Raw genomic sequence first — 55,114 nt, 5'->3', positions numbered from 1 at the left:
CTTGACCACGGTCGTCGTGATGACGTCCTGACCGGCGTCCCGCAGGCGCTGGTAGTGCGGCAGCATGGCGGCGAAGTGCGCGTCGCTCCAGAGCTGGTCGTGCGGGATGCCCTCGGTGCGGGCGACCGCGTACGGGTTCTGCCACAGGTCGACGAACTGCTCCCAGTCGCCTGCGGCCGGGAGTCGGAGGTCGAGGACTTCGAGTCCGAGGGTCAGCTCGATGCGATCGCCCTGGTCGCTGACCACGACGACCGTGCCGTCGTAGACGCCGGGCGCGGCATCGGCAGGCACGTCGACCGTCATCCAGACAGGCTGCACCGAGCGGGGTGCCATCTCGACAGAGGCGATGGGCTTGAGGATGTCCGGGATCGGCTCCTGGGGCTTTCCGAGCGACGGGCGTCCGCGTCCGGCCATCACGGTCGAGACCAGGGTGGCGGTGATGCCGTCGTCGAGGGATGCGCCGTCGGCGCCGGTCAGGTGCACGCTTTCCACGCGGACGCCGGTCTTGGCCTCGCCGGCGCTCCAGAGCACGAACTGCGCGTTGACGCGGTCCTGCTGCCATGCCGTCCCCTGCCATGCCGTCTCGGTCATCGTCACGACATCGGAGTAGTACTTGCGGCGGTAGTCGTCGAAGGACTTGGTGGTCACGTAGTGGAAGTTGGTGTCCGCCACGGCTCCGGACAGCTCTGTGCGCGCGGCGGTCACGGTGACGGTGCGGTGGGCGGTGAATCCGCCGTCTCGCGTGGTGGCGGTGATGGTCGCCTCGCCCGCCGCGACCGCGGTGATCGTGCCGTCGGCTGCGACCGCGGCCACGCCCTCGTCATCGGAGGACCACGTGACGGTCTTGTCGGTCGCGTCGGCCGGGGTGACCGTCGCCTCGACCTTCGCCGTGCTGGTCGCCTCGAGCGTCAGCGGCGACTGATCCAGGGACACACCGGTGGCGGCGACGAGCTCTTTCGTCACGCGGGCGAAGTCGATCTGTGCGCCGGCGCGGGCGGCGGCGGGGTTCTTCTCCCCGGTCACGCGCAGCACGACGGTGTGCGGCCCGGACGGCAGGACGCCGGTCGAGAAGAGCAGCTGCTGATACTGGCGCGTCGCGGAGTACGCGTCGACGATCGTCTCCGGGCCTCCGTCGACCGAGAACGCGTAGGTGCCGTGGGCGGGGTCCGTGTTCCCGAGGAGCTCGGCCTGCACGCCGGTGAAGCGGAAGGTCATGCTCGGGGTGTCGCCGGCGCGGACCCAATGCTCCGTGCCGTTCATCCACTTGGTGGGATCGAGATCGGCGTCTCCCACCCACTTGGCGGGGAACTCGAACCCCTCGGTCGTGGAGGTGACGGCGTCGTCGACGATCACGGTCGTCTCCGCCGCCGCCGCGGGTGCGGACAGCATCGGGAGGAGGGGAAGCGTCAGTGCGAGGGCGAGGATCGCCGCCCCGCCTCTGCGGAGGGATCGGGCACGCGAGCGGCGTGGGGGAAGCAAGGTCTCGGGCACGTTCATCGGGTCCTGTCTTGTCGGCATCGAGAAAGCGGGGAACTCGTGATGGGGGACTTTACTTAGTGAGTAAGCGAAGTGGGGCTAGCGTAGAGTTTGGAGCGGCTGCGTGTCAAGGTTCCGCGGCGAACGGGCGCGAACAGGCGCGAAGGGGAGCGGGACGTCGATGCTGGCAGAGGTGCAAGGGACGAGGGCGCGGCTCGAGCGGTCGGTCTTCGGCGGCGGTGCGGAGGGCCTCCTGGACGGCAAGGGGAAGATCCGCCGCGATCACCTGCGTCGTGCGCTCGCGCTCATCGGCTCCGACGACTCGGTGACCCGCGCGAGCCTCGCCCGGCTGACCGGCCTGACGACCGCCACCACGTCATCCCTCGTCAACGAGCTGATCGCGCTCGGTCTCGTCGTCGAGGGCGAGCAGGCCGAGAGCACGGGCGGCAAGCCGGGCACACGCGTGGAGCTCAACCGCGCGTACTACGTCGTGTGCGTCGTCATCGTCCGCGCGCAGAGCGTGGAGGCCGTGCTGCTCGATCTGAGCGGCACGCGCGTCCTCACACGCGTGACGACCTACGCGTCCGGCGTGCAGCCCGCGGATGTCGCTCGGGTGACCGGCGAGCTCGTGCGCGACTTCCCCGACCGCGTTCTCGCCGTGTGCCTGCAGTCCCCCGGCGTCACCGACGGAGCTGTCGTGCGCGAGAGCGTGCTCCTGGGCTGGAGGGATGTGCCGCTGGCGGAACTCGTCCGAGCGGAGGCCGACCTCCCCATCGTCATCCTCAACGACGCCGACGGCGAGGCTCTCACCGAATCGGTGATCGACGAGGCCGCGGGGGTGCAGCGGCTCGTGCTGCGCATGGGCGAGGGCATCGGCGCCGCCGTGACGATCGACGGCCGCGTGCTCCCCGGCGCGACCAATCGGGCGGGTGAGATCGGTCATGTGGCCTTCGGCGGCAACGGCTCCCGCGTTCGCTGCCGGTGCGGCGGCTACGGGTGCATCGAGGCGGTCGCCTCCCTCACCGCCATCCTCGGCCCCGACTTCCACGACGAGCTGGAGCCGGAGGGCGTGCAGGCGCTGCTGCGGGCCGACGGCGCGGAGGATCGGATGCTGCTCGGCGCCGAGTCCGTCGCCGCCGCGTTGCGGATCCTCTCGGGGCTCACCGACCCCCACGAGATCGTCATCGTGGGGCGTGCCCCGCTGCTCGGCGAGCCGTTCCTGACGGCTGTGCGCTCCGGGTTCGAGCAGAACCGGCCCAAGGGGACGGCATCCCCGCCGATCCGCTACGCGCACGACTCCGACCCGGCTCTGGGGCCGGGTCGGCACGTGCTCGGCAGTGTGCTCGGCGTCGCGCTGATGCGCCCCTCCGCGCGTACGTGAGCGTGCCCGACCGGAGCGACTTCCGCGGCCGTGCGTGACTTCTGCGGCCATTCCGGGTAGAGATGGCCGCAGAAGTTAGCGATGGCCGCAGAACTCGAGCGTGTGAACTGCCCTACTTGACGCTGCCCGCGGTGAGTCCGCCGACGAGTCGCTTCTCGATGAGCATGAAGAGGATGACGACGGGCAGGATCGCGACGATCGAGACGCCGAACACGTACTGCCAGCTGGTCTCGTACTGACCGACGAACTTGGTGAGCGCGACGGAGAGTGGTTGGTTCTTGTCGGTGGAGAGGATCACGAGGGAGGCGGCGAACTCGTTCCAGCAGGCGACGAAGGTGAACACGATGGCGGTGACGATGCCGGGCCAGACGAGGGGGAGGTTGATCTTGAACAGGACGGTGAAGCGTCCGGCGCCGTCGATCTGGGCTGCTTCGTCGACTTCTTTGGGGATGCCGGCGAAGAAGGAGTGCATGATCCAGACGGCGAAGGAGAGGTTGAACGCGGCGTTGATGAAGATCATCGCCGCCCACGTGTCACCGAGGCCGAGGGTTGTGAACTGTCGGAACAGGCCCGAGGTGAGCACCGCGGGCTGCAGCATCTGGGTGACGATGACGAGGAACAGGAACACCATGCGGCCGGGGAATTTGAACCGGGCGGTGTAGTACGCGGCCGGCAGCGACACGACGAGGACGAGCAGGGTCGCGAACACGGCGATGATGATCGTGGAGATGAGGTTGTAGGGCAGGGGCGTCTCGGGCGTCGACCACATCGTGAGGTAGTTCTCCCAGTGCCATTCGATCGGGAGATACGTGGGGTCGACGGAGCGGATCTGCGGTTTCGTCTTCACGGACCCGAAGAACATGATCAGGTACGGGAGCACGAAGATCGCGAGGACGAGGAACCCGGCGGCCATGCGGAGGATGACCCGCGGGAGGGTGACCTGGTCTTCGGTGTAACGGCGCTTGCGGCCGTTCAGTGGGGGGAGGGCGCGTCCGCCGCGGCCGGTGGTGGTGACGAGTTCGGTCTCGGTCACGGTCATGATCAGACCTCCTTCATGGGCTTGACGACCTTGACGTAGATCGCGACGATCACGATCACGATCAGGAACGCGACGACGGACAGGGCGCTGGCGACGTCGACCTTCTTCTGCAGCTCGATGTACTTGAAGATCATCGTCATGATCGTGTCGGCCCCGTATCCCGGGATCGACCCGGTCATGACCTTCAGGATCGGCAGGGAGTTGAACACGTTGATGATGTTGATCAGCACCGCCACGGCCAGGGCGCTGCGCAGCTGCGGGAGCACGATCGACCAATAGGTGCGGGCGGGACCGGCGCCGTCCATCTTCGCCGCCTCGATCGCATCCGCGGGCACCGACTGGAGGCCGGCGAGGATCGTGTAGGTGGTGAACGGGAGCGATACGAAGATCGCGATCACGATCGACCAGGCGAATGCGGTCGCGGGGTTCTTCGTCCACCCGTATCCGACGGCGTCGTCCGAGAGGCCGATGTCGTAGAGGAACTTGTTGAACACCCCGAAGTACGGCTCGAGGCTGTAGTAGAACACCATGGTCGTCATCACGACGGATGCTGCCCACGGCACGATGACGGCCATGCGGACGATCTGCCGCCCGGGGAACGCCTTGTTGAGGATCTGTGCGAGGGCGAGGGAGATCACGACGGTGAACGTGACGACCGACACGACCCAGATGACCGTGCGGCCCAGGATCGGCCAGAACTCCGCGAACGCGAACACGGTGGCGAAGTTGTCGAACCCGACCGAGCCCTTGTCGAGGCCCGAGAGGGAGATGTCGCGGGTGGAGTTGAAGAACATCACCCCGGCGGGGAAGAACACCACGCCGATGATGAGCAGCAGCGCGGGCGCGATCCAGGGCAACGCCTGAAGAAGATCTTTCCCCCCGGACCTGCCGCGCACGGCGTTCCGTCGGGGGGTGCGGGGGCGGCCGGTGGCCGCCCCCGCGAGGTTCGAGGACTCTTTCGTCTGGCTCATGGGAATACCCGAACCTCTCCGTTCAGCGGGCTCAGCCCGCGTCGACCTGCGCCTGGATCTCGGTCAGGACATCCTGAGCCGGCTTCGACTGCAGCTGACCGAACAGCGACTTGAAAGCACCGTCGGCGGCGGACCACTTCGCGTTCGTCGACGGGTAGAACTGGGCGTCGGGCAGCACGTCGAGGAACGGCTTGAGGGCCTCCTCGCCGGACAGCTGCTCGGACCCGGACTTCGTGACGGGCAGGAAGCCCTCGGCCTGCACCCACGGCACGTAGACGTCGGCCGAGTAGTAGTAGTCGAAGAACTTGGTGATCGCGTCCTTCTTGTCGCCGTCGTTCTGGAACGCCATCAGCTGGTCCATGACGCCGAGCGTGAACGGCGAGCCGTCCTTGGTCGGGATCGGGACGATGGAGTAGTCCAGGTCGGGGTTGCCCTCTTCGATCTGGCCGACCGTCGGCGGGAGGCCGACCTGCATGCCGATCTTGCCCTGGATGAAGATGTCCATCAGCGGCGAACGCTGCGTGGAGCCGGGGTCAGCCTGGGTCGCACCGGCGTCGATCATCTTCTTGATCTGCTCGGCACCGACGAGGTTCTCGGGGGTGTCGATCGTGATCTCGGACGCGTCGCCGAACGAGCCGCCGCCGCCCCACAGCCACACGGCCGCTTCGGCCTGCGCCTCTTCGGATCCGAGCGGCATGCCGTAACCGGCGACACCGCCACCGAGCGCGGAGACCTTCGTCGCGGCGTCGAGCAGCGAGTCCCAGTCGGTGGGCGCCGTGGCGCCGGCCTGCGCGAGCAGGGCGTTGTTGACGAACAGGGCACGAGCCGAGGCGATCAGGGGCAGCGCGTACGCGGTGCCGTCGACTTCGGCGTTCTTGATGAACGAGTCCTGGAAGTCGGCGAACGTGTCCTTCGACACGACATCCTCGACCGGGTACAGCAGCTCATCGCCGACGAAACCGGCGAACGGACCGCCGTTGTAGATGTCGGGTGCCTCGCCCGCCTGGATCTTCGTCGAGACGACCTTCTCGAGGTTGTCCCACGACTGGACCTCGAGCTTGACCTTGATGTCGGGGTTGGCCTTCTCGAACCCCTCGATCACGGTCTCCCAGTTCGCCTTGGTCCCGTCGGAGTAGCTGGGCACGAGGAGATCGATGGTGTTCGAGTCCTCTCCTCCGCCGTCTCCGGCCGAGCCGCCGAACCCGCACGAAGCGAGCGAGAGCGTGGCGACGGCCGCAATGGCGGCGGCGCCGAACCGCAGTGACTTCTTCATGTGTATTGCATTCCTCACTGTGAGTGTCCGCTCCGGATGCGGAGCCCGTGTCCGGACGGGGTGTGGTGCACAGTCGCAAGCACGATCACGCGACAGTGCGTGGTGATCGCTTCGCCGGGGGCAGCTGCGATCGTTCAAGCCGAGGCTCGGAGTTCGACGGCAGGAATCGCCGCCAGGGTGGTGGAACTTGTTCGATTATTTGTCAAGGGAACAAACAAATCAAGAGAAACCTGATCTTGATGTTCCTGATCGACATACTATGATCGAATCAAGCTACAAACAATCACAACTATGCAACATCCGCCCGAGAAAGGCACTCCGATGACTGAATCGCTGCCCGGCGCACACATGCGCGAAGAGCTCCGCTCGCAGCCCCAGACCTGGGCGACGGCCGCCGACATGAAGGCCGAGCAGGGTCTGCTTCCCGCCCTCGGGGCCCGCGTCGCCGTCGTCGGCTGCGGAACTTCGTGGTTCATGGCCCAGTCGTACGCCGCTCTGCGCGAGACCTCTGGTCAGGGCGAGACCGACGCCTTCGCCGCCTCCGAGGCGTTCATCGACCGCGGGTACGACGCTGTCGTCGCACTCACCCGCTCCGGCACCACCACCGAGGTGCTCGAGCTCGTCGACCGCATCAAGGGCCGCATCCCCACGATCGGCGTCATCGGCGACCCGACATCGCCGCTCGTCTCGATGGTCGACGAGGCCGTGCTCCTGCCGTTCGCCGACGAGACCTCGGTCGTGCAGACCCGCTTCGCGACCACGGCCCTCGCGCTCTTCCGCGCGTCTCTCGGCGAAGACCTCACCGCGGCCATCGCCGACGCCGCTGCCGTGCTGACCGACACCGACGACGAGGCCCTCCGCGATGCCGAGCAGTACACGTTCCTCGGCCGCGGCTGGGCGACCGGTCTCGCACACGAGGCGGCGCTGAAGCTGCGGGAGTCGTCGCAGTCGTGGACCGAGTCCTACCCCTCGATGGACTACCGGCACGGTCCGATCGCGATCGCCGCTCCCGGCCGAGTGACCTGGCACTTCGGCGACGCTCCGGAGGGACTGGCCGCACAGGTCGAGGCGACCGGCGCCCGTTTCGAGCACCGTGCGATCGACCCCATGGCCGACCTCGTGCGTCTGCACCGGCTCGCCCTCGACCGCGCCGTCGCCCGCGGCCTCGACCCCGATCAGCCCCGCAACCTCACGCGATCCGTCATCCTGGATGCATGAGCGGATCCATCAATGACCGGACCTGACGGCGCAGCATCCGTCCCCGACGTCGAACGCGACGTGGCGGGCGAGAGGCTCGCCGCCGTGCGGACGCTGGGTGCGGGTTCTCCCGTGCTCGCCTTCGACGTCGGCGGCACCGACATCAAGTCGGCGCTGTTCGACGCGGAGGGAAACGCCCTCGGGTTGCGGCGCACGCCGACCCCGATCGCCGACGGCGACCGCACCGACGTGCTCCTCGACCGTCTCGAGGTGCTGGCGGGTGAGCTCCGCGCCGCGCACCCCGGCGTGATGCCGATGGCGGCCGGTCTGGTCGTCCCCGGGATCGTGGATGCGGATGCCGGGCTCGGCGTCTTCGCGAGCAACCTGGGGTGGCACGACTCTCCGCTGCGCGACCTCGCCACCGCACGACTCGCGCTGCCGGTCGCCTTCGACCATGACGTCCGCGCCGCGAGCTGGGCGGAGCGCCGACTCGGCGGGGCGCGCGACTACGCCGACGCGGTCGTCCTCGTGATCGGCACGGGGATCGCCGGCGCTCTGCTCGTCGGCGGGGTTCCCTACACCGCCGGAGGGTATGCGGGCGAGATCGGCCACTCCCCGATCGCCGACGGACCGATCTGCGCGTGCGGTGCGCGCGGCTGCCTCGAAGCGGTCGCGTCCGCCGGGGCGATCGCGCGCCGCTACCGCGACGCCACCGGAATCACTCCGGACGGTGCGAAGGACGTCATCGCCCGTGCTGCCGCCGGCGACGAGGTCGCCGCAGAGATCTGGAACTCGGCGCTCGACGCCCTGACCATGTCGCTCGCTCAGCTCACGGCTGTCGTCGCGCCCGAGGCGGTGGTCATCGGCGGCGGGCTCTCCCGCGCCGGCGGGGCGCTGTTCGACGAGCTGCGCGAGCGGCTCGCGGCACGGTTGAGCTTCCACCGGATTCCGGAACTCGTTCCGGCCGAGCTCTCGGGCAACGCGGGGCTGCTCGGCGCTGCGCTTCGTGCGAGGGAGCTCACGTGATCCTGACGGTCACTCCGAACCCGGCGCTCGACCTGACCTGGCGCGTCGATCGGCTCGTCGAAGGCGGCACGCACCGCGCGGATGCCGGCATCGCCCGTGCCGGCGGCAAGGGCCTGAACGTCGCGCGCGTGGCGCACGCGGAGGGTGAGCAGGTGCTCGCGGTGACCACGACCGGCGGGCGCGTCGGCGAGGAGTTCGCTGCAGAGCTCGGCGCGAGCGGCGTCCCGCATGCGCTCGTTCCGGTCGCCGCCGAGACCCGCCGCAGCATCGCCGTGGTCGATGAGGCGCTCGGCGACACGACCATCATCAACGAGCGCGGCATGAACCCGAGCGACGTCGAATGGGCGGCCGTGCTCGGCGAGGTCGTCGAACGGCTTCCGAGTGCGAGGGTGCTCGTGATCTCCGGGAGCCTGCCGCCGGGCGCGCCCGACGCCCTGCTGCCGATGCTGATCGCGGTCGGGAAGGATGCCGGCGTGCCGGTCATCGCCGACACCTCCGGCCCCGCGCTCCTGCGCGCGGCGGATGCCGGAGCGACCGTGCTCAAGCCGAACGCCGCCGAGCTCGCCGACGCCACCGGCATCGCCGACCCGGTCGAGGGGGCGCGGTCGCTGATCGACCGCGGCGCCGAGCTGGTGCTGCTGTCGCTCGGGGCGGACGGGATGCTCGCCGTCACGGCATCCGCCCTCGTCCATGCCCGTCTCGACGAACCGCTGGCCGGCAACCCGACGGGCGCCGGCGACGCGGGCGTGGCAGCCTGCGCCGTGCTCTACGCGGCCGGGGTCCGCGACCCCGAGCAGATCCTCCGTCGGGCCACGGCATGGTCGGCCGCAGCCGTGCTGATGCCCCTCGCCGGCGACATCTCCCCGCGCTGGACCGCGCTCGAGCAGCAGATCCGCGTCACGCACCCCGATCCTTCGTCGTTCCGGCCCGCATCGTCCTGAAAGGACCCTTCGTGACCCTCGTCTCCGCCCGCGAACTCGTCTCCGCGGCATCCGCCGCCGGCACCGGCATCGGCGCCTTCAACGTCATCCATCTCGAGACGGCCGAGGGGCTCGTGCGCGCGTCGGCGCTCGCACAGCTTCCCGTCATCCTGCAGATCTCGCAGAACTGCGCGGACTACCACGGCGGCCTCGAACCGGTCGCCCTGGCCGCGCTCGCGATCGCCCGACGCGCGCAGACGCCGGTCGCCGTGCACCTGGACCATGCGGAGCGCCCGGAGCTGGTCGACGAGGCGATCGCCCTGGGGTTCGGCTCCGTGATGTTCGACGGCGGTGCGCTCCCGTACGACGAGAATGTGGCGCTCACGGCCGAGGTCGCGGCGCGCGCGCACGCGGCCGACGTCTATGTCGAGGGCGAACTCGGCGAGGTCGGCGGCAAGGACGGGGCGCATGCGCCCGGTGTCCGCACCGACCCCGATGAGGCGCAGGCCTTCGTCGCCGCGACCGGCGTCGACGCCCTGGCCGTCGCCGTGGGCTCCTCGCACGCGATGACCGATCGCACGGCGTCACTCGACCTCGAGCTGATCGCCCGCCTGCGCGCGGCACTGCCCGTGCCGCTGGTGCTGCACGGATCCTCCGGCGTGGCTGATGCCGTGATCGCGGATGCGGTGCGCGCGGGCATGACGAAGATCAACGTCTCCACGCATCTGAACGGGTTCTTCACGCGGGCGATCCGCGAGAAGCTGGCCGCCGACGAGCAGCTGGTCGACTCGCGCAAATACCTCGCGCCCGCACGCGACGCCCTGGCTGACGAGGCCGCGCGGATGCTGCGTCTCTTCGCGCTGGCCGGGAGCGATACGGTGGCGGGATGAAACGGGCGGCGCGACTCAACGCGATCCTCGATCAGCTCGCCGAGGCCGGCGAGGTCACGATCGATGAGCTCGTCGACCGGTTCGGCGCCTCGGCTGCGACCACGCGGCGCGACCTCGACAGCCTGGCCGAGCAGCGCCTGCTCACCCGCACGCACGGCGGCGCCGTCGCTCAGACCGTCGCGTACGAGCTGCCCATCCGCTACAAGAGCCACCTGCGCGCGCACGAGAAGGCGAGCATCGCTCAGGCCGCGGCCGCGCTCGTCGTGCCGGGGACGGTCGTCGGGCTGTCCGGCGGCACCACGACCACCGCGATCGCGGCAGCCCTCGCGGCCCGCGACGATCTCGCGGCGAACGGCGGCATCACCGTCGTCACCAACGCCGTGAACATCGCTGCGCAGCTGGCCACGCGCCCGGACATCAAGGTCGTCGTGACCGGCGGGGTGATCCATTCGCGCAGCTACGAGCTCGTCGGGCCGTTCGTCGAGCAGCTGCTGCGGGGCGTGCGCCTCGACATCGCCTTCATCGGCGTGAACGGGATGGATGCCGTTGCCGGAGCCACCACGCAGGATGAGCGCGAGGCCGCCGTCAACCGGATGATGGCCGAGCGTGCGCGTCGCGCCGTCGTCGTCACCGACGGCAGCAAGCTCGGCGTCGTGGCGTTCGCCGCCGTGGGCGGAGTGGACCTGTTCCCCACGGTGATCACGGATGCCGCAGCGGATGCCGGCGCCGTCGACGCTCTTCGAGAGGCCGGACACGAGGTTCTGCTCGCCTGACCGCGATCACGACGAAGGTCCGAGGCCGCACGGCCCCGGACCCTCGTCACGCATCCTCACATGCGCTGCGACCGACCGTCAGGAGCGGCCGAACACCTGCGTCCAGTAGATGCCGTACGGGCCGCCATGGCCGATGCCGACTCCCATCGTCGTGCTGCCGCAGTTCAGGATGTTGGACCGGTGTCCTGAGCTGTTCATCCAGCTCGACATCACGTCCTGGGCGGTGCTCTGACCCGCCGCGATGTTCTCGCCGCTCCCGTCGGAGTACCCTGCGCCTGCCAGGCGATCCCAGGGCGAGCGGCCGTCGAGCGAGGTGTGGCTGAAGTACGCCTGATCCGCCATGTCCTGGCTGTGTGCGCGAGCGACCTCGGCGAGGACCGGGTTGACCGTGACGGCCGCGCATCCGGCCGCGGCGCGCTCGACGTTGACCAGCCGCAGCACCTCGGCTGCCGCGGCGGAATCGGCATCCGTCGCTGCGGGTGCCGATTCCGGTGCAGGGGCGGGTTCCGGTGCCGGCGCCGGCTCGGGAGCCGGTGCAGGGGCGGGGGCCGGTTCGGGAACCGGTGCCGGGGCTGGGGCGGGTTCCGGGGCCGGGGTGGTTGTCGGTGTCGGCGAGGGGGCCTGCGTGGGCTTCGGCGTTGGCGTGGGCTGAGCCGTGGGCGCAGCCGTCGGTTCGGCCGAGTGCGCCGCTGCCGGCGGCGCGACGCTCTGGGTGAGGGAGTAGTGACCGCAGAAGGTGGCGATCAGCAGGAGTGCGCTCACGGCGCTCCACCACGTGCTGTGACGGCGAGCATGATCCGTCAGTCGTTGGATGAACATGGAACCTCCATGCCGGCGCAGTATGTGTATAGACGTAGGCGGGGATATGTGTCCGGGGCGCACCGACCTTTTTACCCTAGGTGCAACAATCCGCGAGACGCGAGCCCATGTCGTCGCGCGGGTCGCCGTCAACCGAGGAGACGGACATACTGCGGGCGCGCTCGCATGGAGTGGATGAGTTCTTCGGTTCCGCATCCCACACCAGAACGATGAGCTCCAGCAGGCGACCGCTGCTGTCGAATCCGAGGCGGAGTTGCCGCCCTGGGTTCTCATTGTCGAGCGAAACCGTCAGTGCCGCCCAGGCGGCGGCGTTGCGGCAGTCGTCCTCATTGATTCCATGCTTGAGGGCCGACTTGCGGATGATCACGCGGCGTGCGACCAGGCCGCCAATGCCGCGCGGATCGCATCGGATCGGTTGAGATGCTCTCGTTCGGCGCGTTCCATCACCGCAGCGAGTTCCGCTTCGGTGAGTCGCACGGGCACGACGTGAGACGCCTGGTCTGCGCGCGCCGGCCGCCCGCCGGCGCGACGCAGCAATTCCTCCGGATCGTAGCCCGCCTCGGCTTCGGCTACCCAAGCATCGACCTGCTCCTCGGAGACTTCCCGTCCCTGCATCTTCCTCGCCATGTCCAGTATCGTATTACGAAACCTCGTCGGTGTGAAGGCTCGCTGCCAGCCAGGTCTCGATCCCGTCGAGCAGGCGCTGGAGGTCGAACTCGTGCGCGCGGCGATCATGCCGCTGCATTCCGGAGGTACGAGCAGATCATGCGACCGTACGTCTCGGCTGCCCACACGCTGCCCCTGGCGGTGTCGACGGCCACCACGGCCCAGTCGGCAGCGTGTGTCGCCCGTGCACCCCAAAAGGGCCTCGGCGTCCCCAGATCGCCGAGGCCCTGCGAGAGTGCCGCGGCCTCCCAGCCGCGGCACTCCCAGAGCAGAGGGTGTCGTGTCGTATCCGCGCTCCCCAGCGAGCGGATGTCCCCAGCCGACTGCGCCTCCTCGCACCTCACACCTTCGAGGTCCTTCGCATGGCACCTTCTGAAAGACAGGAGCGCTCCGCATCTGTTCTGATACATCGAATGGAGAAAAAGATTCGCGGCTTTCAGGGAATGAGTCGCCGATCGCGGAGGTCCTGGAAGATCCGGAGGAACATCTGCTCGCTGTCCACGTAGCCGTGGAAACCCGCGCGACGAGATTTGGATGTGTCGGCGATGACGTCGTAGTCCCAGGCGAAGACGAAGTCCCCGAACTCCCACGAGGACACGTCGCTGTACGGCGTGGGACGCAGCCCGTGGCGCTCCACCATCGTCTCCCACAGGGACGCCTTGTCGGCCATGATCTCGCTCAGTCGTATCGGGAGCGGTGGTGCCGTCTCGAGTTCGAAGAAGGCCGCGATCTTCGGCCACATGCTCGACCAGCGGAACATGTCGCCGTTCGTGATGTTGTAGGCCTCGTTGCGGCTGCCCGGCGAGGTGGCCGCCCAGACGGTCGCTGCAGCCAGCAGGTCGGCGTCCGTCATCTCGATCAGGCTCGTGTACGCGCCGGGCTTTCCAGGGAAGCGCAGCGGAATCCCGAGCTCCTTGCTGATGGAGGCGTAGATCGCGATCACCATCGCGAGGTTCATCGGATTCCCGAGCCCCACACCGGCGACGACGGACGGCCGGAGCGCCGACCACGACCACGAGGCGCCTGCTTGTCGCCCTTCGAGGAACTGCTGCTGATCCACGTTGAACTCCGGCGGCATGTGCGGGGGATCGCTCTCCTTGGCAGGGGTGGCGAACGGACCCAGGTGCGCGCCGTATACCTTGTATCCCTGCATGAGACTGATGTGCTCCAGCCGCGGTGCGACCGGTTCGATCGCGTCCACGACGTTGACGAGCATGGCCAGGTTGGGCGCCACCAGTTCTGTCCAGCTCGGTCGATCCTGGTAGGCGGCGTAGAACACGTGCGTGACATCGGTCAGACCGGACAGTCGAGCAGTGGTGTCGTCGCGATCGAGCAGGTCGACGGCGATATGGCGGACCGCGCCGACATCGGGTCCGCCGCGACGCGAGAGCCCGATGACCTTCCATCCGCCCTCTTTCTCGAGGTGCGCGATCAGGTTCCCGCCGATCACTCCCCGCGCTCCCACCACCAACGCTGTCCTGTCCATGTCGCTCCCATCGGTAAATCGCGTTTTTACGATCTAAGAACTATCACATAATCGGTAAATCGCGATACTGCGATATGATCGACGCATGGTCGATGAGCATGCGGGGGATGAGCTGGTCACGGTCTTCAAGGCGCTCGCCCATCCGACGCGTCTGGCCATCCTCGGCTGGCTGAAGGAACCCACCTCGTTCCCTCCGCAGGATCAGCCCGCGGAGGACGTCGGTGTGTGCCTCAAGCACATCCAGGCGAGAGCGAACGTGTCTCAGTCGACCGCTTCACAATTCATGGCGACGCTGCAGCGCGCGGACCTCGTGACATGCACCCGAGTGGGGCAGTGGTCGCATTACCAGCGCAACGAGGAGCAGATCGCCCGCCTCGCTCGGGCGGTGGGAACGTCGATCTGAGTCGCGTCATCTCGCTCGATCGAGGTCAGAATCCGTTCCCGTGGCACTGGAACGGGGCCCGCACGCCGGTCGAATCGGATGCCGCGGCCAGCGCGATCGCCGGCGCGACGCCCTGCGCCAGCCCCCGGTGCACGGCGCTGAGCAGCTCGCACGCGTCGTCGTCGGGCACGGCCACCGGGGCGGCGATCACGCAGTCCGCTCCAGCGTGCAGCCACACCCGCGTCATCCCGAGCGCCTCCTCACCCCACCGGATCGAGGAACGGCCGAGCTCGCAGGCCGAGAGGATGACCGTCGCGGGCACGCGGGGGATCAGGTCGACGTCGTAGCCGAACAGGGTGCCGTCGGCCAGCTCGAAACCGGAGAACAGCGGGTTGTCGACCGCGTGACGCCCGTGGGCGGCGATATGGAGCACCTCGACGTCGGCGGCGAGAGCGGTCACCGCGGCGACCGTGGCGTCCGGTCCCTCGAGGATCCGCGTCTCGTCCGCAGGCCAGGCGTCCGCCGCCCGCCGGACCTCTTCCCCCGCACGAGGCACCCGCGGACCCGCCGCGAAGGCGACCCGCGAAGATCCGGCACCGCGGCCGACCGTCCACGATTCAGCAAGATCGGCGCCGCCTCTCCCCGTGAGGGCGGATTTCCGCACTGCAGCGCGAGTTCTTGCCGCACTGTGCACGGCGAGCCACCGTGACACCGAGGTCGCGAGCGTGAAAGGGGTTCCGGCCATGCCGGGCAGCATCGCCCACGGCACCCCGCCGAGCGCACCGGGCACCGTGATCACGAGCCGTTCGGCGTGCGGGGCGGCACCACGCACCGGAGCAAGGAGCTCGGCGTCGAGCAGCTGCAGCCGTGCCGCGAGCGCCCGCCCGGTCACGGCACCCATCACCCCGCCGCGCGTGAGCGCCGCCATGTCGAGGTCGGCGCGCAGCCCGTCGAGCGCGGCCCGCAGGCGCTTCCAGGCGAGCCCGACGACCGTCGCCCCGGATGCCGTCACCACGACGGCGAGCAGGTCGGTGCCGGTGAACACGTAGGAGAGCACGGCCGTGTCGGGGGAGAGCGCGGCCCTCGCCTCGGCCAGTCCGAGCCGGTCGCGGGTGCCGCCTGACCCCGTCGTCGCCCACTGCCGTTCGCGCACGCGGTCGCGCAGGCTCCGCACCCGGGCGTCGGTCGTCCAGTCCTGCCCCGCGAGTTCGGCGCGCAGCATCCGCAGCTCCGCGAGATCCCCCGCGAGGTCGTCATCGTGCGGGGGCCGCACGGGAGCGACCTGCTGGCTGAGGTGCCGTGCGCGCTCCGACCACTCGAACAGCACCTCGGGGTCGCCGAGGCGCGCGGCCGCGGACAGCCCCGCGAACATCAGGTCACTGCCGTGCATGGCGACCGAGGCCTGCAGGTCGAGAGCGCCGAACGACCGCTGCCAGGCCGTGAGCAGGTCGAGGCCCTCGGCCGCGGCGCGGAGCGCATCCCGATCGCGTCCGGCGGCGGATGCGCGCGCCGCGCGAACCTCGTGGGCCCGCAGCTTCAGGGGCGTGGGTGCGGCGGGGTCGAGCCGCGGCATCCGTCCCGTCCCGTCGCGTCGCGCGCTGAGACGGAGGCCGGCGGCCTCGCTGCGGAAGCCGCTGCGGTCGAGCGCCTTCGCGACGCGGACGAACTCCGCGGCGTCGGGGGGATTCCGGGATCGCGACCGCTGCTGCGCCTCCAGCCGCATGGCATCTGCACGCGCAGCCCAGCCGTGATTGTCGAGGGAAGCGAAGCGCCGGACCGCCGTGCGTGCGGCGCGCTCGGCCGCGGCCGGGTCATGGCGCAGGAGCGATCGCGCACGATGGAACTCCGCCTCGCCGCGGGCCTGGCGCATGCGCTGCGCCCCGAACTCGCGAGCGACCTGCGCGAGCAGCGTCTCCGCCTCGGTCGTGAGCCCGGCATCGCGGAGCACCTCGGCGCGGTCGAGGTCGCTGATCGCGGCGGCGAGGTCGCTGGTCGCGGCCAGGGTCGGCCGGGAGCGCGTCATGAGGGTGAGCGCGGTGACGAGGTCTCCGCGCAGCAGCGCCGTATAGCCGAGGTTGTGCTGCGCTTCGGCGAGGGGCTCCGTCGCATCGGCGGCCTCGTAGACCGCGACCGCGCGCTGGAGGTCGGCGGTGCAGGCGTCGAGTTCGTGCCGCTGCATCCGCACGACCGAGCGGTTCATCAGGCAGTTGGCGAGCTCGATGGTCTCGGCGCCGACGGCCGTCAGCGCGTCGATCGCCTGCGTGAGCATCGCCTCGGCCTCGTCCAGCCGACCCGCGTGCGAGAGCAGGGTGCCGAGCTGGCCGCTGAGCACCGTGACCGTCTCGGTGGTCAGGCCGGGGCGGGCGAGCGCCGCGCGACACAGCTGCTCGGCCGCGGCCGGCTCACCCGTCTGACCGAGCACATACGCGATGGTCCCGTCGATGCGGGCGCGCAGATCGGGGTCGTCGGTGCGAGCGGATGCCGCGTCGAGTGCGCGCCGCGCCTGCGTGAACCGCCGCGCGTTCGCCGCTTCGACGCCACGCCGATGCAGCTCGCTCGCAGACAGGGGCATCCGTCCAGGATGCCGTGCGCCGAGGTTCCGCGGAAGAGTGCGACACCCGGCATCCGTCGGTCTTCTCCTCGGTGCGCGCTGTCCGGATGCAGGTCGAGATCACGGATGCAGGTCCATTCGGCCCGTTTCGACCTGCGACTGTCATCTCGGCCGACGGGTGAATTCGAGCGGGCGGCCGACGCCGAGAAGAACGGATGCCGCGGCGTCAGCCCCGATCCCCTGGGGCGGGCAGGGTCTTCAACACGGCGGCCACGGCTGCGGCGGCGGCATCCGTCTTCGCTCCTCCGACCGGCACGGTGCCGAGCTCGGCCGCGATGCGCCCGGCGACGTAGGGCGCCGCGAACGAGGTGCCGCTCCACACCGCGAACCCGCCGCGGTAGTCGTCCGGATCCAGGGTCTCGCGGCGGAGGCCGTCGAAGTCCGCCCGCGATGTCGCCTGCTCGCCGCCGATGAAGGCGGGCGACGTGCTCACCACGGCCGCCCCCGGCGCATAGGTCTGCACCCACGGGCCGACATTGGAGAAGAGCGCGACCGACTGCGCGGACGGGTTGAGCGCGCCGACCGACACGTGCGGTGCGGCGGAGTCAGGACGGATGCCGTTGTCCGATCCCGGCCACGGCCAGAGCGAGGCAGGGAACGACGGACGATCGATCGCGTCGTTGCCGGCCGAGCACACGACCACGCAGCCGAGCTCGCGCGCCTTCGCCAGCAGCGCGAACAGCGTCATGCTGAACAGTCCGTCGGTCGGTGTCTCGTGGTAGTAGCCGAGCGAGAGGTTCAGCACGTCGATCGGGAAGCCGGTGCGCGGATCCTCGCGATGCCGGCGCAGCAGCTCGACGACCTGGGCGACCGTCTCCAGCAGTGCACTCTCGTCGATCACGCCGAGTGCTCCGGCGACGCGCACCGAGAGGATGTCGGCATCCGGCGCCGCCTGCCGCACGATGCCGGCGATGAAGGTGCCGTGCCCGGCGACCGCATCGATCTCGCCGTCGAGCTGACCGTACAGATCGGGATACCGCTCGGGATCGGCCTCGTCAGTGAGCCCCACCGGCACGCCGTCGAGCTCGACGTGACGGGTGACGATGTCGGCGGGCAGCCAGGCGTGCTCGCCGCAGCCGGTGTCGAGCACCGCGACGACAGGTCGCCGCCCGCGCTTCGGATCGGGTCCGCGCTGCGGCTCAGGGCCCAGCCAGCTGACCGGCTGCCTGGCGCCGCGGCCGGGCTCGAGGTAGTCATCGCTGCCGCCCGCTCCGGCCCCGCGGATCGGGTTGGTGCGGGTGAAGGGGTTCGTCCGGGTGAACGGGTTCGTGCGGGTGAACGGATTGAGTCCGACCGGATCGATCGACAGCACGTGCTCGAGGCTCGTGCGCGGCATCGTCGAGCGCGACATGCGCCGCGCCCGCTGCAGCACCCGCCAGGCATCAGGGGCGACCGGTGATTCGCCGCGGGCGGGCTCATCGGGCGTCGTCAGGTACGCGCGCAGGAATCCGGGCACGCCGGCGGCGAGCGTGCGTGCTCGTCGGGACTCGCCTTCGATCACGAGCTGCCAGCCGAAGGTGTCGGCGGCATCGCGGAGAGTGCGCACCTCCTGGTCGTACTCCTCGTGATCGTCGTCGGTCCGGGTGATCAGCAGCCGTTGCGGCAGGTACGCGGTCGGGAAGGCGCGGATGCCGTCGACCGGCTCGAGACTCGGATCCAGAGCCGTGCCACGGCGGATCGAACCCTCCGCGCGGTCCTGCCAGCTCCATCCCTTGGGCTGCTCCATGGATCATCCTCTCCGTGCGGGTCTCCCCGCGGTGTCATCGACGGGCAGCGCCCGGCGTCACAGCTCGAACTGCGGGGTCGACAGCGTGCGCGTCGCGTCGCCGTCGCCCGTCGTCAGTCGCACGCGGGTGAGGCCGGCCGGCACCTCGTCGAAGACGAAGCGCCCGGTCTCGGCCGGAGACGTCGTCGCCGATCTCTCCCCCTGGGTCAGCACGATCTCGGCCGTGGCCGTGTCGACCCACCCGTCGACCCTCCGTCGGCCAGTGGCCGTGGTCGTGACGTGCAGCAGGATGCTGGTGGTGCCGTCGCTGAACTGCAGCGTGAGGGCATCCGCCTCGCCGCGCACCGCGCCGAGCTCTCCCTCGACCAGGGTGAGCAGGGCGTACTCGCGCGTGAGGCCGTCGGCGGCGACCGCCGCCACCATGCGGTCGATCAGGTCGGCGGGCACCGGGTCGACCTCGCGCCAGAGCGTGCGCAGTCGGGCGAAGACCTCGGCGTCCTCGTGGTCGCTCATGAGAGTCCTCCCGTCTTCGGCGCGGGCGGCGCGTCCAAGAGGGCGCGCAGCTTGGCGAGGCAGCGGTTGCGGGTCGGTCCGATGCTGCCGACCGGCATTCCGAGGTCAGCGGCGATCCGTGCGTAGTCGGGCCGCTCCTCGAACGCGATCACGCGCAGCAGGCGCTGGCAGCGTTCGGCGAGTCGTCGCACCGCCGACCAGAGCCGGCGGTTCTCGTCGCCGATGGTCGCGTGCTCCTCGGCGGAGACCTGCTCGGGGAGCAGGGCGTCGAGGTCGTCGGCATCCGTCGTGTCCACGCGGCCGTTCGCCTTGCCCACCTTCCAGGCTTCGCGTCGCGCGGTGGTGGTGAGCCAGGCCGACACGGCCCGCGGGTCTGCGATCGAGCCGTGCCCGCGCACGAGCTGCAGCCACGTCGTCTGCACGGCGTCTTCGGCGAGGGTGCGCTCGAGGCCGTAGGCGCGCACGACGTGCCAGAGCACGGGCGTCATCAGACGCACGAGCTCGTCCATCGCGTGACCGTCGCCCTCGCGCCATGCGTCGAACAGGTCCGCGGCTCGCTGCCAGCGCGCAGGGCCACCGCCCGAAGCAGGATCGAGAGCGGCGCCGGGTGCACCGTCGATCATGAAGCCCATTGTGATCACACCTACCAGGAGCACGGCAAGAGCATCCTGATACATGTCCGCGTCCAAGAATTCCCGCAGTCGCTACGGTGGAGGAGTGATCCCCCTCGCCATCGTGCTCTTCCTCAACGCCGCCTTCAACGCGATCGTGTGGCCGCAGTTCTACAAGCGGGTCGCAAGGGATCCGCGTGCGCGCGACGAGAACGGCAAGGCGACGACGTTCCTCACCGTGCATGTCGTGCTCATCTCGATCGCCCTCGTGCTCGCGCTGGTCTCGGTGCTCCTCGGGATCGCGGCGCTCACCGGCGCCATCTGACGCCGATCAGGCCGATTCGTACTGTTTCGCGTGCGCGGCCCACTGCGACTCGACGGGCAGTGCACGGAGCGCGCGGTTGCCGAGGGCGAGGGCGACAGCGATCAGGCAGAGCCCGGCGCACGCCAGCAGCGTCCACTCCCGCCCGACCCAGGTGAGACCGAACCCGGCGATGAGCGGCGCGAGCGGCAGGGCGCCCATGCCGAGCACGCCGGCGGCGCTGTTCGCCCGGCCGAGAAGCTCGGTCGGAGTCGCGACCATGAAGTAGCCCATCATCGACGCGTTGAGCGCGGGGAGCAGGAATACCGATGCCCCCAGCACCAGGACGATCGCCCAGGGTTCGGTGACCATCGAGAGGGCGACGGCGCCGACGGTGGCGCCGGAGAGCCCGACGACGGTGATGAGCCCCGCGCTGAAGCGCGGCACGAGCAAGGGGGCCACGACGGCACCGACCAGCATGACGGCGCCGACCCCGGCGCCCAGCGTGCCGATCAGCAACGTCGAGTATCCGTCCTGCTGCAGTCCGTACATGACGGTGGTGATCGCGGCATTGAAGCCCAGGTTGATGACCGTGATGATCAGTAGCACCCCGCCGAGGTCGGGGCGTGAGAACAACCAGACGAAACCCTCGCGCAGCTCCGCCCAGGCGTTCGGCTTCGCGCGCGCCGGCAGTGCGGGTTCCGCCTCCGCTCCCGCGTCGACGATCCCTGCGTGCCGAGCCTCGCGTCCGAGCGCCCAGGCCGACACGGCGGCGATCGCGTGGCACAACGTCATGGCGACGCCGACCAGCCACCCGCCGACACCGAGCAGCAGGCCGCCGATCGGTCCGCCGGCGAGCTGCAACGCAGCATCCCGCCCCTGATTCGCCGCTTGCGCCCGCCCCATCGCCTCGTCCGGGACGATCTCCTTGATCGCGCTCTCTCCGGCGACGTCGAAAAGTCCGCTGCGGGCCGCCAGGAGGATTTCGATGGTGAGCAGCGAGCCGAAGGTGAGGGCGTCGCCGATGGCGAGCAGCGTGAATGCTCCCGCCAGCAGGATGCCGAGCAGCGAACCGATCAGCATGAGACGGATGCGCCCGTGACGGTCGGCGAGGATCCCACCGGCCAGGGTCGTCAGCAGACGGGCGACCATCCCCGCGCCGCCGATGACGCCGGCCTGGGCGGGGTCGTTCGTGATGATGAGTGCGAGCAGCGGGATCGCGAAGGAGAACAGCGTCGCGGCGAGCCCTCGGCTCGTGTCGCTGACGAGCCAGGTGAGATAGCGGGTATTCCGCCACAGTCGGTGCGGTGCGCGGAGGCTCGTCATGCTCTGATCGTAAATGCGCAAGCGGAGTTGCGCAAGTATCATTGCGCAACTCCGGGTGCGGGTATGCTCGTGCCCATGGCGGGCGTCGACGCGGAGAAGGATCCGGTGTGGATGACTTCGGCGATGCTGAAGGCCTACACGCATCCGCTCCGACGGCAGATCCTGCGACTGTTCGCGCGGCGGGAGTACCTGCGCGCCGCCGACATCGCCACCGAGCTCGACGTCGCTCCGAACAGTGCGAGCTTCCACCTGCGCACCCTTGCCGACGCCGGTCTGATCGTCGAGGCGCCGGACCGTGCACGGGACCGACGCGACCGGGTGTGGACGCACGTCAAGGGTGCGATGAGCGTCGGTGATCCCGAGCACCCCGTCGCCGACGCGGAACTCGGCGGCGCCGTCCTCCGGGCCATCGCTTCCGAGCATCAGGACCTCGTGCAGCGTGTGATCGCGTGGTCGCCGGAGTACTTCGAGGGGCGTTCGACCGAGATCCACGCCCTCTTCCAACAGCGGACCATCCGGCTCACAGACGCGGAGTTCTCCGCCCTCGTGCGGGTCTTCGACGAGGCGGCGTCCGCCGCGGACGAGGCGCACGACGAGAAGGATCCGGACGGCCGGTTCTGGCAGATCGATCTGATCGCAGCTGACGACACGATCTGATTCCGGACTTCCGCAGCCCCTCCCCAGGTCGCTTCCCGTCCGCGATCGCCATGATCGTCGCCCCCTAGTGATCGGCTCGCGGAGCAGGCAGCCGCACGACGAGCCGGTACAGCGGCCGCGTGAGCCATGAGGGGAGGTACCGGTGCCGCTCCTCCTGCCAGACGCGAGCCCGGTCGTGCGGATGCACTGCGCGGAGCGCGCGCTGCACGCTGCGTCGCGGATGGAAGATCGGCTCGGGTTGCTCGACATGCAGCTCGATGCGCGTCAGGTGCTTCGTGTTGATGTAGCCGTACTGATCGGGGCTCACCAGCCGGATCGGCGCGCCGTGCTCCGGCGTGAGCGGTTCGCCGTCGAGCCGGTCGGCGAGGAGCACGTTCGCGCGGACAGCATCCTCCCGGGTCACGATCGAGCGGTAGCCGTCCGCTCCGATGAACACGAGGAAGGCGATGCGTTCGCCCTCGAGCGTCTGAGGCAGGATGAGCCGGTTCAGTACGTCGTCGAAGCGCCACCCCTCCCACCTCAGGTCCGTCGCCGACCAGCCGGCGACGCAGTGGAGGTCGGCGTCGACCGCCGTGCGGGGCAAGGATCCCAGGAGAGCGTCGGAGATGACGAGCGCCTCGGCCACGTCGCCGCCGACGACGATGGAGATCTCGGATGCCGTCACCGGTGGGGGCGCGTGGAGGTCGATGCCGAACCGGGGAAATCCGACGACGGCACGCTGTCCTGGTGGCAGCCGGTGCGGCGACCCGCTCACCCGAGGGCCTTCTTCAGGAGGAAGGTGAGCTGCTGCTGCTCCGCATCCGTCAAGCGGCTCACGGCGGTGCGCCCGAAGGCGAACGCCTCCTCGAACCGCCTGTTGACCGCGTGACCGCGTCTCGTGCGCTTGACGAGACGAGCTCGGCGGTCGGACGGATCTGGCTCGCGTGTCACGAGCCCGACTGCCTCGAGTCGGGACACGAGCTGCGTGATGTTGGAGGCGTCGCATCCGAGTTCCTCGGCCAGCGAGCCCATCCCTCGGCGCTCGTGCAACCGGCCGAGCACGCAGGCCTGTGCGGCGGTGAGCGAGAGCTGTTCCGCAGCGGACTCGTAGGCGCGGTCGTAATCGTCGACCAGCTCGAAGAGCACCGCCTCGGCGGTGGAGGAGGGGGCTGTCGGGCCGCTCGGAAGAGCCATGACCCGAGTGTACCGAAGAGAGTCCTTGACTGTCTCAAGGAATTGTGGATTTAATTGAGCAACTCAAGGATTGGGGTCGTCATGACGAAGGCGGAGCAGATGCAGGCGGTCGTGTTGGACCGCTTCGGTGGAATCGAGGAACTGCACCTGCGCAGCATCGCCGTGCCGCAGGTCGGAGATCACGACGTCCTCATCGAAGTCCAGGCCGCTGGCGTGGGCTCCTGGGACGCGACGGAGCGCGAGGGCGGCTACGACGGCGTGTTCGGTGTCGCATCCGCCTTCCCGTACGTCCTCGGGTGGGACGGCGCGGGGGTCGTGGCGCAGGTCGGGGACGCGGTGCAGGACTTCGTGCCCGGCGATCGGGTCTACGCGGCTTCGACGCCCGTGCCTCGAGGCGGCTTCTACGCCCGGTTCGCGGTGGTGCCGGAAGCCCATGTGTCTCCCGTCCCCGCCGGCCTGCCCATCGAAGAGGCGGGCGCCCTCGCATGGGACGCGGTCACCGCGCAGAGCGGCGTGGATCTCCTGAACCCCGCCGAGGGGTCGACCGTGATCGTGTTCGGCGCCAGCGGCGGCATCGGCCACCTCGCCCTCCAGTTCGCGCGACTCCGAGGCGCGCGGACGATCGCGGTCGCGTCGGGGCATGACGGCATCGAGCTGAGTCGCGAACTGGGTGCCGACCTCGCGTTCGACGGACGCGTCGACGACATCGAAGCGGCCGTCCGGAACTTCGCACCGGACGGCGCCGACGCTGCTCTGATCACCGCCGGCGGAGCGGGTGCGCTCGCCGCATTGCGCGGCGTGAAGCCGTCGGGCAGGGTGGCGGTGCCGCACGGCGTGCGCCTCGATCCCGCCGTCGACGATGCTCGGGTGCAGTACTACGACGGCGATCGGAGGCAGGCTGCCCTGCGGCGGGTGAGCGAGGCCGTCGAATCAGGCGCTCTTCGACTGCACCTCGCGCACCGCTTCGACCTCGATCAGGTGAGGGAGGCGCATCGGATGCTGGCGGGGCATCACCTCGGCAAGATCGTGCTGCGCATCTGAGACCGCACTGCAGGTTCGGCGCTACTCGTCGTCGGTCTTCGCGGGACCGGCGCTGAGGATCAGGATGCGGCGCAGGTGCATCGCCGTCAGCACGCCAGGGCCCATGGTGCGGCGCACATCCAACGTGCGGTCGTCGACCTGCTCGAGCAGGAGCCGGATGGCCCGGGCCGCCTCGCCGCGCTCCCGATGACTCTCGCTGGAGGACGGCTCTCCCCGTGCGATCACATCCGCGACCGCATGGCACGCCGCAGACAGGGGTTCGGGGAGGACGGGATCGAGGGGCATCGCGGCCGGCCGATCCCAGATCGTGTCGGCGGTGGCATCCGAGATGTCGCGGATGAGGTGGGCGATCCGATCCAGGGCAGCCAGCTCGTCGTGGATGTGCTGCGTCTCGCCGCGCGGGCCGCGGGCTCGCGGATTGCCGAGGCGGCTCTCGTCCGCCTCCGCGAGCGCGGCACGCAGGATGGCGGTGGTGTCGGCGAGGGACGCCGCGTCGTCGGCCCACTGCTCATGTTCGGGAGGCCAGGACTCCGACACGGCGGATCCGATGTCGTGCAGGTGCTGTGCCAGCTGCTCGCGGAAGGCGCGGACGCGCGCTTCGGCCTCGCCGGTGAGCGGTGCGGGCGCGATCACGACGTTGATGAGCAGGCCGATCACCACGCCGACCGCCATCTGCGTCAGGTAGCCGAGCGAGAAGTCCTCCGCATCCTGTCCGCCGACGGCGAGCACGAACAGGGCCGCCATCGGGACGTATTCGCGACCGACGCCGAACCAGCCGGTGCCGGAGAGCAGCACGCCGATGCCGATGATCAGCGGGACCGTCCACCAGGTGGGGCCGATCGTCAGCACGACCAGCGTGGCCAGCCCGATGCCGGTAGCCAGCCCGAACAGCGTCTGGAGGCTCGACCGCACCGAGCCCATCAGCGTCGGATACATGCTCACCAGGGCGCCGAGCGGTGCGTAGTACGGATACTCGTCGGTGACCCCGGGCATGTGCGGGGCGATCGTCCAGGCGAGCCCCGCGGCGAGCGTCGTCTTCGCGACGAACAGCAGGCGGGCGGGGAGGACGGCCTCGCGCAGGGAGAGCGCGATGCCGGATCGGCGCGTGCGCACGGAGGATGTCTTCACGTGCAGTGACGCTAGTCGTCGGCATCCGACGCGGGCACCCGGTTGCGTCGGAAGCCGGTGGCAGGTAGCGCGCGCCCGCTCACACGACGACGCCGGCCGCCCCGAGGGGCGACCGGCGTCGAAGGATCGGCGACGGATCAGGGGATCGTCCTCCGGAACGCGAGGAACGAGACACCGGTCAGCACCGCGGTGAGGAGGAGCCCCCAGAGCGCGAGACCGAGCGCGCCGAGGTCCATGATCCCCGCGCCGACGTTGTTCCACAGGTCCAGTCGCGTCACCAGGAACACCAGTCCGATCAGCACCAGGGAGAGCGCGACGCTCACGATGATGAGCACGAGCTGCCCCCAGCTCTTGTAGATCGTCGCTCCGGTGAAGCCGAGCACGAAGAAGAACAGCGCGAGGGTGAAGAAGACCACGAAGGCGCCGCCCGGTCCGGCATCCCACAGCCATGGCAGATAGAACAGGTAGCCGTTGACCCCGTATCCGTTCGTGGCGACCTCGATGCCGCCGCCGATGAGGAACAGCGCACCCATGAGGGCGCTGCCGAGGATCGCGGTGAGCATCGTGCCGAAGAAGAACTCCCGACGGGTGATGCTCATCGCCTGCGAGAACGGGAAGGTCAGGGTCATCGCCGACATCCCGATGGCGAAGAAGTACCAGAGCGGAGCCTGGCCGCCGCCGCCGTACTTCGGGGTGTCGACCGGGATCATCGCGTAGATGAGGATCGAGATCAGGGTCGCCGCTCCGAGGATCATCAGCGGGTACCAGAGGAAGGTGCCCTTGTTGATCAGCTGCAGGCGGATGACGTTGACGGTGCGTCGCATCAGCGGACCTCCTCTTTCGTGGTGGTGGCTTCCGTGGCAGCGTGCGCCTCGGCCTTCTGGGTGAGTCGCACGACGAGCTGCTGCAGGGATACCGGTGCGAGATCCAAACCGGATGCCGTGATCTCGGCGCGTTCCTCGGCGGAGAGTCGACCGAGCACGGTGACGGATGCCACGCGGCCGAGCGCCTCGCGGTGCAGCACCTCCCGGCCGGCCACCCAGGCGTCGACCTTGGCGGCGTCGCCCACGATCGTGACGGCGCGCTCGCGGACGGCATCCGTGTCCTCGTTCAGGAGGATCTGGCCGTTGTCGATCACGATGACCTTCTCGATGAGGTTGGAGACCTCGTCGATCAGGTGCGACGACAGGATCACAGTGCGCGGGTGCTCCGCATAGTCCTCGACGAGCCGGTCGTAGAAGATCTGGCGGGCGACCGCGTCGAGCCCGAGGTAGGGCTCGTCGAAGAAGGTGATCTCGGCACGGGACGCCAGGCCGATGATCACGCCGACCGCCGAGAGCTGGCCACGGGACAGCTTCTTGATCGTCTGCTTCATCGGCAGCTGGAACTCCGCGACGAGCTCGTCGGCGAGCGCCTGGTCCCAGTTCGGGAAGAACAGGCTGGCTGCCTTGAACGCGTGCTTGGGATAGGCGTCGTCCGGGTACTTCTGGCTCTCGCGGACGAAGCAGATCCGGCCGAGGACGCGCGCATTCTCGTACGGGTGCTCGCCGAACACCTTGATGGAGCCGGAGGACTCGAAGTTCTGGGCGGTGAGGATCGACATGAGCGTGGTCTTGCCGGCGCCGTTGCGGCCGAGGAGGCCGTAGATGGCGTTTCCCTCGATGGTGAGCGAGACGTTGTCGAGCGCTCGCTTCTCCTTGTAGCGCTTGGTGAGGTTCTGCACCTCGATGACGGCGGTCATGCGGGGGTCTTCCCTTCTGCGATGGTGGCCGGGGTTTCTTCGGTGGTCTGTGCGGCGCGCTGTCGGAGCAGCGCCGCGAGGTCGTCTGGGCTGAGGCCGAGCGTGCGGGCCTCGGCGAGGAGCGGCTCGATGTAGCGGTCGGCGAATGCCGAGCGGCGTTCGCCGAGGAGCAGGTCCCTGGCGCCCTCTGCGACGAACATGCCGATGCCTCGGCGCTTGTACAGCACTCCCTTGTCGGTGAGCATGGCGACTCCCTTCGCTGCGGTGGCGGGGTTGATCCGGTAGAACGAGGCGAGCTCGTTCGTCGACGGTGCCTGGGCTTCCTCGGCGAGGGAACCGTCGACGATCGAGTCCTCGATCTGTTCGGCGATCTGGAGGAAGAGCGGCTTGCCTTCTTCGATCACGGGTCCTCCGAGGTGGTTGATGGGTTACTTACATGACTAACTAACCATAGAACCCGAGGGGGTGTCAACCCCTTCCGCATCGCGCACCATGTCGTCGGCCGGGCACGACTTCGGAGCAGGCGACTGCACGACTTCGGAGATTCCCCGCGGCGCGCCGAGACGGCGACCGGGCGGTCGGCGTGTCGCGTCCGGACTCCGAAGCCGTGCACGGCCGGCGGATGCCGGGGGGTGAGGGACGGATGCCGGGGGGGGCGAGGGGCGGATGCCGCGGGGCGAGGGGATGCCGGAGGCCGTCAGGTGCGGGGGAGGCCGACGTACATCGAGGCGTGCAGCTCTGCGACGTGGTCGAAGGCGAGACGGCTCGCGGTGGCGGCATCCTGCGCCCGAAGGGCTGCGACCAGGCGGGCGTGCTCATCGTTCGAGGCGCGGAGGTAGTCGATCCGGTACGGGATGAAGTACGCGTAGAGCTCGTGCGACACCCGGTGGTGGAGCTCGGCTGCGCCGCTGACCCCGGATGCTTCGGCGAGGGCGGCGTGGAAGGCGCTGTCTGCGGTACGGAAGCCGGTCCAGTCCGCCGCACTCCGCATGTCTTCGACCAGTGCGTCCATGCGCGCCAGCGAGTCCTCATCCGGATGCGTGCTCACGAGGGCTGCGAGCCCCGCCTCGATCGTGGCGCGCTGATCGATGAGCGCGTGAACGTGCGCGGCATCCGCCCGGTACGCGTCGATCTCGACCACGGTGCCGACCGTGGGCGCGTCAGCGATGAACGTGCCGCCGGCGTGACCCGGGCGCCGCACCACGACGCCCTCGTCGCTGAGCAGTCGATAGGCCCGCCGCACGGTCATCTCGCTGACCTCGAACGCCCGTGCCGTGTCTTCCGGTCCGGGGAGGCGCTGCCCGGGGATGAGCATTCCGAGCTCGACGGCGAGCGAGATCCGCGCTCGAACCGTGTCGACAGCGGTCGTGCGGCGGATCGAGCCGAGGGCGGGGGAGGCCAGGTCCATCGCACTCCCCCGTCTCGTGTCGGTCGGCGCGTCTCAGTCCGCCGTGGTCTCCTCGACCGGCTGGGTGTCGAGTCGGAAGCGCCTGCCCAACACGATACCGATGACCATGGCCGCGACGGGAATGAGCGCGAGTGCGACGCTCACGGCGACGCTTCCGCCGGTCACGAGCGTGAAGTTCGACAGCACCAGCCAGAGCGCGAAGGCGAGTCCGACGACCGAGAGGATCGGGAAGACCCTCGCGCCCAAGGAGCGTCCGGCGGCGAGCCCCGGACGGCGGACGAAGAACACGAGAACGGCGATCGACGTCGTCAGCATGAGCAGCACCATGCCGACGGTGGCGACGCCGGCCATCGAGCCGAACACGCCGACCAGCGGGTCGAGCCCGAGGAGTGCGAGGACCGCGAGCAGGACCGCAGCGGTGATCGTCTGCACGACCGACGAGAACGCCGGCGAGTGATGCGAGGCGTGGCGGCGGCCGAGTCGCGCGGGGAGCACGGCCTTCTGCGCGAGGGTGAACTGGTAGCGGGCGATCACGTTGTGGAACGACAGCACGCACGCGAAGAGGCTCGTGATGAGCAGCACCTGAACGACGTCGCGCAGGATCGGCCCGAGGTACTGCGTCGTGGTGTCGAGCAGCAGGTTGCCCTCGCCGGCGAGCGTCTGCTGCGCGACCGCGACCGCATTGCTCGCGCCGACGCCGGTCACGAGTGCCCAGCAGGAGATGGCGTAGAACACGCCGATGATGATGACGGCGAGGTAGGTCGCGCGCGGGATCGTCTTCTCCGGGTTGCGGGCCTCGTCGCGGAAGACGGCCGTGGCCTCGAAGCCGATGAACCCGGTGAGGGCGAAGAGCACGGCGACCCCGATGCCGCCCGAGAACACGTACGACGGGTCGAAGGTCTCCAGTGCGATGCCCTCGGCGCCGCCGGTCGCGAAGATGACCACATCGAGCACGACGACCACCAGGATCTCGAGCGCGAGCGCCACCCCGAGCACCTTGGCGCTCAGGTCGATGTGGCGATATCCGAGCACGGCCACGATCGCCATCGTCGCGAACGAGTACAGCCACCACGGCAGGCTCGGGCCGCCGAAGAACGTGACGAGATCGTCGACCGCCCAGCCCATGTAGCCGTAGATCCCGACCTGGATCGCCGTGTAGGCGACCAGGGCGGTGAAGGCGGAGCCCAGCCCGAGTCGCGAGCCGAGACCGGCGGTCACGTACGAGAAGAACGCGCCGGCCTCCTTCACGAACGGCGTCATGGTGACGAACCCCACGGAGAAGACGAGCAGGATGACGGCGGCGAGCGCGAAGCCGATCGGCGCCCCTGGTCCGTTGCCCGCGCCGATGGCGATGGGCACGTTGCCGCCGATGACGGTGAGGGGAGCGGCCGCGGCGATGACCATGAAGACGATGGCGCCGGTGCCGAGCTGGCCGTCGAGGCGCTGGCGCGGCTCGACAAGAGGGGAGACGGTCATGGTGTCGCTTTCGCAGAGGGTCCGGTGACGGACGCGGGAGGGGAGGGCGTTCAGTAGAGCTCGGGTCGACGGTCGGCGAGGTACGGGTTCTCCTGCCGGGCGCGCCGGGTCGCTTCGGGATCGATCGTGGCGATCATGAGGCCGTTGTCTGTCGCTCCGAGGGAAGCGAGCACCTCGCCGTCGGGAGCGACGATGCTGCTGCGTCCGACGTAGGTGAGATCGCCTTCGATGCCGACGCGGTTGACGTAGATCACGTGGATCTGGTTCTCCCACGCCCGCACCGGGATGAGCCGCTCGGCGATGTGCGCGAAGGGCTCCATCTGCGCGGTCGGCACGATGACGGCATCCGCTCCGTCGAGGGCGGCCCGACGCACGGTCTCGGGGAACTCGACGTCGTAGCAGATGAGCACCGACACACGCACGCCGTCGATCTCGACGATGCCGGGGAGGGCGTCGCCCTGGGTGAACAGGCTGCGGTCGAGCGCGCCGAAGAGGTGGGTCTTGCGGTAGCGCAGCAGCTCCGAGCCGTCGCGGTCGATCATCACCAGGGAATTCGTGATGCCACCGCCCTCGAGGGACTCCGGGAGGCCGGCGACGATGGCGATCCCGCTGTCCTGGGCGATGCGGGCGATCCGGTCGACGAGGTCCGGTGTCGCCAGCGGTGCCAGGCGGTCGCCGATGTTGTAGCCCGTGACGAACATCTCGGGGGTGACGAGGATGCGCACCCCTTTCGCGGCCGCCTCGCCCGCCGCCGCGGCGATGACCGCGAGGTTGGCATCGACATCGCCGGGCGTGCCGTGATGCTGAAGTCCGGCGATGGTCAGGGTCATGCGGATGCTCCTCGTGCGTCGATGCACCTATCAAACAGATCAAAGTGATCTATTTGATGTCCATTGTGTTTCGTTCGCGTGTCATCCGCAAGGTCCTGATCGCAGAACGGGTCGTTCAGCCCGTCGCGTCGCGACGCAGCTCGCGCCAGTCCTCGACGATCTGCAGCATCCGTTCGCTGAGATAGCGGAAGAACTCGGCGAGCTCGGTCGCCCGATCCTGAGCGCCCGGGTCGTCGTCGTGTTCGGTGGCGATCTCGTCGATGTACGCGGCCAGGCGCGTGTACACGGGGATGTTCCCGACCATCGAGCTCGAGAACGTGTCGTGCACGAACTCGTAGCGGTCGCGGCGATCGCCGGGCCAGGAACGGCGCTGGATGAAGTGGAGCTGCTGCAGGTAGCGGACGGCGCCCGAGACGGCAGCCGCTGAGACGCCGAGGCGGTCGCCGATCTGGGCTGCCGTGTATCCGCCGTCAGGGGCGGCGACCAGCGCCATCATCACGCGTGCCGGCATCCGCGGCATCCCCGCGGCGGTCAGCATGGCTGCGGCCTGCTCGGCCGGCCCGGTCGCGCGATGCGCGACAGAGTCGGATGCCGCCGCATCCGCCTTCTCGTCGTCCGCCATCACGCTCCCCTCATCCGCCCGTCGCAAGCTCGCGGCGTCGCATGAGCGAGAGGGATGCTGCGAGTCCCGCGCCCACGGCGAGCACGAGCCACCAGAGTCCGCGGACATCGACGCCGTCGCCATCGACCACCGGGGTCACCGCGAACGGGGAGATGTTCGCGGTCCACTCCGGAAGGCCGAACAGAGGGCCGAACATCCCGAGCATGGTCGCGACGAGCACGAGAGCCCAGGCCACCCCGATCGTCGCGCGCGGCACGAGCACGAGCACCAGCGCGGTGAGCACGGTGAACACCGAGGCGGCGACCGCCTGCCCGAGCCCCGCGACCGCGACGATCCGGTAGAGCGAGTCGTCGGCATCCGTCGACCGGATCCCCGCCCACCCGGCCAGCACGGCCGCCGCGACGACGATCAGCACCGCGGCCGTCCCGACGATCACGTAGTCGGCGAGCCAGCGCACGCGGCCGACCGGTGAGGCCAGAACGGCCTCCACGGTGCCGCGCGCCTCTTCCTGCCGGGCGCGCACGACCGTCTGCACGGCGCAGCACGCGGCGAGGATGCCGAGGAGCGTGAAGAACACCGTGATCACGACCTCGTCGAGGCCGCCGGTCGCGCCGCCGATCTTCTTCAGGATGTCGGCGACGGCCGGGTTCTCGCCGGAGATCTGGTCGACGAGTCCGCTCAGCGTGGTGGCGAGGATGCCGGTGACCGCACCGCCGACCGCCCATCCGACGATCGCGCCCGAGGTGAGCCGCCAGACCAGTGCGTGGGGAGACGCGAGGGCGGGCCGCGCCGACACCCGACCGGGGCGCTCGGCCACGAAGCTCGCGTCGATGTCGCGCAACGATTGCAGAGCGACGGATGCCGTGGCGAGCACGAGACCGAGACCGAGTCCCAGGAACACCGGTCCGAGGAGGTCGGCGTCGTACGGCCGGGTCTGCTCCGCCCAGGCGAAGGGCGAGAGCCACGCGAACCATGCGCTCTTCATCCCGGAGAGGTCGTCGTTCGGCGTGCCGGCCGCGTTCCCGATGCCGCGGATCAGGAAGGCCGCCACGAGCACCCACACGGTCAGCGAGTTCGCGCCGCGCGCGGTGCGCATCAGCTGTGCGGCCAGCAGCCCGATGCCGAGGAACGCGATGCCGGTGGCGCCGGCCGCGGCTCCGGAGAGCACCGATCCCGCTGCCGGCAGGCCGGTCGCGAGCAGCGCCAGAGCGGTGAGCGCGGCGAGCACGAGGTTGGCGAGGATGCCGTGCACGATGGTCACGATCGTCGGCATCCGTCTCCCCGCCGGAGTCGCCCAGACGAGTTCCGAGCGTCCGGCCTCCTCATCGCCGCGGGTGTGGCGGACGGCGAGGAAGGTGCTCATGAGGGCAGCGAGCAACGCGAGCCAGGGGAGGATCTCGAAGGCCAGGAACGCCCCCTCCGACGTGCCGGACGGCAGGCCGCGGAACATCAGGATCACCGGGTTCGCGAGAGCGGCGGCCAGGATGTTCTGCCGGTCCTCGAGCGTCGAGTAGGACTGGGTGACGCCCGCGTAACCCGCGAAGGCCATCCCCGCGGTACCGGCGATCCACAGGGTCAGCTGCAGCCAGTCGCGCCGGATGCGCTGCCGCAGCAGCACGCCGAAGGTCGACATCATGCCTGCTCCCTCTGACGGCGGCCGCGACGGGTCTGCGGCTTCGCGGAGTCATCGGGCCGGCCGTCCTCGGCGGCTTCGAGCGTCGCGAGGTCGTCGCCGTAGTGGCGGAGGAACAGCTCCTCCAGAGACGGCGGCGCGACGCGCAGATCGCTGATCCCGAGCGCCGCGAGTGCCGGCAGCACGGCGGCCGTGCGGTCGCTGTCGACGGCGAGACGGAAGCGGTCGTCGTGCTGTGCGGCGTCGTGCACGTCGGGGATGCGCTCGACCTGGTCGAGCGAGATGCCGGATGCCGTGAACGACACGTCGCTGCGGGTGAGGTGCCGCAGTTCGGCGAGGGTGCCGCTCTCGACGATCTGACCCGCGCGAATGATCGACACCCGGTCGCAGAGCTGCTCGACCTCGCTCATGATGTGGCTCGACAGCAGCACGGTCGCACCGTTCGCGTGGGCACGGGCGACCTCGCGCTGGAAGATCACGGCCATGAGCGGATCCAGGCCGCTCGTCGGCTCGTCGAGGATGTAGAGGTCGGCGGGCACCGCGAAGGCCGCGATCAGCGCGACCTTCTGCCGGTTCCCCTTGGAGTACGCGCGGCCCTTCTTTCGCGGGTCGAACTGGAACGCGTCCATGAGCCGCGTCTTCTCGTGCTGGTAGGCGGCCTCCTTCGTGCGGGCGCCGCGGAGGCGGGCGAGCAGATCGACGGCCTCGCCGCCGGACAGCGTGGGCCACACGCTGACGTCACCGGGAACGTAGGCGATGCGACGATGCAGGTCGACGGCGCTGCTCCACGGGTCTTCGCCGAAGACGGACGCGCTGCCTCCCGTGCGTCGTGCGAGGCCGAGGAGGATGCGGATCGTGGTCGACTTCCCCGCGCCGTTCGGGCCGAGGAAGCCGTGCACCTGACCGTGTTCGACGGAGAGGTCGAGCCCGTCGAGGGCATGTACGTGGCCGTAGTGCTTGGTGAGACTCTGCGTGCTGATGACGGTGGTCATGGCGGGGACGCTACGCCCGTTTCACGATCTTGTGAATACTGCGAAACAACCCATGCGGAATCCTTACGGCGCCCGCGTACAGTGGGCTGGTGCCGGAGTTTCCCTACAGTCGCCTGCGCCGCTGGCCCGACGTCGAGGCGGACAACCTCCAGGCGTACGACGCCACCGACGTGCTGCTGGTCGAGCGGGCGCTCGCGCTCGGGGTTCCCGGCGCGGAGATCGCCGTCATCGGCGACGAATACGGCGCGATCACCCTGGCATTGACGGATGCCGGGCTGCGCGGCATCCGCGTGCATCAGGACCTGGCGACCGGACGGCGCGCGCTCGCGCGCAACGCGGAGGAGCTGGGGCTCGCAGGTTTCGTCTCGCATGAGCTCGACGGCGACCTGCTCATAGGCGCGCGGCTCGTGCTGCTGCAGCTGCCGAAGTCGCTCGCCGAGCTCGAGGAGATCGCGGATGCCGTCGCCCGCTGGGCCGCACCCGACGCCGTGCTCGTGGCAGGAGGCCGGGTGAAGCACATGACCCTGGGCCAGAACGAGGTGCTCGGGCGGAGCTTCGGTCGCGTGCAGGCCGAACGGGCGGAGCGGAAGTCGCGGCTCGTCGTGGCATCCGAGCCCCTTCCCGCGCCGGCCGAGCCGCCGTTCCCGGTGACCGCGGAGCACGACGGGCTGACCCTCGTCGCCCACGGCGGGGCGTTCGCGGGCTCGCGCCTCGACATCGGCACCCGGGTTCTGCTCGAGGTGCTCGGGGTCGCGCCGGGGGCCCTTCGACAAGCTCAGGGACCCAGGGGTGGTTGGGTCGCTGAGCTTGTCGAAGCGGCGGGAGACGGTGGATGGGTCGCTGAGCTTGTCGAAGCGTCCCGGACCGTGATCGACCTCGGCTGCGGCACCGGCGCGCTCGCCGCGGCCTACGCACTCGCCCATCCGGATGCCCGCGTGATCGCGACCGACCGGTCCGCGGCAGCCGCGGCATCCGCTCGGGCGACGGTCGCGGCGAACGGGCTGGCCGACCGGATCACCGTCACGCACGACGATGCCGGATCCGAGCTGGCGGATGCGAGCGCCGACGTCGTCCTGCTCAACCCGCCCTTCCACCTCGGCACCAGCGTCCACACCGGCGCGGCGACCCGTCTGTTCGAGGCCGCCGCCCGTCTGCTCCGACCCGGTGGCGAGCTCTTCACGGTCTTCAACTCCTCGCTCGGATACCGCGCCGAACTCACCCGGATCGTCGGCGCGACCGAGCAGCTGCACCGCACGGCGAAGTTCACCGTGACGCGCAGCATCCGTCGCTGAACATATGACCAATCCCCCGGTCAGCGGGGGAAACCCGGGCGCGTTCGGGATTGCGGATTTGCCCCTGATCAGCCATTTCGTTACGTTGGTCTGTGGGCCTGACGGCCCGAAAGACCAGTCCGCGACCACGTCCTTCTTTCGATGAGCTGTGCTGCGAAGAGGCGTGGACGTACGGTCGATGCTCTCTGCGGCGGATCCGAAATCCGCTGTCCGCGCCGCCACAGCAGTCATGTCGAACGGCCTCGTGAGGATCACCCGGGCGTAACCGAAGCAGGCTCAGCCGCCGAGGCGAGCCGCGGGGGAAACGTGTCCGAAATCGCTCTTGAAGCGCGCAATCTGTTCAAGGTGTTCGGGAAGAATCCGAGCCAGGCTGTCCGTCGTCTGAAGGCCGGTGAGAGCCGCACCGCCGTCGATGACGCGGGCACGGCAGCCGTCATCGACGCGAGCTTCACCGTCAACCGCGGTGAGATCTTCGTCATCATGGGCCTGTCCGGATCGGGCAAGTCCACCATCATCCGCATGCTCAACGGCCTGCACGACGCCACTTCCGGCACCGTGACCGTCAATGGCGATCCGATCACCGGCATCCCGAACGGTCAGTTGCGGGAGATCCGCCGCGACCGCATCTCGATGGTGTTCCAGCACTTCGCGCTGCTGCCTCATCGATCGGTCGCCGCGAACGTCGCCTACCCGCTCGAGCTGAAGGGCGTCGCCAAGGCGGAGCGCCTCGCCAAGGCCGCGGAGATCCTCTCGCTCGTCGGCCTCGAGGGCCTGGGCGAGAAGATGCCGTCCGAGCTCTCCGGCGGCATGCAGCAGCGCGTCGGCATCGCCCGCGCCCTCGCCGCCGACAGCGACATCCTGCTGATGGACGAGGCGTTCAGCGCGCTCGACCCGCTCATCCGTCGCGAGATGCAGGAGCAGCTGCTCGAACTGCAGGAGAAGCTGCAGAAGACCATCGTCTTCATCACCCATGACCTGAACGAGGCCATGTTCCTCGGCGACCGCATCGCCGTGATGCGCGACGGCCGCATCGTGCAGATCGGCACGCCGGAGGACATCCTCATGGACCCCGCGAACGACTACGTCGAGCAGTTCGTGCAGGATGTCGACCGCGCCCGCGTGCTCACCGCCGCGAACGTCATGGAGCGCCCGCGTCCCGTCGTGCCCGAGACCGCCGGTCCCCGCACGGCTCTCCGCCAGATGCGCGACGCCTACATGTCGGCGACCTACGTCGTCGGCCGCGACCGGCAGCTGCTCGGCGTCGTGACCGACCGGGATGCCGTGAAGCTCGTGCGCTCCGGCGCCACGACGCTCGACTCCGTGCTCAAGCCCGTGCTGCAGAGCGTCCGCGAGGACGAGGTCCTGATGAACCTGTTCGTGCCAGCGGTCGAGTCGCCGCTGCCGCTGGCGGTGACGGATGCCGAGGGGCGTCTCGTCGGCGTCATCCCGCGTGTGACCCTGCTCGCCGCCCTCGGCCCCGGACCCGGCGCCACGGAGGAGATCATCCTCCCGCTGATGCCCATGCCGCAGGCCGAGATCGACGCCGTGCTCGATGACGGATGGACGGACCCCGGCCCTTCGACGAGCTCAGGGGCCCAAGATGCGTTCGGCTCAGGAACCGAACTGACAGAGGAGGTGCGCTGATGGATGGTTTCCGCCTCCCCCTCGGCAGCTGGGTCGAAGCCGGTGTCGACTGGGTCAAGGTCAACCTCGACGGCCTGCTCGACGTCGTCTCGTTCGTGGTGACGTTCCTCGTCGACGGACTCACCTCGCTGCTCCTGCTGCCCTACTTCTTCGTCGTGATCGCCATCGCCGCGCTCATCGCCTGGCTGGTGCGCTCGTGGCAGCTGGCGATCGGCACGGTCGTGTCGTTCACGCTGATCGTCGCGATGGGCCTGTGGGTCCCCGCGATGCAGACGCTCGGCCTCGTGCTGGTCGCCGCACTCGTCGCGGTCGTGATCGCCGTGCCGCTCGGCATCTGGTCGGCGCGCAACGCCACGGTCCGCGCGGTGCTCAAGCCCGTGCTCGACTTCATGCAGACGATGCCCGCGTTCGTGTACCTGATCCCCGCGATCGTGTTCTTCAGCATCGGCGTCGTGCCAGGACTCGTCGCCACGGTCATCTTCGCGCTGCCTCCGGGTGTGCGACTGACCGAGCTCGGCATCCGCGGGGTCGACTCCGAGACCGTCGAGGCCGGCCAGGCCTTCGGCGCGAAGCCGGGGCAGATCCTGCGCGGCATCCAGCTTCCGCTCGCGATGCCGACGATCCTCGCCGGCATCAACCAGGTCATCATGCTCGCCCTGTCCATGGCGGTCATCGCCGGAATGGCGGGAGCAGACGGCCTCGGGAAGATGGTCGTCGAAGCCATCTCGACCGTGAACATCGCCAAGGGTGTGGAGGCCGGCCTCGGCGTCGTGCTGATCGCCGTCTTCCTCGACCGCGTCACCGCGGCGCTCGGCACGCTGGGCCAGAACCCGGCGTCGCTGCTGGCGGTCATCCGTCGTCGCGGTGCGCAGCGCCAGGCGACAGCCGCAGCCGCGGCATCCGCCCCGGCCGTCGAGACGACCGTCGAAGAGAAGGAGCTCCAGAATGCGTAATCGCAGGATCATGACCATCGCGGCCATCGGCGCCGCAGGAGCCCTCGCCCTCTCCGGTTGCGCGAGCGACGGCGCGGGCGGAACCATCGAGCTCGGCGGCGGCGGAAGCGCCGGCGGCGGAGGCGACAAGGGCACCATCACGCTCGGGTTCCTCCCATCGTGGACCGACGGACTCAGCACCGCGTACCTGCTGCAGGACCAGCTCGAGAAGATCGGCTACGACGTCGAGCTGAAGACGCTGACCGAGGCGGGCCCGCTGTACACCGGGCTCGCGCAGGGCGACGTCGACGTCTTTCCTTCGGCGTGGCCCGAGGTGACGCACGCCGAGTACATGAAGACGTACGGCGACTCGATCGACGACCTCGGCACTTACTACGACAACGCCCGGCTGACGATCGCGGTGCCGGAGTACTCCGAGCTCGAGACGATCGACGACCTCGCGGGCGCCGATCTCGGCGGGAAGATCTACGGCATCGAGCCCGGTGCCGGTCTGACCGCGCAGACCCAGAAGATGCTCCCCGCCTACGGCCTCGACAGCCAGTACGAGCTCGTCACCTCCTCGACCGCGGCCATGCTCACCGAGCTGAAGTCCGCGACCGAGAAGAAGCAGGACATCGCCGTGACGCTGTGGCGTCCGTTCTGGGCCAACGACGCCTTCCCGGTGAAGGATCTCGAAGACCCCAAGGGCGCGATGGGCGAGGCCGAGGGGCTGCACTTCCTCGGCACCAAGGGCTTCGCGGACGAGTTCCCCGAGGCGGCCGAGCTCATCGAGCAGATCGTCCTCGACGACGAGCAGTACGGCTCGCTCGAGGACCTCGTGGTGAACGAGTACGGCGAGGGCCGCGAGGCCGAAGCCGTGGATGCCTGGCTCGAGGAGTACGGCGACCAGTTCGAGTGGGTCGTCAGCTGACCTGAGCCGCGGCATCCGTCTCCCGCTCTGAAGGAGATCTCGCACTATGAAGGGCCCCATTCGCCAGGGGCTCCTTCGTACGGCGAGATCTCCTTCATTCCGTGCGGGGTGAGAAAGTCAGCCCAAGCCCGTGGGATCCTCGTCCCTGGCGAAACGCGCGCAGCGCCCCGAGCGCAGCGAAACGCCCCGTCCGGAGTGTGAACCCCGGACGGAGCGTCCCGTCCCGCTCGGAGAGATCAACTGACCTTCTTCCGGTAGGAGATGATCGCGAACACGTAGGCGACCACGAGGATGCCGACGCACCAGGCGAGAGCGACCCAGATGTCGTTGCCGACGGGCTTCTCGGCGAACAGCGCCTGGATGGTGTTGACGATCGAGGTGACCGGCTGGTTGTCGGCGAACCACTGCACCGGACCGGGCATCGTGTCCGTCGGCACGAAGGCCGAGCTGATGAACGGCAGGAAGATCAGCGGGTACGAGAAGGCGCTCGCGCCGTCGACCGTCTTGGCGTTCAGGCCGGCGATGATCGCCAGCCAGGTGAGGGCCAGCGTGAACAGCATCAGGATGCCGATCACGGCGAGCCATGCCCCGACGCTCGCTCCGGTGCGGAAGCCCATCAGGAATCCGACGCCGAAGATGATAGCGAGCGTGATCGCGTTCGCGGTGAGAGACGTCAGCACGTGCGCCCACAGCACACTCGAGCGGGCGATCGGCATGGAGTGGAACCGCTCGAAGATGCCGCTCTGCATGTCGGTGAACAGTCGGAACGCCGTGTAGGCGATGCCGGATGCGATGGCGATGAGCAGGATGCCGGGAAGCAGGTAGTTCACATAGTTCTCGGCACCGGTGCTCGTCTGCAGAGCGCCCCCGAAGACGTACACGAACAGGAGCATCAGGGCGATCGGGGTGACCGCCGTGGTGATGATCGTGTCGGGACTGCGGAAGATGTGCCGCATGGAGCGGCCGGTGAGTGTCGCGGTGTCCGCCGCGAAGTGCGTGGTCATGCTGCGTTCTCCTTCTTGGAAGACGGGCCGATGAGGGTGAGGAAGATCTCCTCGAGGGTGGGCTGCTTCTCGACGTACTCGACCTTGGCGGCCGGGAGCAGCTTCTTCAGCCCGGCGAGGGTGTCGTTGGCGATGATGCGTCCCTCGTGCAGGATCGCGATGCGGTCGGCCAGCTGCTCCGCCTCGTCGAGGTACTGCGTGGTGAGCAGCACGGTGGTGCCGGTGTTCGCGAGCTCCTTGATGACGTCCCACACCTCGATGCGGGCTTCGGGGTCGAGGCCCGTGGTCGGCTCGTCGAGGTAGATGACCTCGGGGTGTCCGACCAGGCTCATCGCGATGTCGAGCCGACGGCGCATGCCGCCCGAGTAGGTGCCGACCTTGCGGCCACCGGCATCCGTCAGTCGGAACTTCGCCAGCAGATCGTCGGCGACCTTCCCGGCGTCGGGGAGGTGCCGCAGCTTCGCGACCAGCACCAGGTTCTCGCGTCCGGAGAGGATCTCGTCGACCGCGGCGAACTGCCCGGTGAGACTGATCTTCTCGCGGACGCCGACCGGATCGGTCGCGACGTCCACGCCCTGCACGGTGGCCGTGCCGGCATCCGCCTTCAGCAGGGTGGAGAGGATGCGCACCACGGTGGTCTTGCCCGCGCCGTTCGACCCGAGAAGGGCGAAGATGCTGCCCTTCTGCACGTCGAAGTCGACGCCGCGCAGCACATGCAGGTCCTTGTAGGACTTCTGCAGGCCCTTGACGCTGATGGCTGCGGTGCTCATGATCCGTTCTCCTTCTTCTTCGCGTCGTCGAACGCCTTGATGAGGCGCGTGCGCTCCTTGTCGATCCACTGCCGTCCGCCGTATGCGGCCGCGTAGTTCTCGGCGAACTCGACGGGGTCGTCGCCGACGATGGCGCTGACCGGGGTGCCGTCGATCGCGGCGCGCTCCCACAGATCCGCGATGTCGAGGAACATCTTCACGATCGTGTCGCCGTCCGTGACACCGCCGTAGTACATGTTGTAACGCTGCTGCGCTTTGGCGACCTCGCGGTACGGCTCGGGGAGGGCGTTGATGCGGGCCTGAGCCTGCTTGTACTGCTTCTTCTCTTCGAGCGATCCGGTGATCGCTTCGATCCACTTCGCGGCCATGCTCAGTTCTCCTTGTTCTCGGTGTTGTTCTTGTTCAGCTGTTCGATGTGCTTCTTGAGAAAGCTCCAGGTGTTCCAGAAATCCTCGAGTTCCTGCGTGCCCGCGGCGTTGAGGCTGTAGACCTTGCGCGGCGGGCCCTTCTCGCTCGGGACCTTCTCGACGTCGACGAGGCTCTTCTGCTCGATGCGCACGAGGAGTGCGTAGATCGTGCCCTCGGCGATGTCGGTGAACCCGTGGTCGCGGATCCGTGTGGTGATCTCGTACCCGTACGCCGGCTGCTCGGCGAGGAGGGCCAGAACGATGCCCTCCAGAGTGCCCTTGAGCATCTCGGTCATCTGCCTGCCCATCAGGTCCTCCTTTCGTTTCTGTCGGTACTCAGTGTTGCTGGGTACCGGTACAAAGTAACACTGAGTACCGGTACTTAGCAACACCGAATACTGAAATCTTTTTGGTCGGCTCCGGAGGGCCCCGCTAACCTTTCGCCGATGGCTCTCACCGATCTCCCCCTGGACCAGCTCCGCTCCTTCCGGCCCGACGTAGCCGAACCCGCGGACTTCGACGACTTCTGGGCGCGTACGCTCGCCGAGTCACGCGCGCTCGCCGCGGCGCCCGTGGTCGAGTCGGTCGCCACCCCGATCACGCAGCTGATCGTCGAGGATCTGACATTCAGCGGATTCGGCGGCGAGCCGATCCGCGCGTGGATCACTCGCCCGCAGGTCGAGGGCCCGCTGCCGACCGTCGTCGAGTACATCGGCTACAACGGCGGTCGCGGCATCCCCGGCGAGCGGCTGCAGTGGGCGGCCGCCGGCTACGTGCACGTGCTGATGGACACCCGCGGTCAGGGCAGCGGATGGGGATCGGGCGGCGACACCCCCGACCCGCACGGGTCGGAGGGATCGATCCCCGGCTTCATGACCCGCGGCATCCAGCATCCCGACACGTACTTCTACCGTCGCGTGTTCACGGATGCGGTGCTGCTGATCGATGCCGTGAAGCAGCTGGATGCCGTCGACAGCGGTCGCATCAGCGTGACCGGCGGCAGCCAGGGCGGCGGCATCAGCCTGGCGGCCGCGGCCCTGCACCCCGACGTCTCCGCGGCCATGCCGGACGTGCCGTTCCTGTGTCACTTCCGACGGTCGGTGCAGCTCACCCCCGAGCTGCCGTTCACCGAGATCGGGCGCTACCTCGGCGTGCACCGAGGGCGGGTCGAGGACATCTTCGAGACCCTGTCGTACTTCGACGGCGTGAACTTCGCACGCCGCATCACTGCGCCGGTGCTGTTCTCGGTCGCCCTGATGGATGCCGTCGTGCTGCCGTCGAGCGTGTTCGCGGCGTTCAACCACTGCGGCTCCGCGGATGCCGAGATCGCCGTCTACGAGTTCAACGGCCACGAGGGCGGGCTGATCGTGCAGTGGCACCGGCAGACCGCGTGGCTCGCGGACCGGCTCTGACCCCGCGTCAGCCCGCGAGCACCGAGAGCACGTTCCCCGCGGGGTCCGTGAACCAGGCGATGTCCGGTCCCTTGCCCGGGGCGCCGTGCGAGATGCCCTTCGCGTCGGTGCCGAGATCGGGGTCGGTGTAGATCTTCGTCACGACGCCCTTCGCGTTGAGCTCGTCGACGGCGGCCTCGACGTCGTCGACCGGGAAGTTCAGGATCGTGTAGCTCGCCGGCGTGTGATCGGGCTTGCCGTAGACGAGGATCGAGCCGCCCTGCGGCAGCGCGATCTCGAGGAAGCCCATGGCGTTGTCGGTGACGTCCATGCCGAGCGTGTCGCGGTAGAAGGAGCGAGCAGCGTCGATGTCGTCGACGCTGAACCCGCTGAACGCGTGTGTGGTCTGGAAGGCGGTCATGGTCTCAGCATGCGCTCGTCCGGGCGACGTGTCCAGGGGCCTGCTCAGTCGCGGAGGTACGCGAGCACAGCGAGCACGCGGCGGTGCCCGCTGTCGCTCGTCGCGAGCCCGAGCTTGGCGAAGATGTTGCCGATGTGCTTGCTCACCGCGGTCTCCGTCACGAAGAGTCGTGCGGCGATCGTGGCGTTGTCGAGGCCTTCCGCCATGAGCCCGAGCACCTCGCGCTCTCGCGGCGTGAGCGACTGCACCGGGTCGTCGGCGCGACGCCTGCTCATGAGCTGCGAGATGACCTCGGGGTCCATGACGGTGCCCCCCGCGGCCACGCGGTGGAGGGCGTCGATGAACGAGGCGACCTTGCCGACGCGCTCCTTGAGCAGATACCCGAGCCCGTCGGCGCCGGCGGCGAGCAGCTCCCCGGCGTAGCGGTCCTCGACGTAGGCGGACAGCACCAGCACCGGGAAGCCCGGGCGACGCGCGCGTGCCTCGGCCGCGGCCTTCAGCCCTTCGCTCGTGAACGTCGGCGGCATCCGCACATCGACGACCGCGGCATCCGCTTCGTCGAGCCGGAGCAGGAAGTCGTCGGCGTTGTCGACCGCGGCGACGACATCGAAGCCCTCGCTGCGCAGCAGCAGCGCGAGCCCCTCCCGCAGCAGGGTGTCGTCCTCGGCGATCACGATCCGCATGGCAGCTCCGCTCTCAGGGTGGTCGGTCCGCCGACCGGGCTGGTCAGCTCCGTCGTGCCCTCGAAGGCCTCGACGCGGCGGCGGATGCCGGCGAGTCCGCCGCCCGGACGCTCCACGGCGCCGCCCGCGCCATCGTCTTCGACGGTGATGATCAGGCGCTCGCTCTCGCGGCTCACCTGCACGGTCGCGTGCGCGGCGCCGCTGTACTTGTTCACGTTGGTGAGAGCCTCGGCGACGACGAAGTAGCTGGCGGACTCGACCGCGGCGGGCACGCGTCCGACATCGGCGGCCTCGATCGTGCAGGGCACCGCGCTGCGGCCGGCGAGCGACGCCAGCGCCCCCTCCAGGCCGAGCTCGTCGAGGATCGGCGGATAGATGTCGTGCACCGTGCGGCGCAGCCCCGCGAGGGCGTCGGTCGCGGCATCCTGCGCGCGGCGGAGCGGCTCGAGCACTCCGCTCGGATCGGTCTCGAGTGCCCGCTCCGCGATCCCGAGCATCATCACGACGTTCACGAGGCGGTTCTGTGCGCCGTCGTGCAGGTCGCGCTCGATGCGGCGGAGCTCCGCGCCGTGCGCGTCGAGGGCGGCGGCGCGACTGAGCGTGAGGGCGTCCACGCGTGCGGCGAGACGCGACTTCTCGGGCGTCGCGAGCAGTCGCGCCGACGTCCAGGACACCAGCCGCGCGACGGCGGGCATGAGCCACCAGGAGATCAGCGCATAGGCGACGGCGACCAGCGGCATCGTGGCCGCGAGCTCCCACGAGGTGACCGGATAGGGGGATCCGACCGGATCATCGGCGGGCGCGAACTGCCAGTAGTAGGTCAGGGCGAGGGCGTTGACCGCAGCCACCGGAAGCACAGCCGCGAGCAACGACACCGAGAACACGGGCAGGGCGTGCACGGCGAGCCACAGCGCGTCGCGGCCGGTCGATCGCGAGAAGGCGAAGCGCAGACGATCGTCGATCGTGGCCCCCGGGGGGAGCGGGCGCGAGATCGGAGGCAGGTCCACCCCGCGGAAGGCGCCGATGCGCCGGCGGTTGAGGTCGCTCCACGCGTGCAGGATGCGTACGGCCTGCGGCAGGATCAGCACGCCGCCGGTGATGATCATCAGCGGCAGCAGCAGCATCCCGACGCAGAAGAGCACGAGCGAGACGACGGATGCCGCGAACTCGACCGCCACGTACCGCCAGTCCCGCAGCCAGCGTCGCATCCGTCCGTCCTTCACTCTGCAAGTCTGCCGGAGTGCGGATGCCGGCGCGGTATAGCCAGCACCACCATCGTTCCGGTGGGCAGCGGGATGGGATGCCGTCGCCGGCGTTCGTAGCGTCGAAGCATGACCTCCACACCACTCGCATCCGCCGCCGACGCTCGTCCGGCCGAGGCGCTGCGCCTCCAATCCGTCGTCAAGACCTACGGCTCCGGCGCCAATGCGGTGTCGGCGCTCCGTGGCGTCGACCTCGTCCTGGCGAAGGGCTCGTTCACCGCGATCATGGGCCCGTCCGGCTCGGGCAAGAGCACGCTGCTGCACAGCGCGGCCGGCCTCGACAAGCCCACCAGCGGCACCGTGCAGCTCGGCGGCACCGAGATCTCCGGACTGCGCGCTGCGAAGCTCACGGCGTTCCGGCGTGACCACGTCGGCTTCGTCTTCCAGGCGTACAACCTGCTCCCCGCCCTGAACGTCGAGGAGAACATCACGCTCCCGCTGCGCCTGTCCGGGCGCCGGCTCGACCCGGGATGGCTCGATTTCCTGCTCGACGCGGTCGGGCTCCGTGATCGGCGGCTCCGCCGTCCGGCCGAGCTCTCCGGCGGCCAGCAGCAGCGCGTCGCGATCGCCCGCGCGCTGATCACCCGGCCGTACGTGGTCTTCGGCGACGAGCCGACGGGCGCGCTGGACTCGCGCTCCGGCAAGCAGGTGCTCGATCTGCTCGCGCACACGGCGAAGGAGCTCGACCAGACCGTCGTCGTCGTGACGCACGACCCGGTCGTCGCCTCGCACGCGGACCGCGTGATCTTCCTCGCCGACGGGTCGTTCGCCGGGTACCTCGACGGTGGGACGCCGGCGCAGATCACCGACCGCATGAGCGCGCTCGGGGAGTGGTGATGACCGGTCAGCGTCTGAGCTTCGGTCGCCTCGTGCGTGCTGACCTGCGTCACAACCGTGCCAGCTTCGCCGGGGTGGCGGTGGCGATCTTCGTCGCGAGCATCCTGGTCACCGGGCTCGGTGTGCTCGTCGAGTCCGGTATCCGCGGGGGCCTCGCCCCCGAGCGCTACACCCAGGTCGACGTGGTCGTCGGCTCGCCGCAGTATGTCGACGTCCCGGAGGACATGCCGCTCCCGCTGCGCGAGCGCGCCCCGCTTCCCGCGGATGCCGCGCAGGAGATCGCCGCGATCCCCGGCGTCGAGAGCGTCGTCGCCGACGTCACGGTCCCCCTCGTCGCGGGCGACGATGCGGCACCCGTCGAGGCGCACCCGTGGGCCTCGACGGCCCTGACCGGATTCGTCCTGCGCGAGGGTCGCGAACCCGCCTCCGCCAACGAGGTCGTCGTCACGGCCGTCACCGGCGAGGCCGTGGGCGACGCCGTGACCCTCTCGCACGGCGGGGTCGCGGCGGAGTACCGCGTCGTCGGCGTCGTCGACGGTCCGGTCGTGCCCGAACGCGCGAACCACGTCTTCCTCACCGAGGGGCGCATCGCGCAGCTCGACCCGCACGGCGGCGCCGCGCAGGTGCTGGGCGTGTTCACCGCACCCGGCGAGGCGGACCGCACCGCCGACGCGATCCGCGATGCGCTACCCGGCGTGGTCGCGCAGACCGGAGACGGCCGTGGCGACATCGAGTTCCTCGACTCGGGCGCGGCCCGGGCGACGCTCATCGCGATCGGCAGCGCGTTCGTCGGCACCTGCATCCTCGTGGCGATGTTCATCGTGGCAGGCACCCTCTCGCTGTCGGTGCAGTCGCGTCGCCGGGACTACGCGCTGCTCCGCGCGGTGGGTGCGAGCCCGAAGCAGGTCCATGCGCTGGTCGCCCGGGAGGTGCTGTCGATCGCGGTGATCGCGGCGCTCGCCGGCATCGCTCCCGGATACGCGCTCTCGACCGTGCTGCAGGGCGCGTTCGTGTCGGGCGGCGTGATCCCCGGTGACTTCGCTCTGGCGGTCGGTCCGATCCCCGCGGTCGGCGCGGTGCTGCTCGTGCTCGGCGCCGCGTGGGGCGCGGCGCGCATCGCGGCTCGGCGGCCGGCGAAGCTCGACCCGATCGAGGCGCTGCGGGAATCGGCCACTGGTCCCGCCGCGAGCGGACTGCCGCGGATCATCGCCGGCATCGTCTTCGCGACCGCGGGGATCTCGGTGTCGACCGTTCCGCTGGTCGTGCGCGGCGAGAACGCGGCCGGCGCCTCGGCCGGAGCCGTGATCATGCTGATCGTCGCGCTCGCGCTGCTGGGACCGTGGCTGGTGTCGCTCAGCGTGCGCCTGATCGGCTCCGTGCTGCGGCGGATGTCGGCCGCCGGGTTCCTCGCGGCCGCGAATGCCGCGGCGAACAGCCGTCGGCTGGCGAGCGCGATCCTCCCGATCGCGCTGGGTATCGGCCTGGGGCTGGTGCAGATCGGCGCCCCCGCGATCATGGCGAGCGAGGCCGCCGCGCAGGCGCAGGCCGGTGTCACGGCCGACCTCCGCGTCACGGCATCCGCGGGACTCTCTCCGGCGGCCACGGAGGCGATCAGTTCGATCCCCGGGGTCTCGGACGCGTCCGGCATCGCCATCACCAGCGCGATCATCGACTCCCGCGATTTCGAGGGCAAGGTGCAGCGCGGAGAGCACGTTCTGCAGGGCGTCGACCCGGCAACGGTCGACACAGCGCTCGACCTGCAGGTGCAGGAGGGCACGCTGGCCGCGCTCGACGGCGGAGCGACCGTGGCAGTGAGCACGGATGCCGTGCAGACCCTCGGCGTCGGCATCGGCGACACGGTCGCCGGCCGTTTCGGCGACGGGACGCCGCTCGAGGCGACCGTCGTGGCGATCTACGAGCGCGGTCTGGGTTTCGGCGACCTCACGATGGACGTCGAGGCGGTGCGCGAGCACACCACAGCCGGCTTGGACGCGTTCGCACTCGTGGCCGTCGACGACGGCTCTCTCGACCAGGTGCGCACCGCGCTGACCGAGGCGGGACTGACACCGACGGATGCCGGGGGCCAGAAGGCGGCCGGCGCCGACGCGCAGTCGCAGCAGGGGTGGGTGGGCGTGATCGGTCTGATCGTCATCCTCGGCTACATCGCCATCGCCGTCATCAACACGCTCGTCATGGCGACCGGTGAGCGGTCGCGTGAGCTCGCGCTGCTGCAGCTGATCGGCTCCTCGCGGCGCCAGGTGCGGGCGATGATGCGCGTCGAGGCGGTGCTGGTGGCTGGCATCTCAGTGGTGTTCGGCGTCGTCGTCGCCGTTCCGTCGCTGATCGGCCTGAGCATCGGGATCTCCGGCCAGCCGATCCCGGCACTGCCCGTGCTGCCCTCGCTGGCGATCGTCGGGTCGATGGGCGCTCTCGCCCTGCTGTCGATCTGGGCGGCGACGATCGCCGCGATGCGCACGCGGCCGATCGACGAGATCGGGTCCCGGCAGTAACCCGATCGTCTCCGCATCCGGCCGCCCGCGCGGCGGCCGGATGCGAAAGACTGGTCTCATGACCTCCCCGCTTCTCGACAACCTCCTCGCCCGCATCGTCGACAGTGGGCTGCTCGATGAACCGGTCGTCGAGAACGGCCTGATCTACGGGCGCGCGAGCATCGACGCCGCCGGCACGGTCGTGACCGTGAACGTCGACCCCGAACTGGATGACGACGACGATGTCCTCGACGACGACGCGCTGATCGCCGCCGTCACGCGCATCCTCTCCGTGAACGAGACGCGCTGGCGGGCCGTGATCGACGAGGTCGCCGACGACATCGACGAGGCGGTCGACGACGAGCCGGTGATCGAGCAGGTCGACCTGCGCGACGACCTCGAGGCGACCTCGGTCGTCGTCTTCGCGGATGCCGTGCTCCTCGCCTTCGACGCACCGAAGCAGTTCCCCGACTCGCGGATCCTGGTGCAGCTCGACGACGAACTCGAGATCGCCAACATCGAGGTCAGGGATCGGGACAGCTCCACGCCGCAGTGATGCCGGCGCGCGCTCACTCGTGCGCGCGCAGCAGGGCCTTCGCGGTCAGGGCGACCGACGGCTCGAGATCTTCGGCGAGGTCGCGGAGCGCGGTGACCGCTTCGTCGCCGGGAATCGATCCGAGCGCACCGGCGAGACGGCGCCGAGCCGCCGGGTCGGTGGATGCCGTGGCGACCGCCAGGGCGCGCGCGATCCGAGGTGCGAGATCATCCGAGCGCGCCAGACCCTCGAGGACCTCGACGGCCTCGATGTCGGCAGTGCCGAGGACGATCAGCTCGACGATCGCGTCGATGGACTCGTCGTCGCCCGTGCGCCCGCGGGCCAGGTGCGCGCGGGCACGGAGGAGCGGATCGCGGTGGTCGGCGAGATCCGTCAGCGCGCTCAGGGCGGCGGGGGATCCGATCTTCTCGAGCGCTCGGAGGGCGCGATGCCGTCGATCCTCCGCCGGCGAGTCGAGAGCGGCGGCGAGCAGCGGAATCGCCGCGTCGCCCGCGCGCGCCACGGCCCAGGCGATCGCTCCGCTCGCATTGACATCCTCCTCGCGGAGCAGGGCCTCGACGAGCACCCCGGCATCACGCTCGTCTGCGTCCGGCAGAGAGAGCGCCTGTCGCTGGCGGACAGATGCATCGTCCGCGTCGAATCCCCGCATGAGCCCGATCGTCCGCATCACGTCCGGCCAGGCCTCGGGTTCGGACGCCTGCACCTGCTCCAGCCGCGACACCAGCTCCTGCGCCCGAGCGAGCTGGTCGCGAGAGCGATCGAGGAGCTGATCGATCATGCCGCGCGTGGTGAACCGCTCGTCGGTGAGCGCCGCGGGTATCTCGGCGAGGCCGAGCCCCAGTGACCGCAGACCCTCCACCCGGAACAGCCGCTGCACGTCGGCATCCGAATAGCGACGGTACCCCGCGGCCGAGCGCTCCGACGGCGAGACCAGACCGATGCGGTCGTAGTGGCGCAGCATCCGTGCACTGATGCCGGTCTGCTGCGCCACCTCGCCGATCAGCATGGTCAGTCCTCGATGCGCGGCGCCGCGCGCAGGGCGACGACGCGCCGTGCCTCGGCGACGGCGGCCTCGAAGCCGTCGTCGGGATTGTCCATCACGTGCGCGGTCGCGATCGCGTGGATGCGCACCTCGGGTCCGGGGTAGGTCGACGCCTTCTCGACGGCCGCCGTCGCCGGCGCGCCGAGCATCGCGAAGGCGCGACTCAGGCTGCGCTGCAGGTCGTGGTCGCCCCGCGCGAACTGGGTGGCCAGAACCTCGGCGAGTCGGCCCTTCTCCTCGTCGGGGGCAAGCCCGGCCGCCGTGCGCCAGGCGGCTCGGGCCACCTCCGCGTCGTCGTCGGTGAGCAAGGAGGTCGTGATCGCCGGCCACGCGCGCGGGTCGCGGATCTTCGACAGCGTGTGCAGTGCCTGGCTGCGGGCCTGGGGCGTGGCCGAGCCGAGCTCCGGCAGCAGCAGATCGACGGTCGCCTCACGATCGTGACGGGTGAGCGCCCAGGTGAGCATGTCGCGCACGGAGAAGTCCGGTTCGATGCGGCACTGGGTGATGAGCACCCGGATGTACTCGGGGCGAGGGTGCGTGCCCGCCGTCAGGGCCGCCTGCAAGCGCGTCGATGCGGACTCCGCCTGCAGAGCGGTGTCGAGCCGTCGCGCGGCGTCGGTTTCGATGTTCGTGTCGGTCATGAGACCACCTCCACCCTCCATCAGACACCTTGTCACTGTGACAAGGTCAAGTCTTCTCGGATGTCGATGTCGATTCCGGCGCCCAGCAACCGATCCCGACTTCTGCGGCCGATCCGAACTTCTGCGGCCACATCAGCCCGGATGGGCCGCAGAAGTTCGAGATGGCCGCAGAAGTCGGCAGGATGCCCCGGTTCAGAGCCACTTCTTGTACTTGAACACCCCGTAGAGCGCCACGGCGAACGCGGCCATCGCGCCGATCGCCATCGGATAGCCGAAGGCCCAGTGCAGCTCGGGCATGACCTCGAAGTTCATGCCGTAGACCGTGCCGACGAGCGTGGGAGCGAAGATGATCGCCGCCCACGAGGAGATCTTCTTGATCTCGTCGTTCTGCGCGAGCCCCGCCTCGGTCTGCCGGCGGGCGACGAGCGCGGAGTGCACGGTCAGCGCGTTCTCGAGGATCGCGCGGAACGAGTCGACCCGCTCGTTCACCCGGATCGTGTGGTCGAGCACATCGCGCAGCGACCGCTGCAGCTCCTCGTCGATGCGGTACTTCTCCGACCCGCGGCGCAGCCACTCCAGCATCCCGCTGAGCGGATGCACCGCCCGCTGGAAGTTGATGACCTCGCGCGAGAGCTCGTAGATGCGCCGGGAGAGCTGGTCGTCGTCGCTGTCGCCGAAGAGCTGGTCCTCGATCTCGTCGATGTCGTTCAGCAGACCGGCGACGATCGGCTCGTACCCGTCGACGACCTCGTCGAGGATCGCGTAGAGCACGGCCTCGGGTCCCATCGCCAGCAGGTCGGGGTTGGCCTCCATCCGCCGGCGCACGGCCGCGAGGTCGGGCGACTCGGCGTGCCGGATCGTCACCACGAAGTCGGGTCCGACGAACAGGTGCAGCTCGCCGAACTCGATGGACTCCTCCTTGTCGCGGTAGCGCGCAGGGCGCAGCACCGCGAACAGGGTGTCCCCGTAGCGCTCCACCTTCGACCGCTGGTGACCGGACAGGGCGTCTTCGACGGCGAGCGGATGCAGATCGAACTCGCGCGCGACCGACGCGACCTCTTCCGGGCTCGGGCGGTAGAGGCCGATCCAGGCGGTGCCGCCCGCGGCATCCAGCATCCGGTAGGTCTCGTCCAGGTTCTTCGGGGTCTCCACGCGACGTCCGTGGACGTACACGCCGTTGTCGATGAGCGCCATGATGCGCATCCGTTCTCGCAGGCGCACGGGAGCAGAAGGCTCCGTGCGCAGATCAGTCAGAGGGCGGGAGACGCCGCCGACGCTGCGGAAGGACGTGCGAGATCGTGGAGCGGATGCTCAACGCGAAAGCGCAGGGAGTCTCGACGCAGCGGTGGCGGCGTCGTAACTATCACCGGACATCGCCATCACCGCCTTTCGGACTCCCCTCGGGTCGGACGACCCGAGGGGCCATGTTACTCCTGTTGCCGACGGCCGACGGCCGACCTCGATTCGAAGGGCCCGGGTCCCGCGGCGGTCGGACGAACCGCCGCGGCTTTTTCGTCCGTCGGCACCGACGATCCGCCGTCGCAGGGCGAGACGATCGATGCATGTCCTCGTCCGCTTCTTCCGTGCGCCTGCGCCCACCCGGCGAGCATCGGGTGCTCGGAGTGCTCGGCGGGATGGGGCCGCTCGCCACCGCCCGCTTCTACGAGGCGGTGGTGCGGGCCACTCCGGCCGACCACGACCAGCTCCACATCCCCACGGTGATCTGGAGCGATCCGAGGATCCCCGATCGTACGGCCGCGATCCTGGGCGGTGGGCCGTCTCCGGTGCCGGCGATGGTCGAGGGCGCCCGAAGGCTCGAGGCGATGGGTGCGGAGATCCTGGCCATGCCGTGCAACACCGCTCACGCGTTCCTTCCCGCCGTGCGCGCGGCCACCGGGACGACCTGGGTCGACATGATCGGCGCGACCCTGGATCGGATCGCGCGCACGGGCGCGGAGCGGGTCGGGATCCTGGGCACACGAGGCACCAGAGCGGCCGGGCTTTACGACGCGGCCGCAGCGCCTCGTGGCCTTGACGTCTTCTATCCCTCGGACACGGACCAGTCTCTGCTGATCGACGACGCGATCGGGCATGTGAAGAGCGGACGGCGCCTTCTCCGCGCCGAGCGCCTCGTCGCGGCCGCCGCCGCGCGTCTGCACGCTGCCGGCGCCGATGTGCTGATCGCCGCGTGCACGGAGCTGCCGCTCGTGCTCGGAGCCGCGTCCCGCGTGGTCCCCGTGGTGGACTCCCTGGACTGCCTCGCATCCGCGTGCGTGCGCGAGGTCGCCACTGCTGTCGTCTGAACGGTGCAGCCTGCCCCACCCTCATGCGGTGGCTGCCTCCCTCGTTCTCGGCGGGACGCGAATCTACCGTCGAAGGAGACGTCGATCGTGTCGTCGTATCGACGCTGTGACAGGAGATGAAAGATGCTGAAGACGAACCGAAATCGGCTGCGCGGGGGCGTGGCCCTGATGGCCGTCGCATGCCTGGCCGCACCGCTGGCCGCGTGCACGGTCAGCGTGGAGCTGCCGAGGCCGGAAAGGGACATGTCGACCTTCCTGGACGAGATGACCATCCCGGAACTGCAGCGCGCCATGGACGAGGGCGAGGTGGATGCCGAGCAGCTGACCCAGGGCTACATCGACAGGATCGAGGAGCTGAACCCGACTCTCCATGCGGTCCTCGAGGTCAACCCCGATGCGCTCGACATCGCTCGTGAGAGTGATGAGCGTCGGGAGTCCGACCAGTCGCGCGGCCCGCTCGAGGGCATCCCCGTCCTCATCAAGGGGAACATGGACACAGCCGATCAGCAGATGACCACGGCGGGCTCGACCGCTCTCTCCGACTCGAAGCCGGAGCAGGACGCGTTCCTCGTGCAGCGCTTGCGCGACGCGGGGGCGATCGTGCTGGGCAAGACCAATCTGTCCGAGTGGTCGAACTTCTACTCCTCGCGTCAGATCCCCGGGTGGAGCGCCGTCGGCGGACAGACCGGCAACGCCTACGACCTGGAGCGCACCCCCTGCGGTTCGTCGAGTGGCGCGGCCGTCGCTGCGGCCGCGGCACTGGCCACCGTGACCATCGGCACCGACACCGATGGGTCGATCACCTGCCCCGCCGCATCCGCATCGACGGTCGGCCTGAAGCCGACTCTCGGGGTGGTCAGCCGGTCGGGCGTCATCCCGATCACGAGCGCGCAGGATTCGCCGGGGCCGATCGCGCGCACGGTCACCGACGCGGCCATCACACTGCAGGTGATCGCGGGCTTCGACGACACCGACGCGGGCTCCATCGACGGCGGACTGCCCCAGGATCTCGACGAGATGCTCGACCAGAACGCGCTCCGCGGCAGCCGCATCGGAGTATGGCGCGACGGTCACGAGGGGATCGATGACGAGGCGGACGATGCGTTCGACATGTCGGTCGAAGTGCTTCGCGGCATGGGCGCGGAGGTCGTCGAGGGGGCGGACGTGCCGGACATCGCGTCGCTGGTCCCGACGGATCTGCTTCCGGCTCTGCTCACCGAGTTCAAGCACGGCCTCAACGGATATCTCGCCGCGACTCCCGGTGCGCACCCGCAGAGCCTCACCGAGCTCATCGCCTACAACCAGGAGCATGCGGAGGTCGAACTGCCGAGCCCGCTGGAGCAGGATTGGCTCGTCATGGCGGACCAGACCGAGGGAAACCTCGACGATCCCGAGTATCTCGCACACCGCGAGACGGTGACCACACGTGCGCAGGAGAGTGTGGATGAAGTCCTGCAGAAGTACGACCTCGACGCGATCGTCACGATCTCCGACCTGCCCGCGCTTCCGCTGCACTCCGACGAGCATCCGCCCTTCCAGAGCAGCACGCGCAATACCTCCTCCGCCGGATATCCGCACGTCACGGTGCCGACCGGCTTCACGGAATCCGGCCTGCCGATCGGGCTCTCCTTCATCGGCACCCGCCTGAGCGACTCCTCGCTCATCTCGTTCGCCTACGCGTACGAGCAGGCAGTGGACGCGCGTCGCGCGCCGAAGCTGTAACCCCGGGGTTCGGCGGGGCGGGCCTCCCGGTCCGTCCCGCCTCAGGCGTCGATACCCACGAGCTGCGCGCTGTTCTGCCAGAGCGCCTCGGCGAGATCGGCGTCGTCGACCTGCGGATTGACGCGGGTGCTCAGGGTGCGCTCGTCGTAGTACGCGCCGGAGAACCAGGTCTCATCGGGGGTGCCCTCGATGAACCAGCGCAGCGTCTCGCCGCCCTTGTCGGTGCTGATCGCCAGGACGTGCTTCAGAGGTGTGCGGTAGATCAGCCGCATCACGCTCGACGACTCGGCCGCGAAGTTCGTGCGCACGACGCCGGGGTGGAAGGCCACCGCGCTCAGGCCGCCGGGGTGGAACTTCGTGTGCAGGCTCTTCGTGAACAGGACGTTGGCGAGCTTCGCGTCGCCGTAGGCCTTGTTGGCGCTGTACTTCTTCCGGTTGTCGAGGTCGTCGACGTCGATGTGTCCGAACAGGCGATGGCCGACGCTCGAGGTGTTGATGACGGCGGCATCCGCCTTCCTCAGCTGCGGCAGCAGCAGGTTCGTCAGCAGGAACGGCGACAGATGATTCACCTGGATGGTCTTCTCGAAGCCGTCGACGGTCGGCGTCTGATCGCCGAAGATCCCGCCAGCGTTGTTCGCCAGCACGTCGATGCCGTCGTCGCCGACCAGGTCCGCGATCTGCTCCGCGAGCGCGCGGACG

Annotated in this window: 56 protein-coding genes (2 of these 56 only partly in view); 20 read left to right on the top strand and 36 right to left on the bottom strand. The window is 69.4% G+C overall.

What is annotated here, in order from left to right; genetic code table 11:
- Nucleotides 1-1,497, bottom strand: partial view of a glycoside hydrolase domain-containing protein gene (locus ABD648_RS12010; protein WP_282215195.1) — the 5' portion only. The gene continues 1,482 nt to the left of window position 1, outside the view; 1,497 of the gene's 2,979 nt are visible here — the first part of the coding sequence; it begins with the start codon at nt 1,495-1,497; the stop codon falls past the left edge of the window.
- 172 nt (nt 1,498-1,669) lie between these two features.
- Between ABD648_RS12010 and ABD648_RS12005 the strand changes: the two genes are divergently transcribed.
- Complete coding sequence (locus ABD648_RS12005) at nt 1,670-2,857, top strand: ROK family transcriptional regulator (RefSeq protein WP_282215194.1); 1,188 nt, start codon at nt 1,670-1,672, stop codon at nt 2,855-2,857.
- Nucleotides 2,858-2,969: 112 nt separating this feature from the next.
- Here ABD648_RS12005 and ABD648_RS12000 read toward each other — a convergent pair whose 3' ends face one another.
- Genes ABD648_RS12000 through ABD648_RS11990 form a run of 3 tightly spaced genes read right to left on the bottom strand, consistent with a single transcriptional unit; the run spans nt 2,970 to nt 6,140 of the window.
- Nucleotides 2,970-3,896, bottom strand: a complete 927-nt coding sequence (locus ABD648_RS12000; RefSeq protein ID WP_282215193.1) for a carbohydrate ABC transporter permease — start codon at nt 3,894-3,896, stop codon at nt 2,970-2,972.
- Between the two features lie 2 nt (nt 3,897-3,898).
- Nucleotides 3,899-4,867 (bottom strand): carbohydrate ABC transporter permease, encoded by a 969-nt coding sequence (locus ABD648_RS11995; RefSeq protein ID WP_282215192.1) that lies wholly within the window; start codon nt 4,865-4,867, stop codon nt 3,899-3,901.
- A 31-nt stretch (nt 4,868-4,898) separates the two neighbouring features.
- On the bottom strand, nt 4,899-6,140 hold the full coding sequence (locus ABD648_RS11990; protein WP_282215191.1) for an extracellular solute-binding protein: 1,242 nt from the start codon (nt 6,138-6,140) through the stop codon (nt 4,899-4,901).
- A 321-nt stretch (nt 6,141-6,461) separates the two neighbouring features.
- Between ABD648_RS11990 and ABD648_RS11985 the strand changes: the two genes are divergently transcribed.
- From ABD648_RS11985 to ABD648_RS11965, 5 genes are read left to right on the top strand one after another with little or no spacing between them, the layout of a single operon-like run.
- Nucleotides 6,462-7,358 carry an SIS domain-containing protein gene (locus ABD648_RS11985; RefSeq protein WP_282215190.1) on the top strand — a complete coding sequence of 299 codons (897 nt, stop codon included), beginning with the start codon at nt 6,462-6,464 and terminating at the stop codon, nt 7,356-7,358.
- A gap of 12 nt (nt 7,359-7,370) precedes the next feature.
- Nucleotides 7,371-8,363 carry an ROK family protein gene (locus tag ABD648_RS11980; RefSeq protein WP_282215189.1) on the top strand — a complete coding sequence of 331 codons (993 nt, stop codon included), beginning with the start codon at nt 7,371-7,373 and terminating at the stop codon, nt 8,361-8,363.
- Nucleotides 8,360-9,304 carry a 1-phosphofructokinase family hexose kinase gene (locus ABD648_RS11975; protein WP_282215188.1) on the top strand — a complete coding sequence of 315 codons (945 nt, stop codon included), beginning with the start codon at nt 8,360-8,362 and terminating at the stop codon, nt 9,302-9,304. Before ABD648_RS11980 ends, ABD648_RS11975 begins: the two co-directional genes overlap by 4 nt.
- 11 nt (nt 9,305-9,315) lie before the next feature.
- Nucleotides 9,316-10,173, top strand: coding sequence for a class II fructose-bisphosphate aldolase (locus tag ABD648_RS11970; RefSeq protein ID WP_282215187.1), 858 nt, complete (start codon nt 9,316-9,318; stop codon nt 10,171-10,173).
- Nucleotides 10,170-10,946 (top strand): DeoR/GlpR family DNA-binding transcription regulator, encoded by a 777-nt coding sequence (locus ABD648_RS11965; RefSeq protein ID WP_282215186.1) that lies wholly within the window; start codon nt 10,170-10,172, stop codon nt 10,944-10,946. The genes ABD648_RS11970 and ABD648_RS11965 overlap by 4 nt, the downstream gene beginning before the upstream one ends.
- Nucleotides 10,947-11,024: 78 nt before the next feature.
- Here the strand turns inward: ABD648_RS11965 and ABD648_RS11960 are convergent, their stop codons facing one another.
- From ABD648_RS11960 to ABD648_RS11945, 4 genes are all read right to left on the bottom strand, one after another.
- Complete coding sequence (locus ABD648_RS11960; RefSeq protein ID WP_282215185.1) at nt 11,025-11,708, bottom strand: CAP domain-containing protein; 684 nt, start codon at nt 11,706-11,708, stop codon at nt 11,025-11,027.
- Between the two features lie 133 nt (nt 11,709-11,841).
- Complete coding sequence (locus tag ABD648_RS11955) at nt 11,842-12,132, bottom strand: hypothetical protein (RefSeq protein WP_282215184.1); 291 nt, start codon at nt 12,130-12,132, stop codon at nt 11,842-11,844.
- Entirely contained in the window at nt 12,129-12,392 is a 264-nt protein-coding gene (locus tag ABD648_RS11950) for a ribbon-helix-helix protein, CopG family (protein WP_282215183.1), read from the bottom strand. Before ABD648_RS11950 ends, ABD648_RS11955 begins: the two co-directional genes overlap by 4 nt.
- A gap of 475 nt (nt 12,393-12,867) precedes the next feature.
- Nucleotides 12,868-13,917, bottom strand: coding sequence for an SDR family oxidoreductase (locus ABD648_RS11945; protein ID WP_282215182.1), 1,050 nt, complete (start codon nt 13,915-13,917; stop codon nt 12,868-12,870).
- Between the two features lie 85 nt (nt 13,918-14,002).
- Between ABD648_RS11945 and ABD648_RS11940 the strand changes: the two genes are divergently transcribed.
- Complete coding sequence (locus ABD648_RS11940) at nt 14,003-14,320, top strand: ArsR/SmtB family transcription factor (RefSeq protein WP_282215181.1); 318 nt, start codon at nt 14,003-14,005, stop codon at nt 14,318-14,320.
- A 25-nt stretch (nt 14,321-14,345) separates the two neighbouring features.
- Here the strand turns inward: ABD648_RS11940 and ABD648_RS11935 are convergent, their stop codons facing one another.
- From ABD648_RS11935 to ABD648_RS11920, 4 genes are all read right to left on the bottom strand, one after another.
- The gene (locus ABD648_RS11935; protein ID WP_282215180.1) at nt 14,346-16,871 is read right to left on the bottom strand and encodes a CHAT domain-containing protein; all 2,526 of its coding nucleotides are present in this window, start codon (nt 16,869-16,871) and stop codon (nt 14,346-14,348) included.
- A gap of 205 nt (nt 16,872-17,076) precedes the next feature.
- Nucleotides 17,077-18,636: a S8 family peptidase gene (locus tag ABD648_RS11930; protein WP_282215179.1), complete on the bottom strand. Its 1,560-nt coding sequence runs from the start codon at nt 18,634-18,636 to the stop codon at nt 17,077-17,079.
- Between the two features lie 57 nt (nt 18,637-18,693).
- Nucleotides 18,694-19,149: a hypothetical protein gene (locus tag ABD648_RS11925; RefSeq protein WP_282215178.1), complete on the bottom strand. Its 456-nt coding sequence runs from the start codon at nt 19,147-19,149 to the stop codon at nt 18,694-18,696.
- A complete protein-coding gene (locus ABD648_RS11920; RefSeq protein WP_282215177.1) occupies nt 19,146-19,772 on the bottom strand; it encodes an RNA polymerase sigma factor in 627 nt (208 codons plus the stop codon). The genes ABD648_RS11925 and ABD648_RS11920 overlap by 4 nt, the downstream gene beginning before the upstream one ends.
- 94 nt (nt 19,773-19,866) lie before the next feature.
- On the opposite strand from ABD648_RS11920, the gene ABD648_RS11915 reads away from it, so the two are divergent.
- Entirely contained in the window at nt 19,867-20,085 is a 219-nt protein-coding gene (locus ABD648_RS11915) for an SCO4848 family membrane protein (protein ID WP_282215176.1), read from the top strand.
- A 6-nt stretch (nt 20,086-20,091) separates the two neighbouring features.
- Here the strand turns inward: ABD648_RS11915 and ABD648_RS11910 are convergent, their stop codons facing one another.
- Nucleotides 20,092-21,387 (bottom strand): MFS transporter, encoded by a 1,296-nt coding sequence (locus ABD648_RS11910; RefSeq protein WP_282215175.1) that lies wholly within the window; start codon nt 21,385-21,387, stop codon nt 20,092-20,094.
- A 75-nt stretch (nt 21,388-21,462) separates the two neighbouring features.
- Between ABD648_RS11910 and ABD648_RS11905 the strand changes: the two genes are divergently transcribed.
- Nucleotides 21,463-22,044 (top strand): ArsR/SmtB family transcription factor, encoded by a 582-nt coding sequence (locus tag ABD648_RS11905; protein WP_282215174.1) that lies wholly within the window; start codon nt 21,463-21,465, stop codon nt 22,042-22,044.
- 64 nt (nt 22,045-22,108) lie between these two features.
- Here the strand turns inward: ABD648_RS11905 and ABD648_RS11900 are convergent, their stop codons facing one another.
- Both ABD648_RS11900 and ABD648_RS11895 read right to left on the bottom strand, forming a co-directional pair.
- The gene (locus ABD648_RS11900; protein WP_282215173.1) at nt 22,109-22,798 is read right to left on the bottom strand and encodes a molybdopterin-dependent oxidoreductase; all 690 of its coding nucleotides are present in this window, start codon (nt 22,796-22,798) and stop codon (nt 22,109-22,111) included.
- The gene (locus tag ABD648_RS11895; RefSeq protein WP_282215172.1) at nt 22,795-23,217 is read right to left on the bottom strand and encodes a MarR family winged helix-turn-helix transcriptional regulator; all 423 of its coding nucleotides are present in this window, start codon (nt 23,215-23,217) and stop codon (nt 22,795-22,797) included. Before ABD648_RS11895 ends, ABD648_RS11900 begins: the two co-directional genes overlap by 4 nt.
- 81 nt (nt 23,218-23,298) lie before the next feature.
- On the opposite strand from ABD648_RS11895, the gene ABD648_RS11890 reads away from it, so the two are divergent.
- The gene (locus tag ABD648_RS11890; protein ID WP_282215171.1) at nt 23,299-24,258 is read left to right on the top strand and encodes a quinone oxidoreductase family protein; all 960 of its coding nucleotides are present in this window, start codon (nt 23,299-23,301) and stop codon (nt 24,256-24,258) included.
- A gap of 21 nt (nt 24,259-24,279) precedes the next feature.
- On the opposite strand, the gene ABD648_RS11885 is transcribed toward ABD648_RS11890, so the two are convergent.
- The 10 genes from ABD648_RS11885 to ABD648_RS11840 all read right to left on the bottom strand — a co-directional run bounded on the left by ABD648_RS11885 (nt 24,280) and on the right by ABD648_RS11840 (nt 34,088).
- Entirely contained in the window at nt 24,280-25,386 is a 1,107-nt protein-coding gene (locus ABD648_RS11885) for an FUSC family protein (protein WP_282215170.1), read from the bottom strand.
- 137 nt (nt 25,387-25,523) lie between these two features.
- Nucleotides 25,524-26,210 carry a hypothetical protein gene (locus ABD648_RS11880; protein ID WP_282215169.1) on the bottom strand — a complete coding sequence of 229 codons (687 nt, stop codon included), beginning with the start codon at nt 26,208-26,210 and terminating at the stop codon, nt 25,524-25,526.
- The gene (locus ABD648_RS11875) at nt 26,210-27,127 is read right to left on the bottom strand and encodes an ABC transporter ATP-binding protein (RefSeq protein ID WP_282215168.1); all 918 of its coding nucleotides are present in this window, start codon (nt 27,125-27,127) and stop codon (nt 26,210-26,212) included. Before ABD648_RS11875 ends, ABD648_RS11880 begins: the two co-directional genes overlap by 1 nt.
- Nucleotides 27,124-27,531: a GntR family transcriptional regulator gene (locus ABD648_RS11870; protein WP_282215167.1), complete on the bottom strand. Its 408-nt coding sequence runs from the start codon at nt 27,529-27,531 to the stop codon at nt 27,124-27,126. The genes ABD648_RS11875 and ABD648_RS11870 overlap by 4 nt, the downstream gene beginning before the upstream one ends.
- 293 nt (nt 27,532-27,824) lie before the next feature.
- A complete protein-coding gene (locus ABD648_RS11865) occupies nt 27,825-28,535 on the bottom strand; it encodes a FadR/GntR family transcriptional regulator (protein WP_282215166.1) in 711 nt (236 codons plus the stop codon).
- A 33-nt stretch (nt 28,536-28,568) separates the two neighbouring features.
- Nucleotides 28,569-30,011, bottom strand: coding sequence for an APC family permease (locus ABD648_RS11860; protein WP_282215165.1), 1,443 nt, complete (start codon nt 30,009-30,011; stop codon nt 28,569-28,571).
- A gap of 50 nt (nt 30,012-30,061) precedes the next feature.
- Nucleotides 30,062-30,841 (bottom strand): carbon-nitrogen hydrolase family protein, encoded by a 780-nt coding sequence (locus tag ABD648_RS11855; RefSeq protein WP_282215164.1) that lies wholly within the window; start codon nt 30,839-30,841, stop codon nt 30,062-30,064.
- Nucleotides 30,842-30,956: 115 nt separating this feature from the next.
- Nucleotides 30,957-31,463 (bottom strand): GbsR/MarR family transcriptional regulator, encoded by a 507-nt coding sequence (locus ABD648_RS11850; protein ID WP_282215163.1) that lies wholly within the window; start codon nt 31,461-31,463, stop codon nt 30,957-30,959.
- A 10-nt stretch (nt 31,464-31,473) separates the two neighbouring features.
- Nucleotides 31,474-33,099 carry an ABC transporter permease gene (locus ABD648_RS11845; RefSeq protein WP_282215162.1) on the bottom strand — a complete coding sequence of 542 codons (1,626 nt, stop codon included), beginning with the start codon at nt 33,097-33,099 and terminating at the stop codon, nt 31,474-31,476.
- Nucleotides 33,096-34,088: an ABC transporter ATP-binding protein gene (locus ABD648_RS11840; protein WP_282215161.1), complete on the bottom strand. Its 993-nt coding sequence runs from the start codon at nt 34,086-34,088 to the stop codon at nt 33,096-33,098. The genes ABD648_RS11845 and ABD648_RS11840 overlap by 4 nt, the downstream gene beginning before the upstream one ends.
- A gap of 89 nt (nt 34,089-34,177) precedes the next feature.
- Between ABD648_RS11840 and ABD648_RS11835 the strand changes: the two genes are divergently transcribed.
- From ABD648_RS11835 to ABD648_RS11820, 4 genes are all read left to right on the top strand, one after another.
- A complete protein-coding gene (locus ABD648_RS11835) occupies nt 34,178-35,380 on the top strand; it encodes a class I SAM-dependent methyltransferase (protein WP_282215160.1) in 1,203 nt (400 codons plus the stop codon).
- 306 nt (nt 35,381-35,686) lie between these two features.
- Entirely contained in the window at nt 35,687-37,024 is a 1,338-nt protein-coding gene (locus ABD648_RS11830) for a quaternary amine ABC transporter ATP-binding protein (RefSeq protein WP_282215159.1), read from the top strand.
- Entirely contained in the window at nt 37,024-37,977 is a 954-nt protein-coding gene (locus ABD648_RS11825; RefSeq protein ID WP_282215158.1) for an ABC transporter permease, read from the top strand. The genes ABD648_RS11830 and ABD648_RS11825 overlap by 1 nt, the downstream gene beginning before the upstream one ends.
- Nucleotides 37,970-38,887 (top strand): glycine betaine ABC transporter substrate-binding protein, encoded by a 918-nt coding sequence (locus tag ABD648_RS11820; RefSeq protein WP_282215157.1) that lies wholly within the window; start codon nt 37,970-37,972, stop codon nt 38,885-38,887. The genes ABD648_RS11825 and ABD648_RS11820 overlap by 8 nt, the downstream gene beginning before the upstream one ends.
- A 236-nt stretch (nt 38,888-39,123) precedes the next feature.
- Here ABD648_RS11820 and ABD648_RS11815 read toward each other — a convergent pair whose 3' ends face one another.
- The 4 genes from ABD648_RS11815 to ABD648_RS11800 are packed head-to-tail and all read right to left on the bottom strand — an operon-like array spanning nt 39,124 to nt 41,376.
- Entirely contained in the window at nt 39,124-39,891 is a 768-nt protein-coding gene (locus ABD648_RS11815) for an ABC transporter permease (RefSeq protein WP_282215156.1), read from the bottom strand.
- On the bottom strand, nt 39,888-40,661 hold the full coding sequence (locus tag ABD648_RS11810; RefSeq protein WP_282215155.1) for an ABC transporter ATP-binding protein: 774 nt from the start codon (nt 40,659-40,661) through the stop codon (nt 39,888-39,890). The genes ABD648_RS11815 and ABD648_RS11810 overlap by 4 nt, the downstream gene beginning before the upstream one ends.
- On the bottom strand, nt 40,658-41,029 hold the full coding sequence (locus ABD648_RS11805; RefSeq protein ID WP_282215154.1) for a DUF1048 domain-containing protein: 372 nt from the start codon (nt 41,027-41,029) through the stop codon (nt 40,658-40,660). The genes ABD648_RS11810 and ABD648_RS11805 overlap by 4 nt, the downstream gene beginning before the upstream one ends.
- A gap of 2 nt (nt 41,030-41,031) precedes the next feature.
- Complete coding sequence (locus ABD648_RS11800) at nt 41,032-41,376, bottom strand: PadR family transcriptional regulator (RefSeq protein WP_282215153.1); 345 nt, start codon at nt 41,374-41,376, stop codon at nt 41,032-41,034.
- 138 nt (nt 41,377-41,514) lie between these two features.
- Between ABD648_RS11800 and ABD648_RS11795 the strand changes: the two genes are divergently transcribed.
- The gene (locus ABD648_RS11795; protein ID WP_282215152.1) at nt 41,515-42,480 is read left to right on the top strand and encodes an acetylxylan esterase; all 966 of its coding nucleotides are present in this window, start codon (nt 41,515-41,517) and stop codon (nt 42,478-42,480) included.
- 7 nt (nt 42,481-42,487) lie between these two features.
- Here ABD648_RS11795 and ABD648_RS11790 read toward each other — a convergent pair whose 3' ends face one another.
- Genes ABD648_RS11790 through ABD648_RS11780 form a run of 3 tightly spaced genes read right to left on the bottom strand, consistent with a single transcriptional unit; the run spans nt 42,488 to nt 44,786 of the window.
- Nucleotides 42,488-42,880 carry a VOC family protein gene (locus ABD648_RS11790; protein WP_282215151.1) on the bottom strand — a complete coding sequence of 131 codons (393 nt, stop codon included), beginning with the start codon at nt 42,878-42,880 and terminating at the stop codon, nt 42,488-42,490.
- Nucleotides 42,881-42,924: 44 nt separating this feature from the next.
- On the bottom strand, nt 42,925-43,563 hold the full coding sequence (locus ABD648_RS11785) for a LuxR C-terminal-related transcriptional regulator (protein WP_282215150.1): 639 nt from the start codon (nt 43,561-43,563) through the stop codon (nt 42,925-42,927).
- A complete protein-coding gene (locus tag ABD648_RS11780) occupies nt 43,551-44,786 on the bottom strand; it encodes a sensor histidine kinase (RefSeq protein WP_344709138.1) in 1,236 nt (411 codons plus the stop codon). Before ABD648_RS11780 ends, ABD648_RS11785 begins: the two co-directional genes overlap by 13 nt.
- A 108-nt stretch (nt 44,787-44,894) precedes the next feature.
- Between ABD648_RS11780 and ABD648_RS11775 the strand changes: the two genes are divergently transcribed.
- The 3 genes from ABD648_RS11775 to ABD648_RS11765 are packed head-to-tail and all read left to right on the top strand — an operon-like array spanning nt 44,895 to nt 48,707.
- On the top strand, nt 44,895-45,662 hold the full coding sequence (locus ABD648_RS11775; RefSeq protein WP_282215148.1) for an ABC transporter ATP-binding protein: 768 nt from the start codon (nt 44,895-44,897) through the stop codon (nt 45,660-45,662).
- Complete coding sequence (locus tag ABD648_RS11770; RefSeq protein WP_282215147.1) at nt 45,662-48,172, top strand: ABC transporter permease; 2,511 nt, start codon at nt 45,662-45,664, stop codon at nt 48,170-48,172. Before ABD648_RS11775 ends, ABD648_RS11770 begins: the two co-directional genes overlap by 1 nt.
- Nucleotides 48,173-48,230: 58 nt before the next feature.
- Nucleotides 48,231-48,707 carry a cytochrome C5 gene (locus ABD648_RS11765; RefSeq protein ID WP_282215146.1) on the top strand — a complete coding sequence of 159 codons (477 nt, stop codon included), beginning with the start codon at nt 48,231-48,233 and terminating at the stop codon, nt 48,705-48,707.
- A 13-nt stretch (nt 48,708-48,720) separates the two neighbouring features.
- Here ABD648_RS11765 and ABD648_RS11760 read toward each other — a convergent pair whose 3' ends face one another.
- From ABD648_RS11760 to ABD648_RS11750, 3 genes are all read right to left on the bottom strand, one after another.
- Nucleotides 48,721-49,713, bottom strand: coding sequence for a MerR family DNA-binding transcriptional regulator (locus tag ABD648_RS11760; protein ID WP_282215145.1), 993 nt, complete (start codon nt 49,711-49,713; stop codon nt 48,721-48,723).
- 2 nt (nt 49,714-49,715) lie between these two features.
- Complete coding sequence (locus tag ABD648_RS11755; protein ID WP_282215144.1) at nt 49,716-50,390, bottom strand: HEAT repeat domain-containing protein; 675 nt, start codon at nt 50,388-50,390, stop codon at nt 49,716-49,718.
- A 192-nt stretch (nt 50,391-50,582) separates the two neighbouring features.
- Nucleotides 50,583-51,584 (bottom strand): magnesium and cobalt transport protein CorA, encoded by a 1,002-nt coding sequence (locus ABD648_RS11750; protein ID WP_282215143.1) that lies wholly within the window; start codon nt 51,582-51,584, stop codon nt 50,583-50,585.
- Between the two features lie 368 nt (nt 51,585-51,952).
- Between ABD648_RS11750 and cuyB the strand changes: the two genes are divergently transcribed.
- Both cuyB and ABD648_RS11740 read left to right on the top strand, forming a co-directional pair.
- A complete protein-coding gene (cuyB, locus tag ABD648_RS11745; protein ID WP_282215142.1) occupies nt 51,953-52,693 on the top strand; it encodes a cysteate racemase in 741 nt (246 codons plus the stop codon).
- A gap of 123 nt (nt 52,694-52,816) precedes the next feature.
- Entirely contained in the window at nt 52,817-54,415 is a 1,599-nt protein-coding gene (locus tag ABD648_RS11740; RefSeq protein WP_282215141.1) for an amidase family protein, read from the top strand.
- A gap of 41 nt (nt 54,416-54,456) precedes the next feature.
- Here the strand turns inward: ABD648_RS11740 and ABD648_RS11735 are convergent, their stop codons facing one another.
- Nucleotides 54,457-55,114, bottom strand: partial view of an SDR family NAD(P)-dependent oxidoreductase gene (locus ABD648_RS11735; RefSeq protein ID WP_282215140.1) — the 3' portion only. 200 nt of this gene lie beyond the right edge of the window; the window shows 658 of its 858 coding nt (coding positions 201-858); the start codon falls outside the window, past its right edge; it ends in the stop codon at nt 54,457-54,459.

It is taken from the genome of Microbacterium luteolum, from assembly GCF_039533965.1.
In the GTDB taxonomy this organism is placed as follows: domain Bacteria; phylum Actinomycetota; class Actinomycetes; order Actinomycetales; family Microbacteriaceae; genus Microbacterium; species Microbacterium luteolum.
The sequence above is the reverse complement of the archived record's forward strand: the minus strand, read 5'-3'. Positions and strand labels throughout refer to the sequence as shown.

What these genes read in the sequence shown, in the direction of transcription:
- ABD648_RS12000 (WP_282215193.1), bottom strand. Translation starts at nt 3,896, where the DNA reads ATGACCGTGACCGAGACCGAACTCGTCACCACCACCGGCCGCGGCGGA.
- ABD648_RS11995 (WP_282215192.1), bottom strand. Translation starts at nt 4,867, where the DNA reads ATGAGCCAGACGAAAGAGTCCTCGAACCTCGCGGGGGCGGCCACCGGC.
- ABD648_RS11990 (WP_282215191.1), bottom strand. Translation starts at nt 6,140, where the DNA reads ATGAAGAAGTCACTGCGGTTCGGCGCCGCCGCCATTGCGGCCGTCGCC.
- ABD648_RS11985 (WP_282215190.1), top strand. Translation starts at nt 6,462, where the DNA reads ATGACTGAATCGCTGCCCGGCGCACACATGCGCGAAGAGCTCCGCTCG.
- ABD648_RS11980 (WP_282215189.1), top strand. Translation starts at nt 7,371, where the DNA reads ATGACCGGACCTGACGGCGCAGCATCCGTCCCCGACGTCGAACGCGAC.
- ABD648_RS11965 (WP_282215186.1), top strand. Translation starts at nt 10,170, where the DNA reads ATGAAACGGGCGGCGCGACTCAACGCGATCCTCGATCAGCTCGCCGAG.
- ABD648_RS11950 (WP_282215183.1), bottom strand. Translation starts at nt 12,392, where the DNA reads ATGGCGAGGAAGATGCAGGGACGGGAAGTCTCCGAGGAGCAGGTCGAT.
- ABD648_RS11945 (WP_282215182.1), bottom strand. Translation starts at nt 13,917, where the DNA reads ATGGACAGGACAGCGTTGGTGGTGGGAGCGCGGGGAGTGATCGGCGGG.
- ABD648_RS11940 (WP_282215181.1), top strand. Translation starts at nt 14,003, where the DNA reads ATGGTCGATGAGCATGCGGGGGATGAGCTGGTCACGGTCTTCAAGGCG.
- ABD648_RS11935 (WP_282215180.1), bottom strand. Translation starts at nt 16,871, where the DNA reads ATGCCCCTGTCTGCGAGCGAGCTGCATCGGCGTGGCGTCGAAGCGGCG.
- ABD648_RS11930 (WP_282215179.1), bottom strand. Translation starts at nt 18,636, where the DNA reads ATGGAGCAGCCCAAGGGATGGAGCTGGCAGGACCGCGCGGAGGGTTCG.
- ABD648_RS11925 (WP_282215178.1), bottom strand. Translation starts at nt 19,149, where the DNA reads ATGAGCGACCACGAGGACGCCGAGGTCTTCGCCCGACTGCGCACGCTC.
- ABD648_RS11920 (WP_282215177.1), bottom strand. Translation starts at nt 19,772, where the DNA reads ATGATCGACGGTGCACCCGGCGCCGCTCTCGATCCTGCTTCGGGCGGT.
- ABD648_RS11910 (WP_282215175.1), bottom strand. Translation starts at nt 21,387, where the DNA reads ATGACGAGCCTCCGCGCACCGCACCGACTGTGGCGGAATACCCGCTAT.
- ABD648_RS11905 (WP_282215174.1), top strand. Translation starts at nt 21,463, where the DNA reads ATGGCGGGCGTCGACGCGGAGAAGGATCCGGTGTGGATGACTTCGGCG.
- ABD648_RS11895 (WP_282215172.1), bottom strand. Translation starts at nt 23,217, where the DNA reads ATGGCTCTTCCGAGCGGCCCGACAGCCCCCTCCTCCACCGCCGAGGCG.
- ABD648_RS11890 (WP_282215171.1), top strand. Translation starts at nt 23,299, where the DNA reads ATGACGAAGGCGGAGCAGATGCAGGCGGTCGTGTTGGACCGCTTCGGT.
- ABD648_RS11880 (WP_282215169.1), bottom strand. Translation starts at nt 26,210, where the DNA reads ATGCGACGCACCGTCAACGTCATCCGCCTGCAGCTGATCAACAAGGGC.
- ABD648_RS11875 (WP_282215168.1), bottom strand. Translation starts at nt 27,127, where the DNA reads ATGACCGCCGTCATCGAGGTGCAGAACCTCACCAAGCGCTACAAGGAG.
- ABD648_RS11865 (WP_282215166.1), bottom strand. Translation starts at nt 28,535, where the DNA reads ATGGACCTGGCCTCCCCCGCCCTCGGCTCGATCCGCCGCACGACCGCT.
- ABD648_RS11860 (WP_282215165.1), bottom strand. Translation starts at nt 30,011, where the DNA reads ATGACCGTCTCCCCTCTTGTCGAGCCGCGCCAGCGCCTCGACGGCCAG.
- ABD648_RS11855 (WP_282215164.1), bottom strand. Translation starts at nt 30,841, where the DNA reads ATGACCCTGACCATCGCCGGACTTCAGCATCACGGCACGCCCGGCGAT.
- ABD648_RS11850 (WP_282215163.1), bottom strand. Translation starts at nt 31,463, where the DNA reads ATGGCGGACGACGAGAAGGCGGATGCGGCGGCATCCGACTCTGTCGCG.
- ABD648_RS11845 (WP_282215162.1), bottom strand. Translation starts at nt 33,099, where the DNA reads ATGATGTCGACCTTCGGCGTGCTGCTGCGGCAGCGCATCCGGCGCGAC.
- ABD648_RS11840 (WP_282215161.1), bottom strand. Translation starts at nt 34,088, where the DNA reads ATGACCACCGTCATCAGCACGCAGAGTCTCACCAAGCACTACGGCCAC.
- ABD648_RS11825 (WP_282215158.1), top strand. Translation starts at nt 37,024, where the DNA reads ATGGATGGTTTCCGCCTCCCCCTCGGCAGCTGGGTCGAAGCCGGTGTC.
- ABD648_RS11820 (WP_282215157.1), top strand. Translation starts at nt 37,970, where the DNA reads ATGCGTAATCGCAGGATCATGACCATCGCGGCCATCGGCGCCGCAGGA.
- ABD648_RS11815 (WP_282215156.1), bottom strand. Translation starts at nt 39,891, where the DNA reads ATGACCACGCACTTCGCGGCGGACACCGCGACACTCACCGGCCGCTCC.
- ABD648_RS11810 (WP_282215155.1), bottom strand. Translation starts at nt 40,661, where the DNA reads ATGAGCACCGCAGCCATCAGCGTCAAGGGCCTGCAGAAGTCCTACAAG.
- ABD648_RS11805 (WP_282215154.1), bottom strand. Translation starts at nt 41,029, where the DNA reads ATGGCCGCGAAGTGGATCGAAGCGATCACCGGATCGCTCGAAGAGAAG.
- ABD648_RS11800 (WP_282215153.1), bottom strand. Translation starts at nt 41,376, where the DNA reads ATGGGCAGGCAGATGACCGAGATGCTCAAGGGCACTCTGGAGGGCATC.
- ABD648_RS11795 (WP_282215152.1), top strand. Translation starts at nt 41,515, where the DNA reads ATGGCTCTCACCGATCTCCCCCTGGACCAGCTCCGCTCCTTCCGGCCC.
- ABD648_RS11790 (WP_282215151.1), bottom strand. Translation starts at nt 42,880, where the DNA reads ATGACCGCCTTCCAGACCACACACGCGTTCAGCGGGTTCAGCGTCGAC.
- ABD648_RS11785 (WP_282215150.1), bottom strand. Translation starts at nt 43,563, where the DNA reads ATGCGGATCGTGATCGCCGAGGACGACACCCTGCTGCGGGAGGGGCTC.
- ABD648_RS11775 (WP_282215148.1), top strand. Translation starts at nt 44,895, where the DNA reads ATGACCTCCACACCACTCGCATCCGCCGCCGACGCTCGTCCGGCCGAG.
- ABD648_RS11770 (WP_282215147.1), top strand. Translation starts at nt 45,662, where the DNA reads ATGACCGGTCAGCGTCTGAGCTTCGGTCGCCTCGTGCGTGCTGACCTG.
- ABD648_RS11765 (WP_282215146.1), top strand. Translation starts at nt 48,231, where the DNA reads ATGACCTCCCCGCTTCTCGACAACCTCCTCGCCCGCATCGTCGACAGT.
- ABD648_RS11760 (WP_282215145.1), bottom strand. Translation starts at nt 49,713, where the DNA reads ATGCTGATCGGCGAGGTGGCGCAGCAGACCGGCATCAGTGCACGGATG.
- ABD648_RS11755 (WP_282215144.1), bottom strand. Translation starts at nt 50,390, where the DNA reads ATGACCGACACGAACATCGAAACCGACGCCGCGCGACGGCTCGACACC.
- ABD648_RS11750 (WP_282215143.1), bottom strand. Translation starts at nt 51,584, where the DNA reads ATGGCGCTCATCGACAACGGCGTGTACGTCCACGGACGTCGCGTGGAG.
- cuyB (WP_282215142.1), top strand. Translation starts at nt 51,953, where the DNA reads ATGTCCTCGTCCGCTTCTTCCGTGCGCCTGCGCCCACCCGGCGAGCAT.
- ABD648_RS11740 (WP_282215141.1), top strand. Translation starts at nt 52,817, where the DNA reads ATGCTGAAGACGAACCGAAATCGGCTGCGCGGGGGCGTGGCCCTGATG.